Source organism: bacterium (genome assembly GCA_016786595.1).
Lineage (GTDB): Bacteria > Bdellovibrionota_C > UBA2361 > SZUA-149 > JAEUWB01 > JAEUWB01.
This window is the reverse complement of record JAEUWB010000060.1, coordinates 57672-115130: the sequence shown is the minus strand read 5'-3', so window position 1 is coordinate 115130 and position 57459 is coordinate 57672. Positions and strand designations below refer to the sequence as shown.

General features: G+C 42.1%; 61 protein-coding genes (2 of these 61 running past the window's edge). 18 read left to right on the top strand and 43 right to left on the bottom strand.

What is annotated here, in order from left to right; translation table 11 throughout:
* Nucleotides 1-609: the 5' end (the start) of a serine hydroxymethyltransferase gene (locus JNK13_11275; GenBank protein MBL7663320.1), read on the bottom strand. 666 nt of this gene lie to the left of the window's left edge; the window shows 609 of its 1275 coding nt (coding positions 1-609); its start codon is at nt 607-609; its stop codon lies beyond the left edge, outside the window.
* A gap of 96 nt (nt 610-705) precedes the next feature.
* The gene (gene ribH / locus JNK13_11270) at nt 706-1197 is read right to left on the bottom strand and encodes a 6,7-dimethyl-8-ribityllumazine synthase (GenBank protein ID MBL7663319.1); all 492 of its coding nucleotides are present in this window, start codon (nt 1195-1197) and stop codon (nt 706-708) included.
* Nucleotides 1198-1260: 63 nt separating this feature from the next.
* On the opposite strand from ribH, the gene JNK13_11265 reads away from it, so the two are divergent.
* The gene (locus tag JNK13_11265; GenBank protein MBL7663318.1) at nt 1261-1707 is read left to right on the top strand and encodes an isoprenylcysteine carboxylmethyltransferase family protein; all 447 of its coding nucleotides are present in this window, start codon (nt 1261-1263) and stop codon (nt 1705-1707) included.
* Nucleotides 1708-1770: 63 nt separating this feature from the next.
* Here JNK13_11265 and thrC read toward each other — a convergent pair whose 3' ends face one another.
* The 8 genes from thrC to JNK13_11225 form a co-directional block, all read right to left on the bottom strand.
* Complete coding sequence (gene thrC / locus JNK13_11260; protein ID MBL7663317.1) at nt 1771-3057, bottom strand: threonine synthase; 1287 nt, start codon at nt 3055-3057, stop codon at nt 1771-1773.
* Entirely contained in the window at nt 3054-3998 is a 945-nt protein-coding gene (locus tag JNK13_11255; protein MBL7663316.1) for a homoserine kinase, read from the bottom strand. The genes thrC and JNK13_11255 overlap by 4 nt, the downstream gene beginning before the upstream one ends.
* Nucleotides 3995-6439: a bifunctional aspartate kinase/homoserine dehydrogenase I gene (gene thrA, locus JNK13_11250; GenBank protein MBL7663315.1), complete on the bottom strand. Its 2445-nt coding sequence runs from the start codon at nt 6437-6439 to the stop codon at nt 3995-3997. Before thrA ends, JNK13_11255 begins: the two co-directional genes overlap by 4 nt.
* A gap of 286 nt (nt 6440-6725) precedes the next feature.
* Nucleotides 6726-6947 carry a hypothetical protein gene (locus tag JNK13_11245; GenBank protein ID MBL7663314.1) on the bottom strand — a complete coding sequence of 74 codons (222 nt, stop codon included), beginning with the start codon at nt 6945-6947 and terminating at the stop codon, nt 6726-6728.
* A 2-nt stretch (nt 6948-6949) separates the two neighbouring features.
* On the bottom strand, nt 6950-7282 hold the full coding sequence (locus tag JNK13_11240) for a hypothetical protein (protein MBL7663313.1): 333 nt from the start codon (nt 7280-7282) through the stop codon (nt 6950-6952).
* A complete protein-coding gene (locus JNK13_11235; protein MBL7663312.1) occupies nt 7215-7511 on the bottom strand; it encodes a type II toxin-antitoxin system RelE/ParE family toxin in 297 nt (98 codons plus the stop codon). Before JNK13_11235 ends, JNK13_11240 begins: the two co-directional genes overlap by 68 nt.
* A 109-nt stretch (nt 7512-7620) precedes the next feature.
* Nucleotides 7621-8787, bottom strand: coding sequence for an ankyrin repeat domain-containing protein (locus tag JNK13_11230; protein MBL7663311.1), 1167 nt, complete (start codon nt 8785-8787; stop codon nt 7621-7623).
* A gap of 37 nt (nt 8788-8824) precedes the next feature.
* Complete coding sequence (locus tag JNK13_11225) at nt 8825-9259, bottom strand: hypothetical protein (GenBank protein ID MBL7663310.1); 435 nt, start codon at nt 9257-9259, stop codon at nt 8825-8827.
* Nucleotides 9260-9510: 251 nt separating this feature from the next.
* On the opposite strand from JNK13_11225, the gene JNK13_11220 reads away from it, so the two are divergent.
* Nucleotides 9511-9753, top strand: coding sequence for a hypothetical protein (locus JNK13_11220; GenBank protein ID MBL7663309.1), 243 nt, complete (start codon nt 9511-9513; stop codon nt 9751-9753).
* Nucleotides 9754-10109: 356 nt separating this feature from the next.
* Here JNK13_11220 and JNK13_11215 read toward each other — a convergent pair whose 3' ends face one another.
* Nucleotides 10110-11009, bottom strand: coding sequence for a PhzF family phenazine biosynthesis protein (locus JNK13_11215; protein ID MBL7663308.1), 900 nt, complete (start codon nt 11007-11009; stop codon nt 10110-10112).
* Nucleotides 11010-11113: 104 nt separating this feature from the next.
* Between JNK13_11215 and JNK13_11210 the strand changes: the two genes are divergently transcribed.
* On the top strand, nt 11114-11329 hold the full coding sequence (locus JNK13_11210; GenBank protein MBL7663307.1) for a DUF433 domain-containing protein: 216 nt from the start codon (nt 11114-11116) through the stop codon (nt 11327-11329).
* Nucleotides 11330-11655: 326 nt separating this feature from the next.
* Here JNK13_11210 and JNK13_11205 read toward each other — a convergent pair whose 3' ends face one another.
* The 15 genes from JNK13_11205 to JNK13_11135 all read right to left on the bottom strand — a co-directional run bounded on the left by JNK13_11205 (nt 11656) and on the right by JNK13_11135 (nt 23611).
* A complete protein-coding gene (locus tag JNK13_11205; GenBank protein ID MBL7663306.1) occupies nt 11656-12477 on the bottom strand; it encodes a methyltransferase domain-containing protein in 822 nt (273 codons plus the stop codon).
* Nucleotides 12478-12510: 33 nt separating this feature from the next.
* On the bottom strand, nt 12511-13203 hold the full coding sequence (locus tag JNK13_11200) for a cyclase family protein (protein MBL7663305.1): 693 nt from the start codon (nt 13201-13203) through the stop codon (nt 12511-12513).
* Between the two features lie 113 nt (nt 13204-13316).
* On the bottom strand, nt 13317-13754 hold the full coding sequence (locus tag JNK13_11195; protein ID MBL7663304.1) for a GNAT family N-acetyltransferase: 438 nt from the start codon (nt 13752-13754) through the stop codon (nt 13317-13319).
* A 939-nt stretch (nt 13755-14693) separates the two neighbouring features.
* Nucleotides 14694-15260 carry a hypothetical protein gene (locus tag JNK13_11190; protein ID MBL7663303.1) on the bottom strand — a complete coding sequence of 189 codons (567 nt, stop codon included), beginning with the start codon at nt 15258-15260 and terminating at the stop codon, nt 14694-14696.
* A gap of 105 nt (nt 15261-15365) precedes the next feature.
* The gene (locus JNK13_11185; protein ID MBL7663302.1) at nt 15366-15758 is read right to left on the bottom strand and encodes a rhodanese-like domain-containing protein; all 393 of its coding nucleotides are present in this window, start codon (nt 15756-15758) and stop codon (nt 15366-15368) included.
* 111 nt (nt 15759-15869) lie between these two features.
* Entirely contained in the window at nt 15870-16613 is a 744-nt protein-coding gene (locus tag JNK13_11180; protein ID MBL7663301.1) for a class I SAM-dependent methyltransferase, read from the bottom strand.
* Nucleotides 16614-16672: 59 nt separating this feature from the next.
* Complete coding sequence (locus JNK13_11175) at nt 16673-16936, bottom strand: BrnA antitoxin family protein (GenBank protein ID MBL7663300.1); 264 nt, start codon at nt 16934-16936, stop codon at nt 16673-16675.
* Between the two features lie 4 nt (nt 16937-16940).
* Complete coding sequence (locus JNK13_11170) at nt 16941-17225, bottom strand: BrnT family toxin (GenBank protein MBL7663299.1); 285 nt, start codon at nt 17223-17225, stop codon at nt 16941-16943.
* A gap of 151 nt (nt 17226-17376) precedes the next feature.
* A complete protein-coding gene (locus JNK13_11165) occupies nt 17377-18096 on the bottom strand; it encodes a class I SAM-dependent methyltransferase (GenBank protein MBL7663298.1) in 720 nt (239 codons plus the stop codon).
* A 108-nt stretch (nt 18097-18204) separates the two neighbouring features.
* Entirely contained in the window at nt 18205-18909 is a 705-nt protein-coding gene (locus tag JNK13_11160; GenBank protein MBL7663297.1) for a TIGR02391 family protein, read from the bottom strand.
* 115 nt (nt 18910-19024) lie between these two features.
* Nucleotides 19025-20092: an ABC transporter substrate-binding protein gene (locus tag JNK13_11155; protein ID MBL7663296.1), complete on the bottom strand. Its 1068-nt coding sequence runs from the start codon at nt 20090-20092 to the stop codon at nt 19025-19027.
* Between the two features lie 31 nt (nt 20093-20123).
* A complete protein-coding gene (locus tag JNK13_11150; protein ID MBL7663295.1) occupies nt 20124-21167 on the bottom strand; it encodes an adenine-specific methyltransferase EcoRI family protein in 1044 nt (347 codons plus the stop codon).
* Between the two features lie 39 nt (nt 21168-21206).
* Complete coding sequence (locus JNK13_11145; GenBank protein MBL7663294.1) at nt 21207-22043, bottom strand: restriction endonuclease; 837 nt, start codon at nt 22041-22043, stop codon at nt 21207-21209.
* A 161-nt stretch (nt 22044-22204) separates the two neighbouring features.
* Complete coding sequence (locus JNK13_11140; GenBank protein MBL7663293.1) at nt 22205-22897, bottom strand: hypothetical protein; 693 nt, start codon at nt 22895-22897, stop codon at nt 22205-22207.
* Nucleotides 22898-22939: 42 nt separating this feature from the next.
* Nucleotides 22940-23611: a hypothetical protein gene (locus JNK13_11135; GenBank protein ID MBL7663292.1), complete on the bottom strand. Its 672-nt coding sequence runs from the start codon at nt 23609-23611 to the stop codon at nt 22940-22942.
* A gap of 154 nt (nt 23612-23765) precedes the next feature.
* On the opposite strand from JNK13_11135, the gene JNK13_11130 reads away from it, so the two are divergent.
* Both JNK13_11130 and JNK13_11125 read left to right on the top strand, forming a co-directional pair.
* Nucleotides 23766-24284, top strand: coding sequence for an ORF6N domain-containing protein (locus tag JNK13_11130; protein ID MBL7663291.1), 519 nt, complete (start codon nt 23766-23768; stop codon nt 24282-24284).
* A 299-nt stretch (nt 24285-24583) separates the two neighbouring features.
* Complete coding sequence (locus tag JNK13_11125) at nt 24584-25579, top strand: integron integrase (protein MBL7663290.1); 996 nt, start codon at nt 24584-24586, stop codon at nt 25577-25579.
* A 53-nt stretch (nt 25580-25632) separates the two neighbouring features.
* On the opposite strand, the gene JNK13_11120 is transcribed toward JNK13_11125, so the two are convergent.
* The 3 genes from JNK13_11120 to JNK13_11110 form a co-directional block, all read right to left on the bottom strand.
* Entirely contained in the window at nt 25633-26451 is an 819-nt protein-coding gene (locus JNK13_11120) for a polyprenyl synthetase family protein (GenBank protein MBL7663289.1), read from the bottom strand.
* A gap of 94 nt (nt 26452-26545) precedes the next feature.
* Nucleotides 26546-27457: a ParB/RepB/Spo0J family partition protein gene (locus JNK13_11115; protein MBL7663288.1), complete on the bottom strand. Its 912-nt coding sequence runs from the start codon at nt 27455-27457 to the stop codon at nt 26546-26548.
* Nucleotides 27438-28238 carry a ParA family protein gene (locus tag JNK13_11110; protein MBL7663287.1) on the bottom strand — a complete coding sequence of 267 codons (801 nt, stop codon included), beginning with the start codon at nt 28236-28238 and terminating at the stop codon, nt 27438-27440. Before JNK13_11110 ends, JNK13_11115 begins: the two co-directional genes overlap by 20 nt.
* A gap of 727 nt (nt 28239-28965) precedes the next feature.
* Between JNK13_11110 and JNK13_11105 the strand changes: the two genes are divergently transcribed.
* Genes JNK13_11105 through JNK13_11085 form a run of 5 tightly spaced genes read left to right on the top strand, consistent with a single transcriptional unit; the run spans nt 28966 to nt 34959 of the window.
* Complete coding sequence (locus JNK13_11105) at nt 28966-30630, top strand: replication initiator protein A (GenBank protein ID MBL7663286.1); 1665 nt, start codon at nt 28966-28968, stop codon at nt 30628-30630.
* A complete protein-coding gene (locus tag JNK13_11100; protein ID MBL7663285.1) occupies nt 30631-32331 on the top strand; it encodes a mechanosensitive ion channel in 1701 nt (566 codons plus the stop codon).
* A gap of 42 nt (nt 32332-32373) precedes the next feature.
* Nucleotides 32374-33582, top strand: coding sequence for an isocitrate dehydrogenase (NADP(+)) (gene icd, locus JNK13_11095; protein ID MBL7663284.1), 1209 nt, complete (start codon nt 32374-32376; stop codon nt 33580-33582).
* Nucleotides 33583-33600: 18 nt separating this feature from the next.
* Nucleotides 33601-33786: a hypothetical protein gene (locus JNK13_11090; protein ID MBL7663283.1), complete on the top strand. Its 186-nt coding sequence runs from the start codon at nt 33601-33603 to the stop codon at nt 33784-33786.
* Nucleotides 33787-33789: 3 nt separating this feature from the next.
* Nucleotides 33790-34959 (top strand): pyridoxal phosphate-dependent aminotransferase, encoded by a 1170-nt coding sequence (locus JNK13_11085; protein MBL7663282.1) that lies wholly within the window; start codon nt 33790-33792, stop codon nt 34957-34959.
* A gap of 4 nt (nt 34960-34963) precedes the next feature.
* On the opposite strand, the gene JNK13_11080 is transcribed toward JNK13_11085, so the two are convergent.
* Genes JNK13_11080 through JNK13_11040 form a run of 9 tightly spaced genes read right to left on the bottom strand, consistent with a single transcriptional unit; the run spans nt 34964 to nt 46491 of the window.
* A complete protein-coding gene (locus JNK13_11080) occupies nt 34964-36670 on the bottom strand; it encodes a hypothetical protein (GenBank protein MBL7663281.1) in 1707 nt (568 codons plus the stop codon).
* Nucleotides 36651-40514: a glycosyltransferase gene (locus JNK13_11075; GenBank protein ID MBL7663280.1), complete on the bottom strand. Its 3864-nt coding sequence runs from the start codon at nt 40512-40514 to the stop codon at nt 36651-36653. Before JNK13_11075 ends, JNK13_11080 begins: the two co-directional genes overlap by 20 nt.
* Before the next feature lie 20 nt (nt 40515-40534).
* On the bottom strand, nt 40535-41338 hold the full coding sequence (locus JNK13_11070; GenBank protein ID MBL7663279.1) for an ABC transporter ATP-binding protein: 804 nt from the start codon (nt 41336-41338) through the stop codon (nt 40535-40537).
* Between the two features lie 2 nt (nt 41339-41340).
* Complete coding sequence (locus tag JNK13_11065; protein ID MBL7663278.1) at nt 41341-42126, bottom strand: ABC transporter permease; 786 nt, start codon at nt 42124-42126, stop codon at nt 41341-41343.
* Between the two features lie 15 nt (nt 42127-42141).
* Entirely contained in the window at nt 42142-43911 is a 1770-nt protein-coding gene (locus JNK13_11060) for a UbiD family decarboxylase (GenBank protein MBL7663277.1), read from the bottom strand.
* Nucleotides 43912-43919: 8 nt separating this feature from the next.
* Nucleotides 43920-44393: a hypothetical protein gene (locus JNK13_11055; protein MBL7663276.1), complete on the bottom strand. Its 474-nt coding sequence runs from the start codon at nt 44391-44393 to the stop codon at nt 43920-43922.
* Entirely contained in the window at nt 44390-45148 is a 759-nt protein-coding gene (locus JNK13_11050) for a glycosyltransferase family 2 protein (protein ID MBL7663275.1), read from the bottom strand. Before JNK13_11050 ends, JNK13_11055 begins: the two co-directional genes overlap by 4 nt.
* Nucleotides 45149-45598 carry a SufE family protein gene (locus tag JNK13_11045; protein ID MBL7663274.1) on the bottom strand — a complete coding sequence of 150 codons (450 nt, stop codon included), beginning with the start codon at nt 45596-45598 and terminating at the stop codon, nt 45149-45151.
* A gap of 5 nt (nt 45599-45603) precedes the next feature.
* Nucleotides 45604-46491, bottom strand: a complete 888-nt coding sequence (locus JNK13_11040) for a sulfurtransferase (protein ID MBL7663273.1) — start codon at nt 46489-46491, stop codon at nt 45604-45606.
* Nucleotides 46492-46612: 121 nt separating this feature from the next.
* On the opposite strand from JNK13_11040, the gene JNK13_11035 reads away from it, so the two are divergent.
* The 4 genes from JNK13_11035 to JNK13_11020 all read left to right on the top strand — a co-directional run bounded on the left by JNK13_11035 (nt 46613) and on the right by JNK13_11020 (nt 50250).
* Nucleotides 46613-47179: a haloacid dehalogenase-like hydrolase gene (locus JNK13_11035; protein ID MBL7663272.1), complete on the top strand. Its 567-nt coding sequence runs from the start codon at nt 46613-46615 to the stop codon at nt 47177-47179.
* A 26-nt stretch (nt 47180-47205) separates the two neighbouring features.
* Nucleotides 47206-48261 (top strand): alcohol dehydrogenase catalytic domain-containing protein, encoded by a 1056-nt coding sequence (locus tag JNK13_11030; GenBank protein MBL7663271.1) that lies wholly within the window; start codon nt 47206-47208, stop codon nt 48259-48261.
* Between the two features lie 143 nt (nt 48262-48404).
* Nucleotides 48405-49595, top strand: coding sequence for a glycine C-acetyltransferase (gene kbl / locus JNK13_11025; protein MBL7663270.1), 1191 nt, complete (start codon nt 48405-48407; stop codon nt 49593-49595).
* Between the two features lie 184 nt (nt 49596-49779).
* Nucleotides 49780-50250: a hypothetical protein gene (locus JNK13_11020; GenBank protein MBL7663269.1), complete on the top strand. Its 471-nt coding sequence runs from the start codon at nt 49780-49782 to the stop codon at nt 50248-50250.
* A 95-nt stretch (nt 50251-50345) separates the two neighbouring features.
* On the opposite strand, the gene JNK13_11015 is transcribed toward JNK13_11020, so the two are convergent.
* Nucleotides 50346-51971 (bottom strand): hypothetical protein, encoded by a 1626-nt coding sequence (locus tag JNK13_11015; GenBank protein MBL7663268.1) that lies wholly within the window; start codon nt 51969-51971, stop codon nt 50346-50348.
* Nucleotides 51972-52121: 150 nt separating this feature from the next.
* On the opposite strand from JNK13_11015, the gene JNK13_11010 reads away from it, so the two are divergent.
* Nucleotides 52122-53024 (top strand): hypothetical protein, encoded by a 903-nt coding sequence (locus JNK13_11010; GenBank protein ID MBL7663267.1) that lies wholly within the window; start codon nt 52122-52124, stop codon nt 53022-53024.
* Nucleotides 53025-53091: 67 nt separating this feature from the next.
* Here JNK13_11010 and JNK13_11005 read toward each other — a convergent pair whose 3' ends face one another.
* The 3 genes from JNK13_11005 to JNK13_10995 form a co-directional block, all read right to left on the bottom strand.
* Nucleotides 53092-53811, bottom strand: coding sequence for a hypothetical protein (locus JNK13_11005; protein ID MBL7663266.1), 720 nt, complete (start codon nt 53809-53811; stop codon nt 53092-53094).
* Nucleotides 53812-54085: 274 nt separating this feature from the next.
* On the bottom strand, nt 54086-54418 hold the full coding sequence (locus JNK13_11000; protein MBL7663265.1) for a hypothetical protein: 333 nt from the start codon (nt 54416-54418) through the stop codon (nt 54086-54088).
* 110 nt (nt 54419-54528) lie between these two features.
* Nucleotides 54529-54780, bottom strand: a complete 252-nt coding sequence (locus tag JNK13_10995; GenBank protein MBL7663264.1) for a hypothetical protein — start codon at nt 54778-54780, stop codon at nt 54529-54531.
* A 268-nt stretch (nt 54781-55048) separates the two neighbouring features.
* Between JNK13_10995 and JNK13_10990 the strand changes: the two genes are divergently transcribed.
* Together JNK13_10990 and JNK13_10985 are read left to right on the top strand one after the other, a co-directional pair.
* Nucleotides 55049-55912: a D-aminoacyl-tRNA deacylase gene (locus JNK13_10990; GenBank protein ID MBL7663263.1), complete on the top strand. Its 864-nt coding sequence runs from the start codon at nt 55049-55051 to the stop codon at nt 55910-55912.
* Nucleotides 55909-56559, top strand: a complete 651-nt coding sequence (locus JNK13_10985; GenBank protein ID MBL7663262.1) for a GntR family transcriptional regulator — start codon at nt 55909-55911, stop codon at nt 56557-56559. Before JNK13_10990 ends, JNK13_10985 begins: the two co-directional genes overlap by 4 nt.
* 270 nt (nt 56560-56829) lie before the next feature.
* On the opposite strand, the gene JNK13_10980 is transcribed toward JNK13_10985, so the two are convergent.
* Entirely contained in the window at nt 56830-57234 is a 405-nt protein-coding gene (locus JNK13_10980) for a transcriptional repressor (protein ID MBL7663261.1), read from the bottom strand.
* A gap of 123 nt (nt 57235-57357) precedes the next feature.
* Here JNK13_10980 and JNK13_10975 point away from each other — a divergent pair, with 123 nt between their 5' ends.
* A protein-coding gene (locus JNK13_10975) for a GTP-binding protein (GenBank protein ID MBL7663260.1) crosses the window boundary here: on the top strand, nt 57358-57459 show its beginning. 1104 nt of this gene lie beyond the right edge of the window; 102 of the gene's 1206 nt are visible here — the first part of the coding sequence; it begins with the start codon at nt 57358-57360; its stop codon lies beyond the right edge, outside the window.

Genomic DNA, 57459 nt, shown 5'->3' with positions numbered 1-57459 from the left:
AATTGCGCCAATTTCATCGGCGATTTTCTTAAAGTCAGCGTAGTCATAATCGCGCGGATAAGAGGTGTAACCGCAAAGTACAATTTTAGGTTTGTGCTCTCGTGCCACTTTGGCAAGTTCGTCAAAGTCAATTTTACCTTGATTTTCCGGATCTGTTTTGTAACGAACGAAGTTAAAAATATTGCCCATGTGTGACACAGGAGCGCCATGCGTTAAGTGTCCGCCGTGGGAGAGATCCATCCCTAAAATTGTGTCCCCAGGCTTACAAAAAGCCAGGTATACGGCTTGGTTCATTGGCGAACCAGAAAGTGGTTGAACATTGGCGTGCTCAGCACGAAAAACCTGCTTAGCACGCTCGATTGCGATACTTTCTACAATATCAGTATAAGTCTGTCCGCCGTAGTAGCGTCTTTTGGGGTAACCTTCTGCATACTTATTTGTCAAAACGGATCCATTGGCGACAAATACCTCAGGATAGGTGTAGTTTTCAGATGGGATTAATTCGATGCCTTCGTATTCGCGCTGTTCTTCTCCAATAATGGCATTATATATTTCTGGATCTGTTTCTTTAAGTAGTGTTGCGTTTTTACTGAAATTGTTAAGGCCCATTGCTGACTCTCCAAAATACTAAGAATTTTCTTGGTAAAGTTAGCGCATACAGATATGTGCTGCAAAGGCCAGTATAGTTTCTAGGGAAAGCGCAAGTTAAGCTGGCGGTTTTAGAGAATTATTCCAATGTAATAATTCAGATACAGCAAAAACTGCTTCTAAACCTTTATTCAAGAGATCATCGGCAGATCTTTTGACGGCATCTTCGATTTTTACAACTCCGATCACTTCATTGATAATTGGTTTTCCATAGCGACGTGATACTTCAGCAAAACCTTGGACTACATTCTGCAGCACTGTAAGGTCATGCGTAGTGCCACCTTTAAGCACAACTCCAAAAGCAAGAATCGCGTCTAACTTTTGCTCTCTCTCAAATAGTAACTGAGCAGCAAGCGGCAATTCATAGGCACCTGGCAAGTAATGTACAGAAATATTTTGCGCCTTAACTCCAAGCGCATCAAGCTCCCTGCAAGCGCGATCTATCATCGACTGGACACATTCGCGGTGCCACATGCTAGCAATAATTGCCAGACGCGCGTGTGGGATTTTATGAAATTCACTAGGACGTTTCGGCAAGTATCCAGACATAGAGGACTTAAACTTTTAACCTTTTTAGCTTTGAGCTATGTTATAAGCGTTTAGAGAATAAATATGCAAATTCTACCGCCAATTTGGCTACTGCTTTCAATTGTTGGGATGTTACTTACACATTATTTTTCACCAAATATTAAGCTTTACACGCTGAACCCCTTCATTTTCCTAACGGGCCTTTTATTAATTTTATTTGGTTTTGTGCTTGTAATTTATTGCGCCTCGCTCTTTCGTAAACACGAAACCCCACTTCGTCCATTTAAGGAGTCAACTGCATTAATCACCTCTGGACCATTTAAATATAGCCGAAATCCAATCTATTTAGGCATGGCAATTATCCTGATCGGCATTGCCCTACTCTTAGGTTCACTCATTCCTTTTTTAATTGTGCTCGGATTCTTTTTGATCATCCACAATCAATACGTCTTACGCGAAGAAATCTTTATGGAGAAAATCTTTGGCGAGAAGTTTAGCCTTTACAAACGTAGTGTCAGACGCTGGATCTAGGGTGCTTTCCAAGCAATTCTTGACAATCAATCTATCCCCTGCCAAGCAAATATTGCAAAAATTTTAGGCAGTAAGAATTGTAGCCAAATCAGCAGGCTGCGCGGAAATTTTTATTGATCGCTTTTTTGCATCCTTAAATTTGGAAACTTCCGCCGGTTCAGCTAGTTGAGTAGCAAGAATTGGCTCAACAATATCCTTAAACTTTAGTGGGTGCGCCGTGCCCAGAAATACGCCGATAGAATTTGGATCCTGCTGCAAAAGCAATTTCAGCCCCAAATAGCCAATCGCAGCGTGAGGCTCGCTGCTATAGCGATATTGACGATAAAGGAACGCAATTGCAGCTTTTGTTTCCTCATCAGAAAAGGCAAATGCCTGCAGCTCAGACTGTAATTTCTCAAGTGAGTCTTGATACAACGCCTGGATGCGAATGAAGTTACTCGGGTCAGCAATATCCATTGCATTAGCAAGTGTCGATTTAAACTGCTGCACCTCATAATTTCCCGATCGAAGATACCGCGGCACAATGTCATTTACATTTGTCGCAGCAACGACAGTTTTTACCGGCAGTCCCATCTGTTTAGCTAATAAGCAAGCCGTGACATTTCCAAAGTTCCCTGACGGGACAGAAAAAATTGGGCTGGTTTTAGCAGGAAGCTTGGTGACGGCCCAAAAATAATAGCAGATTTGGGGCAATAATCGCGCCACATTAATTGAATTTGCTGAGCAGAACGTTCGTCGTGCAAGAATTTTTTGATCGACTAGTGCTGATTTCACAAGTCGTTGGCAATCATCAAATGTTCCGTCAACTTCAATCGCCCTAACATTTCCACCGAGTGAGGCAATTTGTAATTCCTGAAGTGCGCTCACTTTCCCAGACGGATAAAGGATAAAAACGTCGAAACCTTTACGCGCGTAAAAAGCGGCAGCAACTGCCCCTCCTGTGTCTCCTGAAGTTGCAGTTAAAACAGTAAGATCTCTACCATCATGATAGTAAGTAAGTAACTCGGCCATGAAACGCACGCCAAAATCTTTAAAAGCCAGGCTTGGTCCATGAAATAGTTCAAGTGTATAAAGATTTGTGGCAAGACGAACCAACGGGACATCAAAACTAAATGCTTTGTAGCAAATCGCTTCTAAAATTTTGCGCGGAAGAGAATTAGTTAAAAGTGTATGCAGTATCTCGAATGAATGCTCCGGAAACGATAGGCTTGCTAAGCTTTCTAACTGGCCGGGTTGAATTCGCGGAATTTCCTCTGGTAGATATAATCCCCCGCCAGCGGGGAGATTATTGATCACAGCTTCTTTGAGGCTGACACTAACAGAGCGATCTTTAGTGCTATAGAATTTCATTGCCCTTCAACCACGGCACACCCTGTGCGATTAATCGCTGAAGTAAACACCAAGCTATCGATCTCAATCTTTTTAAACTGTAGCGCTAGCGCATCTGCAACTTTTTGGGCCTGAGCTAAATCTTTACAAAATGCAAATAACGCAGGTCCACTTCCCGAAATGCTACAGCCAAGTGCTCCAGCATCAAGGGCACTTTGCTTTGCTTCTTTAAATCCAGGGATCAAAATTGCCCGTTCAGGTTCGATAATTACATCTTGCAGCGACCGACCAATCAGCTCTAGATCTTTCTGACATAGCCCCGCGACTAGTCCCGCAATGTTACCGAACTGCTCAACCACACGCTTAAATGGAATCAATTTTTTAAGTATTTTACGTGCATCTTCAGTCCGAACTTCAATCAATGGACAAACTACAGCGATTACTAATTGTTCGGGGAAAGGAATTTTGACCACATCCAATGGCAGTCCCTGTCTAACTAAGGTAAATCCGCCGAGTAATGCCGGGGCTACGTTATCAGCATGCGCCACACCTGCAGCAACACGCTCCCCCTCCATCGCAAATGTAATCAGTTCTTTTTGTGTAAAAGGGCGGTTTAATAATTCATTTAGCGCAAACACTGCGCCTGCCGCACTTGCTGCACTAGAACCAAGTCCGCTTCCGATTGGCATTTGTTTTTCAATCTCAAGTTCAAACCCAAGTCCAGGGTCCAAATTTTTCAGCAATGTCTGTGCTGCGACAGAGGCAGTATTATGCTTTGGATCAAGGGAAAGTTCTCCATAGGGTGAGATAATTTTTGTAATCTTCACCCCGGGCACCTTAGTTTTGTGTGCAGTGATTAAATCCCCAACACTTTCAAGTGCAAAACCTAATACATCAAATGCACACGCCACATTGGCAACTGTTGCTGGAGAAAAGACTTTCACCGTGGAGAGATTTTTCATATCGCTACCCGTAGGATATCAGCAAAAACCCCGGCAGCCGTAACATCTGCCCCTGCCCCAGGTCCTCTAATGATCAACGGACGAGTATGGTAGCGTCTGGTTTTAAAGGAAATAATGTTATCGCTGCCCGAGAGGCCATAAAATGGGTGCTCTGGTCCAATTGCTTGTAGAGAAGTACTGGCAACTCCATCTTTAATTGCTCCACTGTAACATAATTTTTTACCTTGCTTTAGCGCTGCGGCAAAGGGCTTAAGTATTTCGGCTTCGTGCAGCTTAAGCAGCGCAAGAAACTCCTCGGCCGAACACTTGCGACAAACTTCAGGGATGAGACTTTGCACTTGGATCTCAGGCATTGAGATCTCCTGCCCAGCTTCCCGGGCTAAGATTAAGAGTTTGCGTGCTACATCCGTACCACTTAAATCGTCCCGCGGATCTGGTTCCGTGTAACCTAGATCTTTTGCTTGTTTAACGATCTCCGCAAAAGAATCAGCAGCAGTTAGTGTATTAAAAATATAACTTAATGTTCCACTTAAGACTGCTTCGATTTCAAGAATCGTATCACCACTTTTGATTAGGTCTTTGAGTGTATTAATTACCGGCAAGCCCGCTCCGACTGATGTCTCATAGAGAAACAGGGTGTTATGCTTTTTTTCAGCAGCTTTCATGAGTTGATACTTTGTAAGATCTGCGGCAAGTCCTTTTTTATTCGCCGTGACGACAGAAATATTAGCACTGAGCAAGCGTTCATAGAATTCTGGCACTGCTTCACTTGCCGTGCAGTCTACGAAAACGCTATTTGGCAAATTGAGATCAATTATTTGCTGGACGAATTTATCTGTTGCGGCGGGTGAGCCATTGGTTTCAACAATTTGCGGTAGTTGATCAAGCATCAACTTGTTTTCACCGATCAGCATTTTTTTTGTATTCGAGACACCCAGCAGGCGCACGTCAGTGCGATATTGATCGATCAATTCTTGATGCTGGTCACTGATTTGTTGCGTCAAAGTGCGTGCAATCAGTCCCATCCCTACGCAAAAAACGTTGAGTTTATTAATACTGGAAAGGAAAAATGTTTCATGCACAGCTTGCAGCGCTTTTTTTCGATCGTGTCGCTCGATCACTGCTGAAATATTTAATTCAGAAGAGCCTTGAGCGATGGCAATAATATTCACGCTATTTTTCCCCAGCGCATGAAAAAATTTACCACTAATGCCAGGAAGGTTGCGCATATTCTCGCCAACCAGTGCAATAATGGAACATTGATCCTGCACGATAATCGTATCCAGCTTATGTTCTTTAAATTCCGTAGAAAATTCTTCGTTCAATGCGCTCACCGCTAGTTCTGTCTGACTTGGGTCAATTGCAAAACAAATCGAGTGCTCTGAGGAAGCTTGTGAAATTAAGATTACGTTAATTTTCTCCTGCGAAAGCACCGCAAAGACCCTGCCCGCACTACCTGGCACTACTTGCATGCCTGCGCCCAGAACACGGATTAATGCAACGTGCTCAATCGAAGATATGCCGGTTGCTAGATATTCGTGAGCGATTGTGCCGGTACTAATCACTGTTCCCGGGAAGCTCGGTTGCATAGTATTTTTAATCCGCAGCGGTATTCCGGCAGCGTAGGCAGGCTGAATTGTTGGAGGATAAATTACCTTTGCCCCGAAATGAGAAAGTTCCATCGCTTCTTCATAACTGAGCTGTGAGATTGAAATTGCGTCGGGCACAACTCGTGGGTCAGCTGTCATCACACCATTTACGTCAGTCCAAATTTCAATTTCAGCTGCTCCTAAGGCAACGCCAACAATTGACGCCGTGTAGTCGGACCCGCCGCGACCTAAGGTTGTCGTATCTCCCTTAGCTGTTGCCCCGATAAAGCCTGGGAATAAGAGGAAGCCTTGAATATTTTGATAAGCTGCCTGGATGCGTTGACTTGAAACATTTAAATCTGCGTGGGCGTTACCAAATTTATCATTAGTGCAGATTAATTGCCGTGGATCGCAAAGCGTAGTTTGCAGTCCCTGCTCGGAAAAAAACTTAGCAACAATAAATGCTGACAAAAGTTCGCCATAAGCGGCAATACGGTCGCGCATACGAGGTGAGCATTCTCCTAAGGTTGCAATTCCGCGCAGTAGTTCTTCGAGTTCATTGAAACTAGTTTTAACTGTGGCAACGACTAAGCTACGATGCTTTGCCGGGAAAAGTTCTTCGACGTATTGTAGATGCTGATCGCAGAGCTGCTTAAATGTTAGCTTCGCTTGTTGTTCAGCTTTTTCTGCCTGGTGCGATATCTTTAGGAGTAGATCTGTTACACCTGAAAATGCCGAAACAACAACTGCCTGGACTTGCTTTTCGTTGGCAGCTTGCTCAACAATACGACAAACTTTTCTGATATTTTCTGGGGAACCGACAGATGTTCCGCCGAATTTCATGACTTTCATAGAGTCCTACTATAAATTGTTCTGCTGTGATGATGTAACCCTAAATCGTCATTGTCTGACGGTTTAGAGTAAAAAAACGAGTGTATTGTAGAAAAAAGAATATTTTAACCCGCTAAGGGGTTGTGGTCGTAGTCGTAAATTGCAAGCAAACAAGAGACATAACTTACTTATATCACAGCCGCACTTATGGCTGCAAATAAATTTTAGCTGGCATCATAGTGATTACAAAAAAACTTCCGAGATTGTAGCTTTAGCAAAACAATTCAGACTAATGCAGCGGTGTTTCTTACCTTCCTTCAAAAAAGGAAGTTGTCAGGCATTTTTCACCTGTCCATTGCTGCGAATAGTCTTCAATTTTTGCTGCCAAATCTTGGGCAAATTTTAGCAATGTTGCTGTTTGCTCAGCTGTTAACACGCCAGTCACTTCAAGCATCCAGATGTTAGGTAAATCTCGGTTAGACTTCTGCTGTGAAAAATAGTCTGGTGTGACAAAATCAAGTTGCTCCATTGTCATCCATAAAGCGCATGAATAACACTGGAAATATTTTTCAACGTCGGATTTCCTTCGGGTGATAGAATCCGATGAAGTGTCCGCCTTGAAGTCTTAGATTTTTTAGCCAATTGACCTTTATGCACAGCTTCAAGATGTGTTCTAAGAATTTCTTTGAATGACTCTATATCTTCCTCAACAAGACACTGCCAAAAAGCTTTAAAGACTAGCTCTTGATCTTTGAGGCGATTGGCACTGCTTACCTTGTGAACCTTCGCACCAGGTTTAAGCTTGCGAAGTGGTATATCGTTCAAGGAGAATTTTTGCTTTTTTGATGTCATTTTTTTGCTCATTCTTGCCTCCACCATGCAAGAGTAAAACTACTCTGGCCCCAGTTCTTGCAAAATAGACTCTCAAGCCATTTTTCCATCGAAGCTCTGAAAGCCCATCACCAAGATACTTGGCATCTCCGAAATGGTCATAATGCTCTATTCTAAAGACGCGAGATTCTACTAGAGCCTGAATCTTGGCAGATTCAGATGTAATCCACCGCTCAAATTCCGTAGATCGAATAACTTGCATGTATTAGTAGTGTGCCATATATGGCGCATTTTGGCAAGGCACTTGCTGTCCTGGATTTTAGAAACCTAATTACTAGCGTTTTATCTAGAAAAGTAGCCCCAGACCAAGGCTAAGAAAGTGACTCGAGCAGAGCTTTTACCTCATCAGAGTTAGAATACTTAGAATAATCTTTGGCGGTTCTTCCATCTTTGTCTTTAAGTTCGGGGTCTGCTCCTTTTTCTAGTAGAATCTTTACAAACTCAATCTTTCCAGCACCAGCGGCTAACATTAAAGGTGTCCTCTTTGAATATCTCTCTGAAGAATTAGGGTCTGCGCCAGAATCCAATAGAAGTTTGAGCATCTCCAAACTATTCTTATCAATGGACATCCTGATAACTTCTTCACTCCGTAGAAGATGGACCCTCTGCCCTGCTGCTATGAGCTTCTTAACTCTCTCGAGATTGTTATTATTGAGCGCATTCCAAAAGCTTTGTTCATCTTGAGCAACATTCTTTGAGTGCTTAAGAACAAGATCAAAAAGCTCATCTTCATATGGCCCAACGTAGGAGAGCGCAGTATTTCTATCAAAGCTCTTATACTCCGTATCTGCTCCATGCTCTAGAAGTACCCGCACAACATCAAGCGACCCATGAAATACACCATAATGAAGAAGAGAGATTCCCTCTTTATCAACAATATTCGGAGAAAGACCTTCCACAAGTAACTTTTCTAACTCCACTGCATTTCCTTCTCGAATCAATTCAAATGGTCGCTCTGACTTAGGGCTAAAACCAAAAAGAGCTATTACTATCACAGCCAGAAGACTTAGCGCCCCGGTAGCTTTTAACCATGCACTTTTTGACGTTGAATCTTTTGCGATAGAATTTAAGATCAATCCATAAGTTATCCAAATTGGAATTAAAGTTATTGCCGATTGAGCGGCGATAAAAGGCAGAAGTATTAAAAGTGTAGCATCTCCACGTAATGGCCCCCCGAGTAATAACGGAATTACATTAATGAAAAAAGCTGCAAAGGGAGGAAGGAAAACTCCAAGGAGTATCGCAAGAGCTTTTGATCCTTTTAGTTTAAAATCGATAAGAATTTGAAAGATGGAAAATATAAATAGAGTTACTCCTGTTGAAAGTGAAAAATCTACTCCATCTTTAAATCTTGATAGTCCGGTTCCTGCACTAAATGAGGTTCCACCACTTTGACTCTGTACATAAATTGAAACTGCTATCCAGCAGGATATTAGAGCAAATGAAAGCAATAAGGAGGGAAGAAATTTACGATGCATCGATACTCTGTTTATTTTCCAGGTTAATTCTTTTTTTCTAGCCTACAGCTTGTTTCGCTTGAAGTCTTTCTTTAAGACTGACCACAAAGGCTTTAGCATCTGTAGGAGCATCACTCACAGGAAAAGAAACTTCTCCTGATTCGGAGATAACAATCACTTCAGTTTCAATCAAGGCAAAGGCCAGTGTGCAAAATGTGATCAATCCTAGCGGAACTTGAATAAAGAAGTTCCATGGCACAGGCATTTCATAGGCCGAAACTGCCCAGAGTACTAGCAGACAGAAAAAAACAAAAAGCACTGCGCCCCAATCAATTGAGCGTTTACATCTAACTTCACGTACGGAGTTGAGATCTAAAGATGCGATTGGATTATTTTCTAAGTCGCGACGGATTATTTTATCACCAATAAAAAAAAGCCTGCTCTGCGGCAAACATAAGTCAGGTAGATCTATTTGCGTACTTGGCTCGGCCATAAGTAAACAATATCGATCTTCCCGCCTAAAGGGTAGAGGTGATAAAACTTGAGAAATACCTGAAGATATGAGAACTCAACAACATGCTTGAATGGTACTTAAATCTTTCCCTAGCTCATAAAATAATCGGCCCCTTCCTACTAATTTGTTTTTGCGTAGTAATGTATTTATGTTTTTTATCACTAACCCGTTCAAGGTATCCGCTGGGTTGGCATCGCGGATTTCAGTCATCCCCTATTTTCCAGATCATCATGTGGCTAGGTGCTTTTCCGTTAATTATTCCAGCACTTATTTTGCGCTCGCGTCGCAAGCGCGCACTTAGCTCGGCGCGATTTGTAGGGAATCTTCGGACCCGCATTTTTCATGATCGCAATTGTGAGTATGCGCAGCGTATCTACTCGAATTTTTTTAAATATCCACTCAATACATCTGCTGAAGCAACGCAAAGCGGTTTTCGCGCATGTAACTGGTGTAAACCGGTAGACAAGAAATAGCGATCTGATATTAGCGCTAAAACCACCGAGACCATATACCCCGCAAGAAGCCAAAGCCTGGCCAGGTGCAGTGTACTTGGCGGAGACAATCCTTAATCAGCCGCTTTTGATTCGGAGTAAGAGTCGAGCAATCTCTGCGGATTTCGAGCACTACGCTTCCAAGTTCCGCAATTAACTCAGACGATGTCGTCCAAGTTCCGTTGAGAGTCTCCTCTAGGCGATGCCCGTGTGTACTTGCACCACTCTCCTTCAATGATGAAGCTAAGGCATAAAAGGGTTTTGAACTGATCTCACTCATTGTCATTGCTAACATTTAAGATCTGCGGTGTTTTTGTATCCGCTACCAGGGCAAATATCTAAACAAAAAACTCTCCTTTAACCATCAGAACGCCAGTGCCTCCAATCGCAAGAGCTATCTTTCCCTGATTATCAAAGCTGCCTCGCACATAGATCGTTGAAGGCATTTTTTCGACATGGCCCTGTTCAGCGTTAATTTCAACTGTCCGCTCTGAGTAGACCTTATTTTTCATTAGGTAAGCTAAGAGTGCGCTGTTTCCAACACCACAGGCAGGATCTTCGATACCTTCGCGGGGGCAAATATTGCGCGTATGTAAGCTGAGCGCTGCGTCGTAAGTCTCTTCACAATAAATCTGCGCTTCAGCGACGTTATATTCTGCACAAAGCTGCTTTAATGGTGCGATATTTCTGCGCACACGCATTAACGCATCTAGAGAGTTTACTCCGAAAACTATATGTCCAAGTCCAGTATCAATTGCTTCCACGGGCAGGCCTGGCAGTAAATCTTCTTCCTTTAACGAAAAAATCTCTGCAACTCGTGAGCGCTGTTCAACGACACCTAAGAATTTAGGCTCTGGTTGTTGCATTAGAACCCGGACTGACTCGCCGATCTGTTCTAGCTCTATCGTCTGGATTCCTCGTTTAGTTTGCTGTTGGAAAACTTGTTTATTAGACAAATCGATATGTCCACCGCTTGCCAGAGCAGACCAAGTAGCAACCGTCGGATGGCCGGCAAGCGGTAGTTCTTGATGCGGAGTAAAGTAACGAAGTTGGAAATCGATGCCTTGCTCAGTCGCAGGTAATACAAAAACAGTCTCGACTAGGTTCAGCTGCTTAGCGATTGCCTGCATCTGCTCATCACTTAATCCTTTGGCAGATGGAAAGACTCCGGCGGGATTGCCATAAAAGGGTTGGTTTGCAAATGCATTCACAACATAGAAAAGATAGCTTTTCGACATATGATAAAATATCTACTTTAGCGGATTAAAAGCTAGAATCATCTGTTTCGAGCGAAGCAATAAATCTAGTGGATTCGTTTGTTATACGGCGCCATAATAGCGATATGTCAGACGTTATTCAAATCAATCCTGAAATTCTAAACGGAACACCTACTTTCCTAGGAACTCGCGTACCCCTAAAAAACCTATTTGATTATATTGAAGCTGGCAGTACAGTGGATGAGTTTCTTGACGATTTCCCCTCTGTAAAACGTGACCAAGTAACCCAGCTTCTTAATGAATTACGCGAAGATGTTGTTAGCAAAACTAAGGTAGCATGAGAATTCTTATAGATGAGTGTTTGCCAAAAAAACTGAGGCTACTTCTGGTTGGACACGAGGCGATAACAGTCACTTAGGCTGGCTGGAATGGGATCACGAACGGGAAACTTCTTGCCCTTGCGCAGGAGGGATTTGATAGTTTTATTACAATCGATCAACATCTTGCTACACAACAAAGCCTGGGTAAGTTCAAGATTGCGGTGATAGTTCTTGAGTCTCAATCTAATGAAATTGAACATCTAGCTGTTTTAGTTCCAAAACTTCTTGAGCTTCTTTCAAAGCCAATAACTGGACTATAGAGAGTAACTTCATAATCAAAAAAAGTATTATACCAAGCCTACTTCAGTCAGATAGATAACCCTTGAAAGTGCCTTCCGTTCAGCCAAGTTTACAACTGTTTGAAGGTAATTTTGCTGTTGTTCAAATTTCTCCTCCCCTTCAATAGATAGAAGTTCTTTGCGATAGTTATTGCGTGCTTTGATACGGCCCGATGCATTTGTAATTACCCCGCTAGTTCGATCCTGTTGCTCTAGAATATGAAACCCGCAATTTTTAAGGAGTTCTTCGTTGAAGCCAGGTGGCACAAACTGAGTAAATCCGTTAATACTGCGCAGTTTAATTTCTTCGTTCGATAGCACTCCAGTTACAATCCCTGCGTCTGTAAAGAGAAATTGTCCTTTTGGCACAAGCGTTCTCGCGATTTCGTGAAAAGCTTTGTTTCTATCTTTTAAATGGAGGACTACATCGAAAGAGACAATCTTGCTAAAATATCCATTCTCGAAAGGAATAGGTTTATTACCGTCTACCTCTTGTAGCTGAATCAGAGAGTTGATACCCATTTGGTCTGCGCGATTTTTTCCTACTGCCAGTGCAGGGGCACTGATATCGACTCCAATACCTTGACAGCGACTTGCATTGACTAAGAATGTTAAGGGGCCGCATGGACCGCAACCGAAGTCCAAAAGTATATCAGCCTGAGACAAATTGAGTAGTTGCCTCGCTTCTTCTAGCTCTGAAACCGTGACCCAAGAGTGCTGTCCGATATCTTCGCCGTATGCTTCTCTTCGAATTTTTCGCTGAAGCGGAGTATCAAACTCCTGATAGGTAGAGTCATAGCCTTTCGCGAGATTTTCTGGTTGTGGGTTCATAACTCAACTCATGGGCATAAAACGACAACTGATTTACACCAACGCAACAATACGAGCTGGTGCCTCAGTTCCGTCTCTAATCTTCATTGGTAGCACAAATATTTGCGCCCCAGTAGCCGGAAGTGCGTCGGCATTTGCTATATTCTCTACAAGATATTTGCCTGCTCCTAGAATTACTCGATGAACTGGGAACGAGTTTCCTTTAGAATCAGCAGAAAGTGTATCAGTGCCCAATCCCGTAATGTGTCTCTCTAGAAGCAGTTGAGCAGTTTGTTCATGTAAGCTTGGGAACCTCAATCCGTTGCGATATTCGATTGGATTATTCCAATATTTACTCCAGCCAGTATAAAAAATTACGAAGGAGCTAGGTTCAATCTGGCCATTTTCTCTCTCAAATTTATGAACAATTTCAGGCATGACTACATAATTCTCATCCGCGAACTGATCTAAGTGGATTGTCACACAACTTGTGATTAAGTTCTCAATTACCAAATCATCTACAGTCTTGGCTCCTGAGATGCAGTGTGCAGGAGCATCAATATGAGTTCCCATCCCTGCTCGAGTTGAAATTGACTGGACGCGGAAAAGATCTGGGGCAACGCAATCCGTATAGTCAACCGAAACAGAAAGGTTAAAACCGCAATCTCCATCCCAGGAAGGAATCTCAGCACAAAGTGTTTGCGTCAGATCGATTATCTTTGATGTTGGACGTGAGTTGCTTTGCATGGGTAAGATTCTCTCTTTTGGCGGTCTAACGGCTTAAGTCTGCAGGAAACGGGGCGGCTAATCAACCGAAATCACAGCAGAGTTTCGCCCTCCGTTTCTCCTTACGATTTTTTTTATACCGCACGACTCATCGCAAGTCTGTGCGCGCCAGGACCAAAGTAATCTTGAATTATCTCACCTTGTTTAAATCCAAGCGATTCGTAAAGTGATATTGCCGCTGTATTTGTAGGGGAACAAACTAATTTATATTCGCTAACGTTGTATTTCACAAACTCAGCCATAACCTTTTCTGTTAGGATAAAACCAATACGCTGACGTCTGGCTTCAGGATCAACAGCAAGAGACATTATATGTCCCGTCGTAGTTCCGGCTTCTATCCCCCCGATACAGTAGCCAAGAATATTTGGATTTCTTATTGCCCAAACAAATGGATGATTTTGATCCCAAAGCTGACGTATGACAAGTGACGAGTGCGCTATATCTCCAAAAACTTTTCGACCTAGGGCGTGAACTTCGTTTAGATCCTCGACCTGCACTTGAAAAATTTCCATATCAGACCATCTGCGTTTTAACCGTTATACTGTTAAGCCAACAAGATTCTAACCCGAGACAATTTCTTAATCATCTACAAAATTCAGTGGATTAGAATCCGGCGTGGCGTTTATTGTTAGTCAGAGGCTGAAATAAGCATATGCCGCAAAACATAAGCTACAGAGAAAAGGAATAAGTAATTTGTAATTCCCAGGAATTGTCGCACTGATCAAAAGTCCAAACAGAGGAATAATCAAGTTATAGTAAATTGTCCACGAAATGAATGGTTCTTTTTCAGGGCATCCTCGGTCTACATCTTCAGGAAGTGGTCCAGCGCAATACTCAAAATCATTCTCAAAAGGCCATCGAGGTACAAGATAGGATGATCCTGATATAGGCATATCTATTGTCGTTCGTACACCGATAAATAGTAAATAAATAGAAAAAGTTCCGAGTATTATAAATAGAACATTTTTTTTATTCATAGGGCTTTTTTATACTGCATAACGGTTAAAAAGAGCGACGATTTATCGTCTGCTGGATTTGATTGTTATCCATTTATAAACTTAATTGACCTCAATAAGGAAAGAAACTTTTCATGATCTTTAGCCGAAATTGTCATTTTTTTGATATCTTTCTTTGGATCGCTAGCTGACCAGCCAGGAGGGAATCCCGGATCATACTGGACAAGTAAGATTTCTCCATTCTGTTGAAGCGCCGCAACAAGACGAATTCCATCTAAGGATCTAGTCTTCCGTCAGGCAATTGTTGCTTGATTGTCGAGCTATTGGGGATGGATACTATGTCTACAACAGAACCACCCTGAATGTCGTTAATAAAATATCAATCTACAATGCGAAACGCAGGCGAAAAACTCTTATATACGCGGAAAAGTATTTTTTTTCGGTTTGGTATATTTTCCCGCAGGCAATAATGGAGATCTATGGCTAGCCTTTCTATTATTGAATCCGACACCACATATCTAAACCATTACTTCCTATTGCAGACATAATTTTAACTAATGGCTCGATTGACTCAAAGTCTTCGAATTCCGTCGACGCCAAGGTTGTGGTGAAAGTTATAAGCTCACTGTTGAGCAGATAGAAATAGGGCGATTCCCAATAAACACTCTGACCAAATATCGGCCTACCATTGGTAATGTAATGACAAATATGATCGATTTTATCCGAGCTATTTGGAGACTCAGCGAATTCACTAATCATATCAGACATCACTGACCACCGTAAAATATTAGAATTGGTCAGCATCAAATCTTGATCGTACCGCATAATTGCTTCGGCGACACACGAATGCTCGTATGTCTCCTCTTCCAGATTAGGAAGAGGAAGGCTCTCGGTGATTGCAGTCTTCAAAATTGACAAACATTGCGTACTAGTAGCTTTATCGTCCGCAAACTGAGAAACGATATGGGTCGAAATTTCTTCAAGTGCCTTTTGATCGTTTGAACCAAGTAAGCGAAGAAATCTTCCTGAATTAAAGCCAATTATTTCTGGTCTATACGACATGTTCCTCTTATCCCAGTTAACTATCTTTTCGTGAAAAATAGAACGTCTAAAGTGTGCAGCTGCAAAGCAGTCCGTTCGATTTGATTGTTAGACGGCACACAGGATTCAGCTACAGCCACAGGACACCAACTCATCTGAGCTCGATCTGCCGTGAGTCATGTGTCCATCACGTTTCCACCAATCAAGTCCACCGATGAGCTCTTTCACGCGAAAGCCAAGCTTGAGCATGTTGAGTGCCCCTTTGGTCGAGGCATTGCAACCTATCCCGTCGCAGTAAACCACAACGAGTGCGCCTTTCTCGATGTGCTCCGTACTTTCAAGTGTCATGGTACGATGCGGGATGTTGATAGCGCCGGGTATATGCTCACGCTGAAACGCTTCAGGAGATCGGGCATCAATGACAGTGACCTGTTCGCCCGCCTCAAGAACGACCTTGAGATCCCATGAGTCAATTTCGTAATTTAGCTTGTCCGAGTAATGTCTGTGTTGATCGTTCACACTTCCTCCCTTTAGACCTTATAACGTAAGAACTAACCAGTTTTCACGCCAGAATTATCTCTCGAATCAGAATCTTACTCAAGTGGCGTGGAAAGCTGGTTGAGTAAATTGTTATGGGCTGTATCCAACTCGAAAATATAGTGGCAATTCGAGTGGTAATTTTGGTGGAGAACTCTTCCAGGCGGCTATCAAATCAGCCTTAACGAGCTCTATAGGTGATTTACCATTGACTCTTAAATATCGCTGCACTGCTGACCATGTTGAAATAAAACCAATCAAATCTTCAACCTGCCAATCGCACTCAAGGGTAAAAGGCGGAACTTGAATTTCTTCGAATGGAAAATCAATGTCAGCGTATCCACTAAAATATAGCTTACTTTCCTGAGGCCAGTAATTTTCCAATATTGTGTCCTTTAGTTTGGCTAATACCCGATCGACTTCTTTCGAGTTTGTCCATGGCCACTTATATGTCCACACAGCGATTACTCCTTTGGGAATTAAGAGTCGCTTTGCAGTCTCAAAAAACTGCTTTCTATCAAACCAATGAACACCACATGCCACTGTAATTAGATCAATCGACTGGGATTTAAAATCATTCTGCTCAGCGGGTGAAACGGAATACTGGATCTTATGATGTGGCTCAGCATGATCTATCTGCTCTTTATTGATATCAGTTGCAAGCACTATGTCGAAAAACTCTGCAAGCCCTACCGCAGCCTGTCCTGCTCCAGTCGCACAATCCCAAGCACATCTATTTGACGGAGATATAGAAGCAAGCCATTGAAAAAGCTCTCTATGATATCTAGGACGGTGAATAGCGTACTGACCTGGAGGTTGCTTGAAGTCTTCAGCCATAAATTTTTAGCGCTTAACGTTTAAAGTGTGCGGCAAACGAGGCTCTTAATCAACTAGAATCACCGCGAACCTTTGCGTGCCTTTTCTCCGTCACGACTTGATTGTTCTACGCCGGGAACCCACCGAAGCTTTGGCTTACGTTTTTCAGCAGAGCAGTCCTTTAAGTAAAGATTAATCAAGTTCTGGTATGGCATGTCAAACTCAGATGCCAATAACTTGAAGTAATCAATCACGCTTTCATCAAGTCGGATTGTTATCTGCTTTTTGAGCTTAGCTGCATAGGGATTCTTAACTGCGCCTGAAAAATCATATTCTTTTCTCATAATTTCATCCTGGATAAGCCCGTTGTTCTTTTTTGGTTGCTTTGCGTGCTGAGATAATTCGAATTACCGAATCACTTTCTCGGTAACAGTGGCAAACAATGAGTAGTCTCATTTGGCTGCTACGGCCGAGTAAGATAAAACGATCCTCTTCCTTAGAGTGATCGGGATCTGGGGCTAATTGAGCATAGTCGTCATAAAAGACAGATTGTGCCTCTTCGAAAGAAACTCCGTGCTTACGACGGTTTTGCGTCGCTTTAGCCAGGTCCCAGGTAAATCTAATATTGCTCACATAATTATAATATAATTATTAAGAATTTTTTGCAAGGAGAAAAATTTAAGGCGTAGAACGTTCTCGATAACGAGTTCGCGCTCAATGATACCGCCAAATTAACCACCAATCTACAGGGGCGCGAATCTCGTTGATCGGATTGTTGTACCTCTTATACAGCTTGGGCGAGATTAAAAAAGCTAGTTTCATCAAAATTAAGACCCTGTTTAATCAGTTTGAACTGCGCATTTTTTAAGAAAGGTACGATTTCTTGCCGCGACCAAGCCCTATGTTCCATTGCATCCGAAAAATCAAAAGGTCTTCCCTCAATATCGCCAGTATAGCGAGCCCGCCAAGAGACTATATAGGGAGACTCGGAAAGAAGCGTCGTTGCTGAATTCCGCTCAATCTTTGAAGCATTCGATTCGGCACGCACAGTCCCGTTAAAGTAATTTGTTACCCGAATCTTTGTGTCTTCATAGTTATCAAAAAAGAGGTGCCCGCCTGCGCGGAGTGCCTTCCGGCAGCTTGCCAAAGCGAGATGTAAATCCTCATTTGAAATCATGTGTGTAAAAACACGCCCTACAACAAAAACATGATCAAATTCATTTTGATAAGGAAGTTTTCTTAAGTCAGCTTGCTCTATTCGAACAGTTGGAAGAGCCCTTCGACCAAGAGCAACCATCTCTGGCGTATAGTCTACTACAGTTATGTCTAATCCGTATCTGTGCAACGCACCGGCAATATCGAACATGCCACCAACAAAGAGAGCTTTCTCAGTCGGACGCGCAGGAGAGTTGCAAAGTATGAATTCCGCGACAGCACTTGAATCGACCGTAAGCTGGTAGAACTTTGCGCAAACTTCTCCGTGTTCTCGATAGGTATCAGTCATATTGTCTTAGAGGTACAACGTTTAGGATGAAAAGTGTCGCGCCAAACCAAAACTTAGTCAAAGCAAATGCTTAAGGCGCGACATCTTTTCGATCCTTTTGTTAGGCCGCTATGGATTGGGCACCCGCGCCTCAACAATCTTATAAAGATGGCTAGCTAAAAGAATCATTTCAACCGCCTGTGCTGGATCAATCTTCACTTTGCGATGACTTGAAGGATTTTTGTAGGAGCCGATTGCACCTGCAAATAAGTTTGCGAGAGCTTCGCGTTCGGCTGGAAGCTGGGTTTTATCGCTCAAAGTGCCTGTGTCAGGGTGAAATGCTTTACGAACCAAATTTACCCCAATGTCTGAATCTGTGAGATTGGCTGCGGTTCTAACGGCAACTTCGACTTCTTTGAAAGCATTAAAAACCGCAGAGTTGTAATTTCCGGAGACAAAATTTGCATGACATGTTTTTGCCACATCAGGATGAAGCAAAGCATGCGGTAGTAAAGATTCAGCCTTGAATGATTTGAAATTTATTGCCGTCTTTAGTTGTCTTGCGCGTTTGGAGGGAACATACCAACCGCCCTGTTGTCCAGGCGCTTGAACTAATAATCCTTCGCGAATTAACCACGAAAGTCCCTCAGACATGGCTAAGTAACATTCTTCTGGCAGATCATTTCCAAGTGTTAAGTTATGAAAGCTCAGTCCTCGTCGACTGGATTCCCATCGTGAAATCAGCTCCGGCAGAATGCGAGCTGCAATATCGGCAGGATCAGAGAACTCAAGTTGATCTACCGGAGGTAAATTTTCGAAAATTGAATCCGTCATACTTGTTTGCGGCCTAACGTTTAAACGCACCAGATTCTAACCCAGAACACTTTCTTAATCATGTACAAAATTAAGCGGGTTAGAATTCTGCGTGGCGTTTTTTGTTGTCCCTGGCCTATAGATCCTTAAACTCAGATCCTTCAATTTTCTTCACTGCGACTGGAAATCGGAAGAATTTGTCCCCCGCAGCTGTTTTGATAAAATTATAATTTCCTAAAACTCCTGATCTATTTTCTGCTGCCTCTAAGATACTCATTATTCCTTCGGCAGATTGTTGTTTAGCAAGCGTTCTGCAAGCTAATGTAGCGAAATCGTATCCATTACCTGCATAGGTAAGTTGCAAATCATTTCCGTATAGAGATTTGTATTTTTGAGCGAAACTGGATGGTACGGTGTTGTTAGTGTAAACGGCGCCGTTCATTCCACCTTCCGCTGATTTTATTTCCGTTGAACTTTCAAAAAAGTCGGTGCCAAATGTGGCAGTGAGTTTATTTTGCTGCTGAAGTTGTCTATAAAATTGTCCGATTTGTCCTGACAACATAAAGACTCCAATAGAATCATACGAATTTTTTTGCAACTTTGTCACGATAGATCGAAAGTCTGTATCAGATGGCTGAACAGTGTCTATGACTTCTAATGTTTGCCCAGGTACTAAGCTTGTCTTTAACCCATTGAGAATACTGTTTAGATATTGATTCTCAGTTATTACAACTCCAAGACGCTTTTGATTATTTGAGTTCAGATAATTTGCTAAGGATTTTGTAAATTCAATAGCATCATTTGTAAATCTAATTACATATTCATACCGAGCTACTGCACTTGGATCAGTAGTCCATAGCAATGAAGGAGTTTTTGTCTTGCTCGCTACAGGAGCAATTGCCGCTGATGTCGGCCCTCCAAAATTATAGGCTATATTAATTTTGTCGGAACTAACCAATTTATTAAAAGCACTTATTGCAGTCTTTGGATCGTATTTAGAGTCTTCGTAAAGAAAATTACATGAAGCAAATAGTTCGGGATTATCTTTTTGCGCCATTTGAATTCCGTTTCGAATAGCGACCCCATATTCTGCAAGAGCACCAGACAATGGAACGATCACGCCGACTTTCGTTTCGGCAAATAATGGCAAGTTAAATGAAAAGGCAATTAAGAAAACAAAAGTGAAAATAAATCTTTTAGTCATCAGAGGTACCATAAAATTGAAGGGACAACGGTTAAAATGAGCGGTGCTTCAGCATCCGCTCGATTTGATTGTTATACGGGATCGGCATATTGGATTGTCTCTGAATGCGCTTGTTCTTGATAAGTATTCTGAAATATGGACACTTACCGTTGACTGACAAGTCCTTTCCATCATTTCCCTTTCTAAATTTAATTAGTTCAAACTGATCTGGGTTGAATTTGTGTAGGAATGTTATTGGCACCCCCATAGCTCCTTCATAGTCCAGAGGTATATCTTCTGTTCTATTAATATTAATCCCATCATAATTATCATATCTTGGATACTCATGCTCATTCCCATAATATTTCTTTTTAAGCAAAATATCTTGATGTCGTTTAAAAGTATCAAGATTTGTAAGCCATAAGCAATTGTTTGGCGATACAATCCTGTTACCAAACTCATCAATACGAGCCTCCGTTCCATAAAGTTCATAGTGTTCGGGAACGATAAAACCAGAAACCCCTCTGCCTAGATTTATTCCAAGCCAAGCTCTATTATCCTTGATCAGCTTAAAGATCTCTTTGTATGTAATTGCATTCACATTTCCGATGATTAAAAACTTTTTATCGTATTTGACTAATTGCTCAACATACTCCCTAAATAGTGAGAAAGGCGGATTGGTGACAACAATATCTGATTTTTTTAATAACTCGATGCACTCAGCGCTGCGAAAATCACCACTCCCTTTGAATGGTTTTACTTTAATTGAATTAAGTTTATTTTTCTCATCATCAGCATTTGTGTATTCAAAGAAAAATCCGCTTTCATCACTTTTTTCACTAAAAAGATCGGCGCGTTGCTCTCTATAGCAAGAGGTAATCAATTTCTTAATTCCAAGTTCTTCGAAATTGAGAGCAAAATATTTAAAAAAATTGCTTATTCTTGGGTCGTCGCAATTACAGTAAACGACTTTGTCCTTGAAGTGTGTTTTGTAAAAACCTAATTCGCTTTCAATATCGCAAAGCTGCGTGTAGAACTCGTCGCTTTTTGACTTTTTTGCTTTCTGCAGTAATTTGTTTGTCGCATTTCTTGCCATTAGATCCCTATCTTAAACTATAACAGAACTAGCATTTCTCTATTTATTGGATGTAATCTGGGTAAATAGATCGCTCCCCAAAACTTTAAGTGACGTTTTGGAAATCTCTAGCATTATTTCATACATTTTCTCGACGTCCCATTTTTCACCTCGACCCTGAGAGTAAATAGAAGCAGCTTGAAGCATTATAGTTTTATTCTTGTGTTTAATGAATTTATTAACGCATAAATTTGTATTCATAGGCATTCCATAGTTTGCGGCAGTCAGTCTATCTAGTCTGTTTAACATACCTGAATTATACTCTAGAGTTACGATCCTTCCGTCGGGTCTTGTAATTGTGATAGTTTCTGTTAGAAAATTTGACCCTTCAAGGAACAAAACGTACGGGAAATGACACTCAGACAGCATCAAATTGGCTATTTCTGATATATTTTTATGGGCTCTTTCTATTGCATTTCCAGCAGCCATTAAATCCTGATCGTTTTTTGTACCGACTTGTAAACCATTTTTTATATTCTCTACGTCTTTTCCTTGATGTTTGGCCTCGGCCACTAAGATGACTCTCCAATCTCCATTGTCGTCTCTTACCTCAATTATTCCCCCATCAGGTTTGATGCTGGAATTTGAAACAAACAGTGTCTGACCCAATGTAGGGTCAACTTTTTTTAGTGCTTCGTTGATTTCTTCCTTTTTTATGGTCTCTCTGTATCGAAAAGATAACTGAGGATATTCGCTTTCAAACTGCTCAATGATTACTTTTGAGACTTTGCCAACTGAACGGTCGTGTGATTTCGCATCTTCCCCAAAAATTCCAACTACGCCTTGCGATTGTTTGTGTTGATTTGTTAGCCTTCGCGACTGGTTTTTCTTAGCCATTGCTTTTATTTACGGTCTCTCACGAGTTTGTTACCTCTGAACGAATTTATCGTATAACGTTTAAAGTGTGCGGGAAACGGGGCAGCTAATCAATTAAAATCGCCACGAAATTTCGCACCCCGTTTCTCCGTCACGACCTGATTGTTATACGGCGTACATTGCTAAAGCCCCAACAACACATCTGAAGCGGGCTTCACAGATGAGATAAAATGATTAACATCATCAAGTAAATGAAGTGCCTGACATTCTTTATATTGTTGCGGGAAAGCTTTTTCAAGTTGATCTACTGCCGCCTTGAGTATGGCAACATCTTTTGCGCTTCCATCTAAAAGTCTCTTAATTAAGATATGCAGCTGATTATCCGCATCAAAAGTAGATCTTTTGGGAAGATAACTAGCAGCTAACACATTGGTGTAAACCGCGTAATAAAGAGAGATAAGAGCGTAGGCTAAGACTCCTGCCGCGAGCTGTTCTTTATTCGTTTTATCCAAATCACTTTGCGGAGGCACTTGAGCAATTGAGTTTACCTCTGGTAATCGCTGCATTGAGATAAACTTTTCAAGTAGCGCTGTTTTATCCTGTGTAGCGTAATTTGTAAGTCGATCCATCCATCTGCCAGTGAGGTTCTGCAAGGACTCACTCTGAGATTTAATTTCAGCAAGAGCGGACGTGACGTTTGATTCCGAATTTTTAGTTTGCGTGTAAAAGTAGATCGAAAGAATAATTGCAAGCACTGAAATCACAATTGATGCGATGCTACTTGCCAGCGTTATGATGTCGTATAAATCCATATTGTATCTAGCCGTATAACGTCTTAAATCACCAGTTTTACCTCCAAAAGAACCCTTAATCAAACCAATTAGTTAAGAGGGGGTAAAATCTGGTGGATTTTTTTGTTAGCCAGCGATTGTGTCGCACATTTCTTTGTAATGCTCGATCGGGTTACCTGCATTAAGTTTTAAATAGAAACTGTTAAGAAAATTCACCGTACTTTCAAGGCTCCACTTTCCACAATCAGCACTTAAACATGCATTAGGAAAAAAGATCGACTTTGCACCTGGAAACGGGGACTCGTTTAGATTAAGGCTTTTGAGCTTCTTCAATAACTTTTCATCGTCAAATGGGATTACTGCGACCGGCTTGAAATGTACTAATTCATTTCGAAGAGCGACTAAGATGATAACGCTTTGATTTGGATTTTTTCCAAGATCTAAAGGTTCCAACTTTAATAGATCGAGAACTACCTTGAAGCGTTCAACAACTCCTTGAGTCTTATCAATTAAATCCTTAAATTTATTTAAGTAATTTTTTTGATCCAAATTAATGCCGTTGGATCCTTTGTGCCATCCAGGACCATCATGAACTACTTGATAAATGGAAGACTCCAAAGCCGCACAGCACTGCATAATGACAGCAGAAATTAACCCTTTGTGTTTGATTTCCGCGATTCTCACCTGTTCTTCAGGAATTAAACTATTATTGAAATTGGATTCAAGTAGAATCGCTTCTCGAATGAAAAGCTCGCTAGCAGCCAGATACTGGCAAGCAATACTATATGAAACTCGCATTGTTGCTCTTAAACTATTCGTAAAGATTCCTTCTTAACTTTTGCTGGCTAACGGTTAAAATGAGCGGCTGCGAAGCAGACCGCTCGATTTGATTGTTATCTTTCCGCAACTTATCACAAGTACTCTCGATATATAACAATGGAGAGGACTAATTATGCAGAAAGTAGAGCAAGCCATTGAAAAATCTATATATTTAATTCGAGATCAAAAGGTAATGCTGGATGAAGATCTTTCGCGCCTATATCAAGTGCGCACAAAAGCGCTGGTTCAAGCTGTGAAAAGAAACTTAAACAGATTCCCGCAAGATTTCATGTTTCAGCTAACTACTGAGGAATATTCAGGTTTACGGTCACAAATTGTGACCTCAAGCGGAAAGCCTGGTAGAAGAGCTTTGCCTTATGCTTTTACAGAGCATGGAGTTGCGATGCTATCCAGTGTTTTGAATAGCGAAAGAGCAGTAGAGGTAAACATTGCAATCGTTCGCGCCTTTATCAAGATGAGAGAAATGATCTCAACGAACAAAGAACTCTCTGAAAGATTGAATAAACTCGAAAAGCGATATGACGCTCAATTCAGAGTTGTATTTAATAGCATTCGAGAATTAATCGATACGAAGCCAAAGCAAATCGTTGAGCCTGTTAAAAAGAAAAAGATTGGTTTTGGGAACAATTAACTTTCGCTGGTTTGGAAAGATAACATATAGATCACCATAACTGAGGATCTACCTAAAATTTCTTTGATAATATACCGCCTATTAATATCATAAATCAAATTATTTCTATGATTTTTGTATTCGGTTCAGGCAGTTAATCGTAACAATTAAGCGAAAATTTTATTGCTTCGTCAGTTTATTATCCAGTCGATAGAACTGGAGATCTAAACTCCTCACCCCCACTACACATGCCTTGCTAGGCAACAATACTCACAGATTGACCGATAAATGAATAAACAGCCTGATAAGGAGTGTTCAAAATGCAACAAGAAAATTTAAAGCCAAAACTACTTGATCAAATGCGCATGGTAATGCGCTTAAATCATATGAGCCTTGCGACTGAAAAGGCCTATATCAACTGGGCAAAACGGTTTATTCTATTTCATCGCAAGCAACATCCCAAAAATCTTGGGACAAATGCAATTGTGCAGTTTCTCTCCTATCTCGCAGTTAACAAGCACGTAGCTGCTGCCACACAAAATCAAGCTCTAAATTCATTGGTTTTTCTTTATCGTGAAGTTCTAAAGTTAGAAATCGGCAATTTCACTGGCATCTACTGGGCTAAACAACAAAAACACATCCCTGTCGTGCTAAGTAAACGAGAAGTTAAATTGATCCTAGAGCAACTTCACGGGGTTCATTACTTAATTGCATGCCTGCTCTATGGCACTGGTATGCGCCTCACTGAAGCTCTTAAACTGCGTGTAAAAGATTTAGATTTTGAAAGAAATATGATTTTGGTCCGCGACGCTAAGGGAAATAAAGATCGAGTTGTCCCCTTTCCGCTTTTCCTAAAAATGCCTCTAGAAAAACAGTTGGAAAAATCAAAAGCAATTCATGATCATGACATTTCTCAAGGATTTGGCAAAACAATTCTTCCTTATGCTTTAAGTAAAAAATACCCCAGTGCTTGTAGTGAATGGAAATGGCAATTTGTTTTTCCATCATCCAAAAGATCAATCGACCCGCGCTCGAAACAGGAAAGTCGCTGGCATATCTACCCCTCGATTATGCAAAATTCCCTTGCAAAAGCTATCAAAACGATCGGCTTAAACAAAAAAGTTGGCTGCCATACTTTCAGACACTCTTTTGCTACACACCTGCTCGAGTCGGGCACTGATATACGAACACTTCAAGTTCTACTTGGTCACAATGATCTTAAAACTACGATGATTTACACTCATGTAACTCTGGAAAAAGGAATCGGGACAAAAAGCCCGCTCGATTCGATTTCATTGATGCACAAAGTAGTATAAGTTCAAACTACATGTAGCTTAAAATTTAGCGCGCATAGATACGCTCTGAAAAATTACAGTTTGAAAATCTGCTGATAGTACTGCTGAAAAAAATTAAGATTTAAATTTAGCTTTGTAGAAATCTCGACAAAAGATTTTTCGATCTTGTTCTCTACAACCTTCTCCCATTCTTTTGCCGCTTCAAAATCACTTCCATCTACGTCATCTAAATCGTCTTTGATTTGAAAAAGAAGCCCTAAGGAAATTCCTAAATCATCAATTATTTCAAATAATTGCCTACAATTCATGCCCTTTGAAAATGCAATTATCGTAGGCGCTAAAAGAGAAAAAGAAAAAAGAGCCCCAGTCTTATTTCGATAACAGACTTCTCTCATTTCACGAGTAGGTTCATTTTTACCCAATTTTGTAAGTTCTAAGTCTTGAAGCTGCCCAACACAGAGTAGCTCATAGGCTTTTGTCATTTCACGAGTAAGTAACGTCTTAGCAGCATCATTGTAAGACCCAGCAACAAGTAAGTGAATTGCCCGCGCAACCAGCGCGTCTCCAGTCAAAAGTGCACTGGCGCTACCAAAAGCAACATGACTCGAAGGCTTACCACGTCTCGTAGGTGAATTATCAAGGTCGGGTAAATCATCATGAATAAGAGAGCTTACATGGATTAGTTCTACTGCAATTGCAGGGTGCACTAGCTCTTCAAATGTAAGCCCAAAAGCCTCACCAAAAAGACAAAGTAGGGTAGGGCGAATTAGCTTCCCTGGAGGTAAAACTGAGTGCGCTTCCTTGTGGTATAGCTCTCGATATGGGGAAAGTGTTGAGGCTAGTTTATCACCAATAAGTCCATGAATTGATTCGATTTTTTTGCTAGTATCCATGCCTTATCTAGTGACTTAAGGAGTTTAAAATTGTCTCTTAAAAGCTGTCCCACGGTGGGACAGAGAGAGCACTTACAAATTAATTCGCCATCGATTAATTTAGAGGAGCTTGATTATCATCGCCCATAAAAACTAAACGACGGAAGAGCTCTGATAAGTCATCCTCAGAATAAAACTCAATTACAATTTTCCCGTGAATGTCTCCAGGCTTTCTCTGTAAGACTACCTTCGTGCCAAGCGCGCGCTGAAACTCTTGCTGCAGTCTTTCATCCGCCGGAGAAAGTCGATAGGTCTCTCCAGTTGAAATTGTCCCACGGTGGGACAGTTTGCCTACCTTAGCTTTCTTTTTCCCTCCAACTTCTACTTCAAGCTCAGAGCGGCTCATCGAGTCTATACCCTTAAGGAGCTGCTTTCTTTTGTCTTTATCTTTAACAGTAGCTAGTAACAGCACTTTTGATTCTGGATAGCCGTCTAAGAGGGCTTTTTTTAGGTCATCTGGCAAACTTAATACATCAAGTGAACGCTGCACCAGAGACTTAGAAACTCCAAGCTTCTTCGCTAAATCTCTAACGCTAAGTCCTAAGCTTTCACTTAATTCTCCAAATGCTTGGGCGCGTTCAAGTGGGGTTAAGTCTTTACGTTGAAGATTCTCCACAAGCTGCTTTGGCAGAATCGCCTCGTCATCATCTGCACTATCAACAATCACGGGTACTGACTTAAGTCCAGCAAGCTTAGCTGCCCGAAAACGCCTCTCGCCGGCAATTAAGCGAAAACTCCCGCCATCAAGTGCGCGGACAAGTAGGGGACATAAAACTCCATATTCTTTGATCGAAGCAGCAAGCTCTGAAAGACCTTCCGTTTCAAACACCCGCCGCGGCTGATTCGGGTCAACATCAATTTCAGAAAGTAAAATTTCACGGTAAGGGCTGCCAAATTTGTTTCGCCCAGCAAGACTTGGGCCGCTTAGTAGGGGATTATTTTGTAATTTAAGCTTCTTTCGTGACACGCGAAATTACCTCCTCGGCAAGTTGTTTATAGTCTTCTGCACCAATTGATTTGGCGTCGTATTCAAAAATCGAGCTCCCCTGAGCTGGAGCTTCGGCTAGTGCTACGTTTGTGCGAATGACAGTTTCAAAGACAAGGTCGCCAAAGTATTCCCTGATTGTATCAGCAACACTTCTAGCTAAACGCAACCTTGCATCATGTAAGCAAAGTAGCACTCCGCCGACTTTTAGTTTTGGGTTATAGGCGCTTCTGACTTGATCAATCGTATCTAGAAGCTGCCGCACGCCGTGTAACGCCAGATATTCGCTTTGCACAGGAACGATCACACGTTCACAGGCCACAAGGCCATTTAAGGCTAAAAGCCCAAGTGAAGGTGGGCAATCGATAATGATAAAATCATAATCTTTTTGCACTGTTTCCAGGGCCTTTCTTAGTAAAAGCTCTCTTCCAATCACCCCGCCAAGCTCAAGGTCTGCCGCACTAAGTAATAAGCTTGCAGGAGCAAGGTCTAAATTTTTGCGAATATTTTGAACTACGTCTTTTAAGCTTTTCCCGTAGCGTAGCACTTCATACATCGTAAGCGATTCTTCGTTTTCCTCGTCATCAGGACGCAGTCCAAAGTGCGCTGACAAGTTTGCTTGCGCATCGAGGTCAATCAACAAAACCCTTTTTCCGTGCTCTGAAAGACCAGCTGCAAGATTTGCCGAGGTGGTAGTTTTACCAACTCCACCTTTTTGATTTACCACTGAAAACGTAACGGCCACAGATTTGCCCTCCAGCATGAGAGAGTGAGAAGTTATTACGAATTCCCTCTCTAGCACAGACTTGTAAGCGAAAGCTATCTTTGGGGTAAGAACTTTTACTTACCTCAGTACACGTGATGTGAGTTAATAAAATTGTCGATTTCTTAACGATTTTCTGCCTAAGAGATAGTATTATTTACTTAATAATATATAATAAATTCAGGTTATTACGGCAATTTTTCAAGTAGAATTAGTTCAATATAGTGATTTGAAATAAATTCCCTTAAAAATGGCCCTTAGGAGAAACTATCGAGTATTCAAATAAGCCGCTTACTTGGGCAGTTAAGCTCTGCCTAGTAGCAACTGCTTAGCTTCTATCAGCAGAGCTATCGAGATTCGAAATAAGAAAATTCCCGCACACAAGTGAAATGACTCTTACTCCACACGTGCAATGAGCCCCCAAATAGCGTGAAATCAAGCCTACTCTAGCGTGTATCAAAATAAATATATGAAATTCTATTGTGCTTTGAGTTAAGCTCAATCGTGCACTCAAATAAAAAATATCGTGCCTTGAAATAATTTTTTATATGTTAACTATCGGTAAAACCTCTCTTTATTTAGTCTGTACTGTGTACGTACTAAGATAAAAAAGTACTGTTGTTAAAACTACTTAGTACATATAACTACAATCACAAACAACTTAAAGTAGTTTTAAGTAAAGTTAATTATTTTGTTATTAAATCTGATTTAGTGCGTAAATTTTTACATGGCATCAACTGCGTTACCACTTGCTTTTAGTTCAATCGCTCCTGAAAGTTTTAACCACGAGCAGTTGAAAAGAAAAGTTATTCCCCTTGGTTTTTCTCGAGACGAGATGAACCTTGCAGAGTTTCCACTCACGGTGCTTTCCACGCGAACAAATCCAACGATTAAGACACTGGAATTTAAAGATTCTGTACGACTGAAAACTGGGGATGTTGTTGAGCGCGAGTGGGTTGTAACAGCTGCTGATAAATTTGGGCTCCCTACAGCAACAGATGATGACGTAGTTTTGGGATTAATCCAATTAACGATGGCCCATGGGTTTAGCGACAGGAAAGTATACTTTAGCCGCTATGAGCTATTAAAGGCCCTACAGTGGACAACCGAAGGTCGAAGCTACCAAAGGCTGACAAAGAGCCTTGATCGCCTAAGCGGTGTGAGAATCAAAGCATCAAACGCTTTTTTTGATAATAGCAGCAAAGCATTTCAGACTTGTAACTTTGGAATTATCGATGCCTACGAGATTAATGATTCGCGCTCAAGTAGCAAAAATCACGCGACTGAAGGGCAAAAAAGCTTTTTTATTTGGAGCGAAGTAATCTTTGATTCGTTTAAATCTGGTTACATCAAGAAGCTCGATCTAGATCTCTATTTTCAACTGGATAGTGCCGTAAGTCGCAGGCTTTATCGTTATTTAGACAAGCATTTCTATTACCGCTCAGTGCTCGAAAAACCGCTTTTACAGTTTGCCTTTGAAAAGGTTGGGCTATCGCGCACATATCGCTACGCTTCATCGATTAAGCAACAGCTTAATCCAGCGCTGAATGAACTTGTAAAATCAGGCTTTATTCAAAATTATGAGTATTTTGAGAAAGCAGGAGAGCACTACATTCGGCTTTTTTCGGGAAGCTTAAAAGAGGCCCCGCAGGAACGCCCTACTCCAGACGATAAAGCACTTGATGCAAACAGCGATTTTTCTTCTTCCGGGCACAGTTATCAATTTAGCTTAAAATCACAAAGCTCTCGAGCGCTAGAGCCAACTAAGATTCATTCTAAGATTAATCAACGTGAAGCCGCCTCGTCCTCCCACTCACGTGCAGAGATTGACTACAAGCTCGTAGGAATGTTGGTCGATCGCGGACTAGTAAAAACTCAAGCGGAAAAGCTTTTACTTGGGAAAACAAGCGATGAACTCAAGCAAATCTACAATATTCTTGAATACGTCGATTATTTAATTGCCCATAAAGATCCAAGAATTTCACGCAGCCCTCAAGGGTTTATTTACCGTGCAGTGGAGAAGCCCTTTCGCTTTGTGATTCCAAGAACTTTTTTACAGCGTAACTTGGGAACTTCTGCTAGAAGGCCAGAACCGCAAAGGCCAGAGCAGCAAATTTTCCGTTCAGCCAGCTCAACAAATCAGCCCTCGGCACAATACAAAGACTACGTGCGTTTAACTGTTGAGAAATATAAACAGCAGCTTACTGCAGATGAGCTCATGCAAATCCGTGCAACACTTGAGCGTAAAATGTCTTCGCTTAAGGCCGTGCTCGATAGTAGCCACTTTAGTGCGGCAATTGAAGGCTGCTTGAATGATGAGTTGGCACGACGTGCTCAGGTTGTAGATCTTAAAAATTATAGCAAAACTCAGCAAAAATTAAGAACAATCTAATTGATGCGACTCACGCTGAAAATATCGATTTTACTGGCCTTATTTGCCTGTTTAATTGTTCTCCCGCGGTGTGCTGATGCACAGGATAGCCAGCCCACTGCAGTACAAATTGAACCTTCTTTTGCAGAGCAAAATTTACTCGAGCTTGATGCAAAAATTCAAGTCTTACACAGCCAAATTGAGACCCAGTCAATTAATTTAGAGCGAGCTGAAACAGCAGAAAATAAAACTCGCATTCAGACCAATCTTGCGCAACTCCAAGAGCGCATGTCGGATTTGAAGCTACGCTTTGATCAGATTGCAAGTGGAGTTGACCCACGTCCATTGCAACAAACCAAGGGCGACGAAAAATTCGATTTAACTAAGGAATTAAGTACTATTTTATCTCCTGTGGTAAATGAATTTCGCCGACTTACTTCGCGCGTAAGGGAGTTGGATAGTTTACGCACGCAGGCAGAAACTTTACGTGCTGAGCTGGAACGTAGTCTTTCTGCGCGTGAGAATATTGCCCAAATTATCAGTGCCACAAGTACTCCTGCACTTAGACCAAGCTTAGAAAAGCTCCGTCAGGACTGGACAAATCGCATCGCCGAAACAAAGGCAGCTCTTTCATTTACTGAAGGGGTATTGCAGCAACGCGTGCGTGAACGAACTCCTTTTGGGACATCAGTTGAGAACTTTTTGCGAGTATTTTTCTTAAGCCGGGGGCAAAACTTTCTCAGTGCATTTCTCTGCGGACTGCTTTTTTGGTTTATCGTTAAACGGATTGGGGGCTTTTTACTGACACGCGGAGTTTTTTCACATTTTGGCGAGCTGGTTGAGCGGGTAATTAGTCTCTTTGTGCTACTCGGAGCTGGAGTAGGCGGCACCTTTATTTTTCTTGCGGCACTATTTATTTTTGAAGATTGGCTGCTCTTAACAATCAGCTTACTTTTAATTATCGGCATTTTTCTAGCTTCAAAACAGACAATTCCGCGCTGGTGGGCGCAAATGCTTTTGTTGTTAAACTTAGGCGCAGTGCGCAAGGGCGAGCGTGTTATTTATAAAGATATCCCTTGGAAAGTTGAATCAATTAATATTTTTACAGTCCTAAGAAATCCTGCCCTTGATGGCGGACTATTGAAACTTCCGATTGCTGATATCGTAGGATTGCGTTCGCGCGTGTGTTCGGCAAATGACCCGTGGTTTCCAAGCAATATTTCAGACTGGGTGATTTTATCTGATGGAGTTTATGGCCAAGTCGAGATGCAAAGTCCTGAGTTTGTGCGCATCAAACAACTCGGTGGCAGTATTAAAACATACTCTGTAAGTGCATACTTAGGGCTTAGTCCACAAAATTTATCACAAGGATTTCGTATTTCTGTAATTTTTGGAATTGACTATCAACATCGTCCTAATGCAGCCGCGCATTTCCCCGAGCAAATTAAAGCCGCCCTTAAAGCCAAGCTTAATCAAGATGGATATTCAAAAGACGTTGTTGATTTGAAGGTTGAGTATGCAGAAGCTGCAGCTTCGTCACTAAATCTTGAAATTATTGTGGATTTTTCAGGACAAGTTGCCAGTCAGTGGAGCCAACTAAAGCGCCTACTAAATAAGCACATTCTTACTGCGGCAAATGAGTTGAATATTAACATTCCATTCCCTGAGTTGACTGTGCATTTTCCGGAAAACTGCGATAAATTAACTGCACAACCGAGTTAAATTAGATCAAGAGTTTTAGACAGCCGAAAGGAAACTTTTAAAATGCAAACTGCCAATCAAATTACAAAACTTGCAAATGGGGCTCTACATGTACCTGACCACGTTGAGATTCCATTTATTGAGGGTGATGGAGTAGGTCCTGACATTTGGCGAGCATCACAGATGGTGTTTGATGCAGCAGTTGAAAAATGTTTTCACGGCACAAAAAAGGTGATTTGGAAGGAAGTTCTTGCTGGAGAGAAAGCATTTAAGCAGGTTGGAAACTGGTTGCCTGATGAAACGCTGCAAACAATTAAAGATTATCGCGTTGCAATTAAAGGTCCCTTAACAACACCAGTAGGTAAGGGGGTGCGGTCGATTAATGTGGCTTTACGTCAAACACTTGACCTTTATGCCTGTATCCGCCCAGTGCGTTATTACCCAGGTGTGCCTAGCCCCTTTAAAGAGCCGCAGAAAGTAAACATGGTTATTTTCCGTGAAAATACGGAAGATGTTTATGCTGGGTTAGAGTTTGCTGCTGGTACTAAAGAAGCCGAAGAACTACGAGCAACAGTAGAAAGGTTGTCGGGTAAAAAAGTTCGCGCTGAAAGTGCAATTGGCATTAAGCCCATGACCAGTTTTGCCTCAAAAAGGCTGATCAAGATGGCAATTGAGCACGCTCTCGAGCACAAACTTCCCAGTCTAACTCTCGTGCACAAGGGCAATATCATGAAGTTTACTGAGGGGGCATTTAGGGAGTGGGGCTATGAACTTGCCAAGGAGGAGTTTCGAGAAAAAGTAATCTTCGAAGAAGAGCTGAGCAGTAGTTCCAGTAACGGGAAGTTAATTATTAAAGACCGCATTGCTGATAACATGTTTCAGCAAGTGCAACTCCGTCCAGATGAATACTCGGTGATCGCGACAACCAATTTAAATGGCGATTATTTATCGGATGCCCTGGCTGCGATGGTTGGTGGCTTAGGGATTGCGCCAGGTGGAAACATCGGCGCAGAAGGAGCTGTGTTTGAGGCAACGCATGGGACCGCCCCAAAGTATGCGGGACAAGACAAGGTTAACCCTGGGTCAGTTATTTTATCGGGCAAAATGATGTTTGATTATTTAGGCTGGACTAAGGTTGGATCAATGATTGATAGTGCATTAGAGTCAACAATTAAGGAAAAGGTTGTGACTTACGATTTAGCGCGAGGGATGACTGGCGCAAAAGAAGTTTCATGCTCCAAGTTTGCAGAAGAACTAATCGCGCGCATGTAAATTAAGGAGATCAGTCCAATGAAAACGATTTTTCGCTTAATTGCAGTAGCTTTTCTAAGTTGTTTCCTCTTAGCTTGCCAACAAGATGCAGCGAAAAACTATATCAAAGAGCCTAAGATGAAGGCTAATCAAGCTAAATTTAAAACCGAGGCTGTCCAGAAAAAGCAAAACGATCAAATTAACAAAGCCTTTGATGATATGTAATTCATGCAAGATTTAAACTCGCGTTTAACCCCTGAAGCTAAAAGTTTTGAAAGCCCAAAGCTAAGAATTATCACCGGACTAGTGCAAAAAGTCAGCGGTATTAATCTTGGCCAAGGCACTTGTCAGCTACCCGTACCACAGACAGTGGTTAAGCACGCTTACGCTGCAATTGAAGAGGGACTAAATCGCTATTCACTACCCCGTGGGTTACTTAGTGCGCGGAGCTCTATTGTGAAGAAACTTGCCCGCGACAATCGAATTCAGGGGGTAAATCCTGAGTCAGAGGTCATTTTAACGTGTGGTGCAACAGGAGCATTTGAAATTATCTGTGGGGCGTTGATTAATAGCGGCGACAAGGTAGTTTTTTTTGAACCTTCCTATCCCTACCACCTAAACACCGCTAAGCGCTATCATGCTGAAATATTGACGATTAAGCTACGTGGTGAAAATTGGGATTTTGACGTGCTCGAACTTGAAGCTGCACTCAAACAGAGACCAAAATTTTTAATGATTAACACTCCGAGTAATCCTACGGGAAAAGTCTTTACGGAAGCGGAGCTTAAAACTATTGCTGCTCTCTGTGAGAAGTACGACACACTTGTCGTGACCGACGAAATCTATGAATACATGGTTTTTGATGGTCGTAAGCATATTTCTCCAGCGTCTCTTCCCGAGCTACGTCAGCGCACGCTAACAATTGGCGGCTACTCAAAAACTTTTGCAATTACTGGATGGCGCATTGGGTTTTTAGTCGTTCCTGAAGCAATTTCTGAATATTTCGCAGCACTTGCTGATGCGATTTATGTTTGTCCACCAAGTCCGTTTCAAGAGGCAATTGCCCGCTCTGTGAATGAACTGGGAAGTGAGTTTTATGCTGAGCTAGCGCTAAAGTATCAAGCTAAGCGAGACTTTTTTACAAAGTCGTTAAGGGATTGTGGTTTTAAAATAATTAATCCCCAGGGCAGCTATTATTTAATTGCAGACTATAGTGCGATTGAAGCAAATTTGATCCCGCTGGATTTCGTTAAATTCATGATTGAAAAAGTAAAAGTTGGAGCTGTTCCAGCAGACGATTTTGTTCATAATCCAACACATGAACGCTGGGTCAGGTTTTGCCTTGCCGTTGAAGACAGTGTTTTAGAACAAGCGGCTAAGCAACTCAGTCAATTCTAGACTTTTAATGCCCCCGAAAGCTTATTGGGCAAGTTACTTTTGTATGATGATTTTCAACATAAAATTGCAACGCAGCTGGAGCCTGCTCTAAAACATTACTTTTAAGAATAACTTCAAACCCTGTAAAAATTGATTTTACATTCTGCTGGCTAGATAAAATATCAGGCCGGATATATCCAATCTTGCCAATGCCTGCGACCAAATTCTGACTGTCGAGCACATAAAGTTTATCTTTTGGACTGTTTTTTAGCCCATGATAAATCCAGCCGCGTAGTAATTTATAATTATCAGTTTGTTTAATTACGCTAACGAGTTCAATCGAACCTAAGCACTTTTGTGGTTGGTAATTTGCGTCAAGAGTTTGGTTAAGTTTAAGCTCTTCAGCATGATGATACTCAGCAAGTTTCAAGTCGGCTAATGTTGCATAGGCTTCCAAAGTCTTACTAGCTGGGATGAGGTGAATTCTTCGAATTAATTCTTCGTCTTTAATACCAAGCTTAAGTGCAAGAGCAGCAATTTCACGCAGAGTGTTATTACCATGAAATGGCGCGATATAGTCACGTTGTAGGTAAGACATGCAGAGGACTAGAGCCGTAGCGCCGATGAGCATTAAGTTAGCAAGTCGTTGCTTCTGATGTTCGAGTGCTAGAGAAATGCATAGTATTAATGCGTATGCAATTAAGATGGAAGCTGTTGTTACATAACGACTGATCACGGCCAGAGCGATACCAAACTGGAACCTACTTGCCGCAGCTAAACCTATTGAGCCTAAGCAAAAAAAGAGATTGCTCAGTAAAAATAAATTCCTGTCGCTAAATGATTTATTTTTGAGGACAAAAAGCGTGAAATAAAAAGTTAGCGCGAGGATAATCAGCCCCAAAATTTTTGAATAAAATATTCCAGATCCATGAATGGGATTTCCTACATTTGCTAAGATGAAATGCAGAATGAATTTTAAGCTTTGCGGGCTTAGCACTCTATGGGTTGAAGACTCTAAGGGTGTATAGTTTGTAAGATATAAGCTGATTACAACAAGCGCTGACAAGAATAAGGTAACAAGATGCAGTCGGTGAGCGCGTTTCACGAATGCGATTCCGACTAATAGCGGCCAGATCAAGATACCGTTTCCTAGGCTAAAGTTAGCAACTAAGCCGGCGCCAAGACTAGCAGCAAACCAAGCGTTACTTTTCGCGCTGCAGGCGCGAAGCATTGAAAATATAGCAATACTTACAGCAAAATAGACCAGAATGAAGCAAACTTGAAACCCAAAAGTAAAGTTATCGAGTTGCGCAGCATTAAAAAATAATGAACCGGTAATCCCGAATAAGCTTGCCGCGAAAAATTTTGATTTCTGATCAGTTGTTGCAAAAATGACTTTTATTACTAGAAAAAAGTGCAACAATTGGAGGCAAAAGATTGCTACTAAGTTAAATTTGTTAGTTAAACTTGCAAGGAAATAATCAAGGAAATAAAAAAGTCTCGGGAAAACCAGGCGGTGTTCGTTGTGAAAACTTAGCAAATCTCTCCAGCTGTAGGTCCCGGCTAAATATTTATTTAAATCCAGAATAAAATGGATTTGATCGTCATGTTGGATTGGCGAATAAAGACTTAAAATGCCCGAGACAGTCGTTACTAGAATATAAATAAAGCTCGCACAGCAGGCCAGGGCACAAGTTAGCTGAAAATTTAATTTAAAGCCTAACTGCGACATTCGGCCTGATCCGCTCAGTGATTTCTACATTTGGGCCTCTATTGGCTTTTAGTAACTTAATTTCTGCTAAGCGTTCTTGCATACGCTTACCAGATGCTTCCAAGCTTAATACCTTCTCAACATGGGACTTAGCAGCTAGACCAAGTAGTTTTGCTTGGTCCTGATGTGCGTAAACCCAGCGCAGATACTCAGCTGCTTGATCGATATCAGGGTCTGCCCAATGCATGCCCTTTTCATATGGTAAATAGTCTTTTTTAAGCTCAGTCAATTTAAAATCCACGAGTTTACTGACGTGTTGATTCATAAAATCAACGTTACCAGAATAGTTCGTTGCAATGGTTGGTTTGCCCATGAGCATTGTTTCCGCCAGGGTTAAACCAAAACCCTCAGAGCGGTGTAAAGAAACATAGCAATCGCAGTTTTCTTGCAGCGCATAAGTTTCTTCACGCAGTAGCGTTTTGTTTATCACAATTGCGTTACAGGATTTTGCTGCAGCAATAAGTTTGTGAAATGATTTCGGATCATTTTCCCCGCGTGAGACTTTAATAACAAGCGAAGCGCGGTCGTCACTGCGAAAAGCTTTTTTAAATGCTCGAATGAGTGCTAATGGATTCTTACGCTCCATAAAGCTATTCATGTCGAACATGAACATAAAAATAAAACGGTCTTCGGGGAGACCGAAATAACTTCTGGGTAACGATTTAAATCTGGGCAATTCAACACCAGGAAGTTGGGTATAAATTGGCACTGTTCCCATACGTTTCAAAGCTTCCGTGACAAAACTAGTTGGCGACCAAATCTCATCAACTGCTGAAGACACTTTCGCCCAGGATACAGGGATTTCGGCTAATTCCCAAAACCAATAAGCAATTTTGTAAGTGCTAACGCTTCGTGTGCAGGTATTTGCTTTGAAATAAATATTGCCTAGTGCAGGGGCCTGAATATGTAGCAAGGTTGTGTCGTAAACTTCTTGTGACAAATAGTACTGCTCAACAGAAAAATCAGGTTTATCTTTCCCTGCAGGGAAATTTCTTAAGGCTAATGGAATATTAACTAAGCGTAAGGAATTACAGAGTGCATGGGCTGCAACTTGTAATCCTGAAGGGTAGGTTAAATGCGCTAAAACATTAAGCCCGTCTTGCGGATTGCTTGTTAGGTCAAGCTCGCCAATTAGTTTGTTAAATGCGATTTTATCTTTAACATTAGATTCCCAACCCGTGTCAGTGCGGAGCCACTTAACTAGCTTCAGTCTCTCGCTTGGTACTTGAAAAGCATTGGGAAATCTCAGGCGCCAACGTGGGCGGCAGTTATAGGCAATACGTAACTGTTCCTCTGGAGAATAAAATGTTGGATATTCTTCGATGCTAATTCCAATATTTTCCAGATTAAACTGTTCAATTACCCAGCTTGCAAACTCAGCCCAACCGAAAATAGTCAAAGCATCTGGAAATGAACGCTGCCACTGCGGGTTAAGTAAGTAACTATTAATCAACTCTTGCTGAGGATTTTCCTGCGCCTCAATTAAAAACCACCAGATTTCTTCAATTGTTAGATGATACTGAGGTATGAAATCCGTAAGTAGCCAGTGTAAGAGGCGCAGCTGCTCAGTTTTGAATAAAGCGCAGGGGATATGCGATCTTAAATCAGTGCGCGTCTCAACAAAGTGTCGAATATTTCTTGAGAGCTTTGCGGCAAAAGCTGCTTTGATTTGCTCAAGGGCACCTTGAGTTAACTGATACTGAATAGCACCATCTGTTTTAAGCCACTCATAAAATTCTCCGGTTATTCCAGCAGAAAGTGCTCGAGGGAAACGCTTACGTAGATCGTGGTTTGTACGGAGCAGATTAATGACAAAAGCAGCAGCTGCGCACTCAGATGCCTCGATTTCCGAAATCGTGTGGTTAGCAGGAAAGAGTTTAGATCGATCTAAGTCCGCGTATGCTGCTATGATCTCAGACTCGTCAAAAATATCACGTAGAGGCACCTTTGGGCACTGATAGTAAACTCGATCGAGTAATAAAATGGAATCTGCTGGTGATCCTTCGTGTGGCGCTCGTAACCGCGGAACGTGATGCAGTGAGCTTAAGCACTCATGCCAATAGGGGTCTTGAGTTAGAGCTAATTCCTTAAGTAAAGCTATAAATTTTGTCAGATCTTGCAGTGGAAAAGACCCATCCCGAGTTGCACCTTCGTGGTGATAAAGTTCTGCATAGGGAGTATATACTACACGTAAGCCGATTTCCCTGACGCGTAGTCCCAAAGCGATATCGCTAAAGAAGATTTTATATTGCTCATCAAATCGTCCAACTTGTTCAAAGGTCTTACGACTAATTAATTGGCAAGCGCCAGTAACTGCTAGCAAATTTCGATAGATATTAGGTGAACCGAAGATGTCAAAATGATTAGCTTTGCTATACAGATAAATATGTCCAACGGTATGTAACCCTAAAGCTACACCAGCATGCTGAACTTCCCCCCAAGGGTATAATAATTTAGCTCCAACCATGCCAATGCCCGGGAGGCTTGCCATGCGGATTAACTCTGTAAGCCAATCTTTACTGATCACTTCAGTGTCATTATTAAGAAAGAGTAAATATTCGCCCTCGGCGTGCTCTGCACCTAAGTTACACGCCTTTGAATAATTAAATTCTTCATTAAATGTAATAATTTTAGCAAATCCGGCTTGCTTGAGGGACTTGTAATACTCCAGCACACTTTCCTCGGTGCTCAGATTATCAACAATGATGATCTCTTTATTGAGGTAATTAGTGTCATTAATCAGTCCTTCAATGCAGCGCTTGAGCATCTCGAAATTATTTAAGCTCGGAATAATAATACTGACACAAGGCTCAGTTTCAAGTTTCCAAGACACTTGCTTAGCGTGCTGCGGATTTTTTTTGATTGAAATCTCTCTAAACCCCAGTCGGCTCAGATATTGGGTCAAGCACTGAGATTCTTTCTCACTCTCGGCTGACTCTAAATCTAGCGCATTGCGGATAAACCTTTTGGCGGACCTGAAATAAAGTGGTTTACTAATTTTTATAATTTTTGCCGCGCTATCGACTAAGTGGAGAAAATAATCAAACTCTTCTGCGGGCGCGGTTTTAGCATTAAAACCACCACGTTCTTTCAAGGCGGCTACATTTAGACACACACCTTTTCCGAGATAGTTATAACTGAGAAGCATCTCAGGAGACCACCCGGGCTTAAGTATGAGGTTGTGATAGGCGTTCTCAGAAGGCGCATAGTAACACTCATCAACATAGGCGACAGTGAAATCTCCATGCTCGGCGCGATGCATTTTAATTGCAAAAGTGTAGCTCTGACACAGTAAATCACCTGCAGAAATAAACGTTATGTAATCTGTGCTGACGCTATTAAGCACGCTAGACTTAGCTAAGGTAAGATCAGCTACGCGGCTTACTCGCGTAAGCTTCTGCGGAAATAATTTTAATAGTAGTTGAGCACATTTCTGCTCGACTACAGTATCTGTAGTGACAATCATCAGCTCTGCCCAGGTTGCAGACTGACGATCCAGATTTAGTAGGGAGCGCCTGATCGCGGAAATCGAGTTAGTTCGATCGATCACCGCATAACAAATACTTAATGGCTGCTTGCCCCAAATCAAATTATCGTGATGAGTCTGTGCCTGGATTTGGGGCCACCCTGGCAACTGATGTTTGATCCAGTAGTCGAAGGTTTCGGGCTTTGGCTCAGGCGCAAACAAGCCCTTGAAGCGGGACCAATAATATCGAACAAATTCGCCAAGGCCAAGCAGTTTTAAATTACTACGAAAACCTCGTGACCTTATTTGCAAATGTTTAAGAAATTTAAATAGACCCATAGTAGTAGAGCTCAATGAGCTTACACGATGACCTGCGGATTATCAAAATGGGCGCCAAGGCGGGTTTGATAGTGCTCATCACGATAACAAGCGATGGCCTCTGCCGCGGCACCTAAATAAATTAATTGTCCACGTGATAAAACTGCAACCTCGTCACACATCTCTTCAATTACCTTCATGTCATGACTGACCATGATCACGGTGCGATCTGTTTTAAGAAATTGCTGAATGCGATCATGGCATTTTTGTTGAAAACGTTCATCGCCAACTGAGAGCACTTCATCGACTAAGAGGATATCGGGGTTAACATCAATCGCACAGGCAAATCCAAGTCTAGCGACCATGCCCGAGGAGAAGTACTTAATTGGAGTTTCGCTAAAATCCTGAAGCTCTGAGAATTCGATAATTCCTGGAACGCGCGCCTCAATTTGCGCTCGCGTGCGGCCATAAAGTGACCCATTTAGGTAAATATTTTCAATGGCATTCAGTTCATGATCAAATCCAACACCGAGATCAATCAGAGAAGCTACAGTCCCCTGGATTGTAACTTTACCTGAAGTGGGTTTCAGTACTTGCGCAAGCACTTTGAGTAAAGTGCTCTTTCCACTGCCATTACTACCAATGATTCCAAGCACAGATCCCTTTTTAACACTGAGTGTCAGACCCGACAGTGCATCTAATGTGGAGTAGTACTTTACCTTGCCTTGAGTTAGGAGTTTTAGAATTGTTTCTTTAAGCGAAGTTGGACGCTTCTGATAGGAGCGGTATGCAACAGTTACGGCAGTCAGTGTGATTGGAGCACTATTTTCTAAATCTTGTTGCATAGCTAAATAAAATACAAAAATTTATCTTCTACTTTACGAAAGATGACCAAAGCGATCACAAAAATTAAGATCGAAGCCAGGAGATTGCATAAAAAGACTGAAAAGTCAGGAAAAACCCCGTCGTAGACAACAGCTCGGATAAACTCAATCTGAGTAAAAAATGGATTGTAAACTAAATATTTTACAAGTGACTGCGGCAATAGTCCGCGGTGGTAGAGTACTGGGCTTAAGAAATAAAGCACACTCATCCCGACTTCTGCTAAATGATGTGTGTCTTCAAAAAACACATTACTTGCGGCCAGTAGCATCGAGATTCCCAATACGGCTAGAATGAAGGGGATTAAGACTAGCGGTAATAAAACAATTGTTGCTGGGACCGTGCGCCCCGCCACAAGAATCATCAGCAGCAAGGGAATTAAGGCCAGTAAGTAATTAACAAAGTTTGATGCAGCAATTGAAAGTACAAAAATATATTTAGGGATCGGCACATGACTAAAGAGTCGCGCATTTGAGCGAATACTGTGTAAGGACATCATCGCGGTGCTACTAAAAAAATTCCAAGGTAAAAGCCCCGCAAATAAAAAGATCGCATAATCTTTAATTTCGATTCGCATGATATGCGAAAACACAGTTGCTAAAACAATCATCATCATCAAGGGGTGGGCGATTGACCAAAAATACCCAAGGATCGAGCGCTTATAGCGTCTGCGCAGGTCGCGTAAAACAGATTGATAGAGATACTCCCGGTATCTCAAAACTTGGCTAATAAAATCACTGATTACGAGCATTGTTAATCTTCTAGCTTATTTAAAATATTCACCCCAGCGTTTTGTTACAAGACTATCCGTCTGATCATCTACTACTAGCTCAGCTGGATAGCTCGGTTTCATTCTGGCATCAATTACCAAGGGGCAATTTCCTCCGACATGGAACCTTTCTGCATGCTGGTTTTGTAAAAATAGATCATGTCCAGGGTCAAACCGTGTGAATACCGTCCAAAGAAAATCCTGATCGCTTTGTACCGTGCGCGCTACGTCATCAACGAGAACGACAAGTGGCCACTCAGTAAAATAAGGTTCAGCGGCAATTTTCTCAGGTAAGTTTCGCTTAGCTGTAAATGACTCCCCACTAACTACAATACAACCCGCACAAAACATTGTAGCTTCACGCAAGTAATTGGGGGGGCTACTTTTTACCACTCGTGGTAAAGTACGAATTGGATTACCAACACCAATCAGCACCCCCTTACTGCCCTCGTTCAGCTTTCGTCCAGTATAATCTAGGGTATCCATCGAGGTGTGTTGAAAGACATGTAAATCGACTGCAGGATCGTAACGCTCAAGTATGACCTCTAGCACCGCTCGAATTGATCTTAAATTTACGGTTTGATCTGTGAGCAGTAAAAACTTAGTAAGACTTAGTTGCCCCTCCCCCAGAATTCTAAACGCCGAGCTTAATGCTTCCTTACGATAGCGTTCACGAACTTGCGCCGCAGATAATGAATGGAATCCAGTCTCACCAAAACTCCACAGTGATTTTACTCCAGGCATGACTAAGGGAAAAAGTGGCGAAAGGGCTTCTTGTAAATAGTTACCTATATAAAAATCTTCCTGCCGTGGCTTACCCACAACCGTTGCAGGAAAAATCGCATCCCTTCTGCGAAGCACTTTGTCCACGCGGAAAACCGGAAAGTCGTGCTCTAGGGAATAGTATCCATAATGATCGCCAAAAGGACCCTCAGGCTTACTCTCTCTAGGATCGATGCTTCCGCATAAAACACATTCTGCAGTAGCTGGGAAAAGTAAAGTATCACTGTTACGGGAGATTTTTAACTTTTTACCTTGAACCAAGGACGCCAAAAGTAACTCAGGGACGTTCTCTGGTAGTGGTGCGATTGCTGAGAGTATGAGCGCGGGCGGTCCCCCAAGAAAGACGTTACATGCTAATTTTTTTCCTAATTCTTTTGCACGAAATAAATGGTATCCACCACCTTTCCCGATTTGGAAATGCATGCCAGTTGATGCTGCATCAAAACGCTGCATGCGATACATGCCCAGATTTGAAATTTTGGTCTCAGGATCTTCTGTGTAGACCAAAGGTAGCGTCAGGAAAAAACCGCCATCCGCGGGCCAACTTTTCGTAAAAGGTAATGCCGCGAGATTTGCTGGTGTTTCAATCACTTCTGTCGCTGGACTCTCGCTTGTAACGCTTGTTCCAACCTTAAATAACTTACTGAGCGTATTACGCTCAGCCCAAACCTTACTTAAGGCAGGTGGTAACATGCTGTGTGGAAACGCTGCTAACTTGGCAATCGTGTCTTTTAGTTCATTACCAAAGGCAAGATTCACTCGTTCAGTTGTGCCAAATAAATTGGTTACTAGTGAGAAGGGGCTACCCACTACATTCTTGAAAAGTAATGCTGGACCGCCAGCCGCAACTACGCGTCGGTGGATTTCAGCTAGTTCTAAATTTGGATCAACTGGCGCATTGATTTCGATTATTTGCTTGCGCACTTGTAATTCCGCAAGCAATGACCGCAAGGAGTCAAAATTTTTTGAATTAGTTGGGCTCACGAAAAGATTTAACTTTGTTGGATCAGTTTTTCAATAATTCTATCTTTGCCAAAGAGGTTGTCATGGCTAATATTCCAAGCACTCCCTGTCCAGAGTAGGTGAATTTTAATTTGTTCCATCGAAGGCAGGGCAGGGTTACGCAAGCTGATTGAGGCATGATTGCCACGTGAGGAAAGATCCAGCACTTCCAGGCCAATGAGTGGATGCCCCTCAGGGGTTTGAAATTTTGTGCTTAACGACCGAACCTCTTCTAGTGCTAAGGCTTTAGTGAAATTACTTTCTGCTTGATCAGCATATTCGGCCCAAAGTACTAAGCTTTCCACTGCATTTTCGTTACCTGCAGCGATTGCACGAATATATTCGTTAGTAACATTCATGATCGTTAATTTAACGGCAGACGAGGCTTCAGACTCAAAAACAGTTGAACAACTTATAGTGCAGAACAGTATCGATAAAAGTAAAAATAATTTATTTTTAATCATAACCAATGCTGGCCTTTTGGAATATAATGTTGGGGTAAATTCTCGGTGAAGCACTCTTTTGAGTTGATGCAAAAATTAAAGTAAAAAATATGACGAAGTGCCGCAAAACCATCTTTCCAGGTAATTTTTTTACCTTCCAAGTAATTTCTAGGGAAATAGGAAATCGGGAATTCGAGCACACGGACTTTTAAACGTGCAATTTTAGCCGTGATCTCAGGTTCAAAGCCAAAGCGATTGGATTCAAGTTTAATGTTCTTGATTACATCGGCGCGAAAAAACTTATAGCAAGTTTCCATGTCAGTAACATACAAGCCACTGGCAAAATTGCTAAACAGCGTAAGCATGCGGTTAATCAGATAATGTATTGTGCGATGCACCTGCGCGCCGTGCTTAAAGCGTGAACCATAAACGATATCTGCTTTTTCTTGTAAAAGTGGAGTAATCAGACCAGGAATGTCACTCGGGTCATATTCGAAATCAGCATCTTGGATGCCAATGATTTCTCCCGTTGCGGATTCGATTCCGCGTCTCAGCGCAGCCCCTTTACCTTGGTTTTTCTCCTGATGAATAATCAGTGCCGAGGATTTAAATTTAAAATCATCAAGTATTTTACCGGAATTATCCTTTGAACAATCGTTCACAAAAACTAATTCTTTTAGTGCAGGCAATTCCAGAGTATCGATTGTGTTGAGGAATCGTTCCAAGTGGTCGGCTTCATTATATACTGGAATGATTAGACTAATTTTTTTGCCCATTTAATAATTCTCCCGACTTTGGCTAGCCAGGCGTTTGGTGAGAGTGATCATCCCCATCAAACCTTGGCCCTTGCCCATCGAAATGTTTTTGCCGAAAACTGTAAAAATCATATCTTCGCTGACTTTTGCAATTTCCTCAGCAGTGCATCCGGAAAGGGTTTCATCAATTAAAACTGCTACCGCCTTAGCAGATATACCTTGTGGGTTTTCAACTGCAAAATGAAATTTATAACCGCCATCTGCAAGTTGAGTTGCCCAAATATAAGCATCTGACTCACAGGCCGGAACGCGGTGATTGGCAGGGTAGGGACGTGTTGCAATCTCAGCTGGCACAGGCTTGAAACGATCGGCAATTTCAATCAATAAGGCAGCGCGTTCTTCGCGGTCATCGACGTCTTGAATCTGCAGCAAGAAGTTTTTAAGTTTTTCCGGGTAGTCTAAGAAATCCATCTAAATTACTTACTCTCGGTAATTTCTCTCTCAATTGGAACGCCTACTAAATTGCCCCACTCGGTCCAACTGCCGTCGTAATTTCTGACATGTTGGTAACCAAGTAGGTACTTTAAAACAAACCAGCTGTGACTACTGCGTTCACCAATACGGCAATAGGCGATAATCTTGTCCTCGCGGCTTAAATTTTGTTCCGCTTGGTAAATTTGATTTAACTCAGGAGCAGTTTTAAATGTCCCATCTGTGGGATTAATCGCCCGCGCCCAGGGAATATTTTTCGCTCCAGGAATGTGTCCTCCACGTAAAGCCCCTTCATTAGGGTAATCTGGCATGTGTAGACGCTCTCCACGATATTCCTCAGGGCTGCGCACATCGACAAGCTTAAGCTTGGATTGAATGTGCTTTAAAACATCATCGCGGAAAGCACGGTTCGTTAGATCGTCCCGCTCAGCAGCTTCATATTTTGAAGGCGCATACTTGACGGTCTCACGAGTTAAAGTTCGATTTTCTTTCTGCCATTTTAGCCGGCCACCATCCATGATACAGGCATTCGTGTGACCAAAAAGTTGAAAAATCCAAAATGCGTAGCACGCCCACCAATTATTTTTATCGCCGTAAAAAACGACCTTAGTATCTTTACTAATGCCTGCACGCTCAACTAAGGCAATAAAGCCTTTCCGGTCGAGATAATCTCGACGGAGCTGGTCATTCAAATCTCTTGTCCAGTCGATTTCAACCGCGCCCGGGAGATGTCCCGATGGGTAAAGTAATTGGTCTTCATTCGACTCAATAATTCGCACATTGGTATCATTCAAATGAGCTTCAACCCAGGCAGTCGAAACTAGGACCTGAGGGTTAATGTAACCACGTTCCTTGAATTCTTGCTCTGACATGAGTTCTCGTCCTTATCGATATTCAATATAAAGTTTGTGTATGATGTAGATGTCATCGTGAAAACATCTACGATAGATATCCAAGCTTGAATGTGACTAGATTACAGATTACACTAATCAGATGCAAACTCCAGCCAATACTACAAATATTAGCGATCTTGATTGCCCACTCTGCGTAGACTTGGATGGTACATTACTTCGTGTTGATTCTGCCTATAAGCTTTTTACACGTTCCGTGATACGTAACCCGCTATTGCTTTTCCCAATTTTAGTCATTTGGGCAACTTCAGGCATGGCAAAAGTAAAACAGCATTTAGCTCAAAGAGTTAGCTATAATGTCGCAGATTTTCCAATACATGAATCATTTTATCGCTTTCTCAAGCAAGAAAAAGCAAAAAATCGAACTCTGATACTTGTCTCTGGAACTGACAAAAGTATCGCGCAGGCCTGCGCTAAATATTTTGGAATTTTTTCTGATGTCATGGCCAGTGACGGTAAAATTAATTTGGTCGGAAAAAATAAAGCATCTCACCTAGTTAACAAATTCGGCGCGCATAAATTTGACTACGCCGGAAATGAGCGTAAAGACATTTATGTATGGCAAGTATCGCGCAAGGCTTATCTAGTCGGTTCTAGGTTTAAGCCAAGCAGGACTACAATCAAGTTTGAACAAGTTTTTGATGCGTAATATTGTTGATTTTTTTGAGAGGTAGCATGGAAGCAATCGTTATTACTGGACCAGGCCAATTTGAATACCGCGACAACCAAGCTGTACCTGAACCAGGCACTGATGAAATTCGTGTGCGAGTGCTTGGAGCTGGAATTTGCGGAACAGATGTCCATATTACACGCGGCGACCAAAGCGTGATGAATATGGTCAAGCCACCGCTAGTGCTCGGACATGAATTTTGCGGAGTAATTGATAAAACCGGCCCAGGCGTTACCGGCTTTTCCAAAGGAGACTACGTCTCAGCTGAAATGCACCAAGTTTGCAAAACTTGTCCCGCCTGCGCCGACGGAAAATATCACGCTTGTGTGCACACAAAAGTAAACGGGATTCATTGCGATGGGGCATTCGCCGAATACGTAGTTGTTCCTGCCTGGAACGTCGTGAAATTACCCAAAAGCATCCCGATTAAAGTTGCCTCAATTATGGACGCCTTAGGCAATGCCGTACATACTTCCTCCAAAGCACCAATCAAAGGGCGCACTGTCGCCATTGTCGGATACGGACCAATTGGTGCAATGGCAAGCGAGATTGCTGTGTTTCTTGGAGCCGCACATGTTTTCATTATTGATATCTCTTCTCAGGCCTTAAGCCGCGCAGAAAACTGGGCTGCCAAAAGAGGTGCAGTCGATAAAGTAACTTTAATCAACACTCATGAAGCATCACTTGGCATTTTGAAACAAAAATATATTCCAGAAGGTGTGGACATCGCTTACGAAATGTCTGGCGCCTCGGGCGGAATCAGCGCTGCATTTGAATTTGTTCGCGCTGGCGGCACCGTTTCACTACTAGGTATTCCCAAGGAAGAAGACGTGACAATCCAAGGCTACTCGAAAAATGTCCTCTGGAAGGGCTTAACTGTGCACGGCATTATTGGACGTGAAATGTTTGATACCTGGAAACAAATGATTGGACTACTTGAAGATGGTCTGCAAGTTGAGCCACTGATTACCGGGGAATTTGAACTAAAAAACTTCTCTGCCGGGCTTTCACGATTTCGTGATGGGAAGGAGCAGAAGGTTGTTTTGTACCCAAAGAAATGAGATTGCCGATTTTGGAAAAATACTTCGTTGCGGGAAATTTTTTGACCGCCTCGTTTATTTTAAATAAAGTCGGCGGATCAAAAAATTCCCGCGCCTCGTCTTTTCCTCAAAATCGACAATCTCAACAACATGGAGCTTGCTGTATGTATAGCGAAAATACTAAAGAACATTTTGGAAAGATCCTCGAAGAAATCAAACAAGCTGGTTTTTACAAAGAAGAACGGGTGATTGAAACCCCGCAGAGCCCGACAATCAAAGTCAATGGCAAGGAAGTCTTAAATTTTTGTGCCAATAATTATCTCGGACTTGCCGATAATCAGAGTTTGATTAAAGCCGCCCAAGCGGGTCTAGAACGCTGGGGCTTAGGCATGGCTTCGGTGCGATTTATTTGCGGCACACAGACAATTCATAAAGAACTAGAACAAAAAATCGCGAAATTTCACAATGCCGATGATACGATTCTCTATGCTGCCTGCTTTGACGCAAACGGCGGCGTATTTGAACCGTTACTCGGCGAAGAGGATGCCGTGATTAGCGATGAACTAAATCACGCCTCGATTATCGATGGAATCCGCCTCTGTAAGGCAGAACGTCAGCGCTATAAGCATGCCGATTTAAATGACCTCGAACGCTGCCTCCAAGCAACACAATCCAAGCGCCTGCGTTTGATTTCAACAGATGGGGTTTTTTCCATGGATGGAGATGTCGCTCCGCTGAAAGAGATTTGCGATTTAGCAGAAAAATATAATGCACTTGTAATGGTTGATGAATGCCATGCCACGGGATTTTTTGGCCCAAATGGACGCGGCGCTCAAGAGCACTGTGGCGTGCTCGGACGCATTGATTTAACAACTTCAACTCTCGGTAAAGCGCTAGGCGGTTCAATCGGTGGCTTTACAACTGGGCGTAAAGAACTAATTGAGATGTTACGCCAGCGCTCCCGGCCGTATCTTTTCAGTAATAGTTTGCCGCCGGCTCTCGTTGCCGCAAGTATTGCTGTGATTGACTTACTGACCAACACTTCAGAGCTTCGCACCAAGCTTCAAGAGAATACGAAATTTTTTAGAACTGAAATGACTAATGCTGGATTTACGATCATCCCCGGATTTCATCCGATTGCGCCGGTCATGCTCGGTGATGCAGTCTTAGCGACAAACATGGCACGAGAACTTCTCAAAGAAGGCATTTATGTAATTGGTTTTTCTTATCCCGTTGTGCCTAAGGGCAAGGCACGCATTCGCACCCAAATGTCAGCCGCACACACCCCTGAGCAACTGACACGCGCAGTTGAGGCCTTTAGGAAAGTTGGCAAACAGTTTGGCGTAGTAAATTAATTTCTTCTTAAAAATACTGTTTCAACTAGATTTAGTAATTGTGTTAAAGTTTTAACCAAATACTAACAATTAGCTAAATAAACTTGTGCTATGATAACAAAATTTAGTGGTTAAGAGCTGTTTGTCTTCAAGCGCGTACATTTGCATAAAAAATCATAAAGCCTTCAGTCTGATTGAGTTACTGATGTGTATGGTATGCTTAGGTATTCTTGCGACAATGGCAATGCAAGTTTATAACGAGCAGAAGAAGCGGGTTGGTGTTGCCATTATGAACGCAAACCTGAGAAATATGCTAAGTGCTCAAGAGACTTACTATATCGATCGGCAAATTTATGCGTCATGTAGTGGCGAAAATGAGATGGCGTGCGAAGCATTGATGCCAGATTTGAATTTAAGTCGACCCACGTTTTTCCCTTATTTTATGGTGTCCACTGGACCGTATTCTGATGGTTTGATGACACCTGGAGATGCCGCATACAACTTTGTTGTCCGCATGGAATCAACAGAAGACGAGGGTGGCGATGAGTTGGGAGTAAACTGCGATTATGTAGCCAATACTCCAGGAATGATTACGTACACAATTCCTGGAACAGCTCGTACAATTATTGCCTCTACTGGTGCGCCGAGGTGTTTCTACACCCCGATCGATTTTTAACCGTTCGCGTGCGATTTATTACTCTAAAAAAGTTTCGCCCAAAGTTACTCTGTGACCTAAGGAAATTACGATATTGGGCAATGATATTATTATTCCTAGCGGCAACTAAAATTACCGTTAGGTAATCCACCTAGGGCATTGATGCCATCTGTCAGCGCAGAGTTTGCCTTAGCAGTATATTTTGCCAAGCTCTTCTTTACTTTGGCTGGAAGCTTTTTTCCGTAAACTTTCTTTACAGCTGAAACACCTCTCAACACTCTTGCATGTTGCGCTGCAAGCAGGTTTCGCATGTGGTCAATTGTTGCTGTTTTTGATTCAAACGTACAGGTTGCAGCATTTGATGAACAACCAGTTAAGAACGTTTGCGGCAGTCCTAAATATGTTGTTTGCCAGAAATCAGTGTAGTTAACACTTGCTGCAGCCAATTCACTATCACGGATCTTCTGATACTTTTTAAGCTTGCTGCCTTTTATTTTCCTCGCCTTAGCAGCTGCATAAATTGCCTTTGAAGCTTGATGTGCAGCCTCATTCATTCTTGTGCCGGCCCCATCTGTTGCAAATTGCAAGGCAGAGACATCTACAATGTTACAGCCGTAACAGAGTTTTGGGTCAGGATTTGGTCCGTCACATTGATTGCCGCCAACATTATCTTTCTTAACTTGAACTTGTAAAAAGGCCCCACACGTTGCATCGGCGTGCAAGAGTGCTTGGTTATTATGATTCGAATATTCTTGTCCAGAGGATTGCACAAGTAATCCGACGTAATACGTTCCCTCAGGCATGTCTGGTAGTGAAAAGGCTTGGCTACTGCGATAGGCATAAGCGTGACCTGGGAACTGCGAACTAGAATAGACTGTGTGCACTAGATAATCGTTAGCTGTAATGTCTGTATCAGTTGAAAAACGCAGTGTGACAGTGACGCCTTGTGCTTGCTGATTGCCGCGATTTTCAAAATGTATGTCTTTTACGCTATAGGTTTTGCCAATTGTTAGACTTGTCGCATTGAGCGTGGTGTCGCGGTAGTATTGTTCACTGAGTGCTGAACCTGGAGTTGGGTGAGCCAGTCCATAGACGACCATGTCGGCGTAGTTTCTGACCTGCCAATTTGCACCGAATCCGTTTGCAGCATAAAGCGCTGTTCGAAGGCCATAGAGGTCATCCATTGTCGCGTAATCTAACTCAGACTGAAAGCGTCGGGCGCAAGGATATTTATTCATCACACCGATAAAGCGCGTATCGTTATCTACTCCAGCTCCCCAGAGGAATTCTTTCTCTAAGGCGGATTTAAATTTGCTTTCATAGAGTGAATCGTTACGCACGGCTTTATTGATCAACGCATCATCTTCGACGATTTCGGTGCAGAGCGAAGAGTTAAACCAGCGGGTATGGTAGCTTACTGTGCGTGGAGGCATTTGCGACCAGCTTGTGATTCCGTAGCCAGCTGGGATTTCGGCGTCTGAAACGACGGCGATATTGGACGCACCATTATCGGGCAGGGGTGCTGCTGAGATGTTGGCGTTTTTTACAATTTGGCCACTGCTTAGGACTTTAGAGTTAAAGTCAGCAATCATCGCATTCAGAATCGTGAGTTCTGGTGCGCTCATGTAGTAGCAATAATTTACTTTAAGCTTTGAGTACCCACATGTGTTCCAAGCTAAAGTAAGCGTTGGACATAAGATAATTGCGACTAAGCTGGTTAGTATTTTTTGGAAATTTTTCATAAACTTCATGAAATCCTGTTATTACCTGACCGTATCTAAGTGCGCAGCAATATACACTAAATAAATAAAAAATCTAGTACTTTGCTCAGGTACATACTCCTTGAAATCATTAGATATTTGTGATAATTCGTGTATTTCTTAAAATGTTTTATGCGCAAACTAGTAAATAATAAATCGTTATTTCGCAATGTTGCTCAAGCTCACGCTGGCGCAAACTCAACAGATCCAGCTCATAAAATCAGGCATTTCAAGGACTCAGACAAATCCTCTCAACGCCCTCGCGTTATTCGTTCCAGCCAGTGTAGCGTCTATTCTCGTTTTTGTGCTGCGGACTTAACTTTAATTCCTTCGCTTGATTCGACTGCCGACTTAGAAGAGCTTGTTTCGGGTGCCCGGGACCTTAAGATTTCATTTGTGCGTGCAACCGTTTTTGGTCCGGATGCCAATACGGAGACTTCGTTGGGTTCTACGGGTTTACGTTTAATGAGTGCTGCCGCACACCAGCGCGGACTCTATTTAGTCTCAGAAGTTTTAGAGACGCGTTATTTGAAGTTAATGCAAGAGTTTTGCGATGTCTTAGAAATTACGCCACGTAATTTCGGAGATGAGGGACTGCTTAGGGCTGTGGGGGAGACTGATAAAACGGTGATTATTTACCGTAACCCACGTCACAGTGTGAGCGAGTTTTTAAAGGCAGTTGAAATTGTGGAACGTGCTGGTCAAGCCAAGATTGTGATTGGGGATAAGGGGTCCTATTATCCATTTGCTGAATCTTTGGCCGAGCTTGATCTTTCCTCGTTATTATCTATTCGTGAACAAACCCCATATCCCTTGATTGTAGATGTTCGTGGAATTGCGAAGCGTAGTTTGCAAGTTGAGGTTTTAGCGCAGGCTGCGTTAGTGGTTGGCGTTGATGGCTTGGTTCTTGGTTTTGGTCGTCGCGGTAAAAATATCAGTATGGAAATGCTCCGTTCGCTCAAGCAAAAGCTCGATGCAATTCGCTTTACGTTCCAGGCAATGAATCACATTGGCCGCGAAGCAGTGAATAAATAGCAGTATTAGCCAATCTCTGCTTGCCTGATAACTCTAAAATCTTGAAGGATTTAACTAAATAATATTTTTAGTCGATTTGTAATCCACCTGAGCTGCCGTTGTTTTGGCAGACAACTCCGACTGGGAAATAAACTTCTGCGTATGCAGTGTCTGCCGTTGCTCGTTCGAAGTGGACGATCGACCCGCTACCTCCCGCAATCGGGAAACCATAACAATTGGAACCGTATACGTCGGAGATATAACCATCCATTACATCCATGAAATCGCGTTCTGCTCTAGAGATCGCCTCGTCCAGTGCAGTCAGAACCATTCCATTAGAAATTGTAGCTGCCCCACGTCCAAATATTCCTTCCTCATTGTTGTTTAGAAAGATGACAAAGTGAGTTTGTGAACTCGGCTGACCCGATCCGGCACCTATAGATTGGTTCTTCGTTGGGATGACACATTTTGCGGTGTAGTTTTGGATAGTGTTTCCGTAGTATCGATCACTTCCCGGATGGCATCGTCCAATTTTTCTGGTCAGTTGATAATCTTTGCCCGTTCCTCCCATCTTTTTGCATCGAGCAGCTAGCTCTTCAAGTATGCCTCCGGAGAGTAGTGCTTCTGCATTTCCGCGATGCTCAATGCAGCGAGATTCAACCGAAGTTGGATGTACTCCGCTTGCCTGAGTGAATTCCCCTCGGACTGTCGCCGTTCCGCTAGAGTATAGTGTGACCTCGGTGTCAGCAAAGGCAACTCTAGGACCAAGGGCAGCTAATAACACGAGCGAATGTACGATGTATTTCATGACTCAAAACCTTCTGATTACTATTGTCTCCAATCTGCGCTGGCGGCTTTTTTGCTTCTGAGCACGAAACGCCAATGAAAATAAGCGAATAAAATCAGATAGTTATAAGCTGGGGCGGCGCCGCCTGCGGGCCATTAAGATACGGGTTTTTTGACCGTCATCTCGATCGGACGCTTTCTCGACTTCACTAGGTGGAGTTTATCCTGAGTGAGCCGAAGGGTTTGAAATGACGAGAACTGATCTTGATCGCTGTGCGCGAGTAACAGGCCTAAAATCAATTCGACAGTACTTGAATCGAGCTTTTAATTACCTTTCCGTTGAAAAAGTATAACAGGAGCGTATGCTGCCGCTTGGTGGACTTGATCTGATATTCCAAGAAAGGTTCTTTCTTTCCTTGGACATCCCATGTTCCTTGGTTAGTAGGTTCCCCTAATTGTTCCCTCACAGCACTAAGTGACTTTGATTCAAAGCCGTTTAGCCAGCCATGCATTCCATCGAGTGCTTGCGATACTGCAGGTGGAGGTTCAACGGACCAAGCATGCTGGGGCAACATCAAGAAGAATGATACGAAAATAATCCAAGCGAAAGTTTGTGTTTTATTAATCATCTTGCAATTCCCATAAAGCGGTTAACGACTATCCTAGGCCGTTTTGGCCCAATAAGACACCAAAAATTATTACTAATCTATGCGGGCCAAACTCGTGCTTAGAGGATTTGTTATGCCTCGGGTTTATTGGGCGCGGTCGCGAACCCCAAGACTGACATGTTATCAGGTTCATCAACTTGAAGATAAATTTCTATATCTCCAATGCCAGCATTGCCTTGATATGAACTCGAAAAATGAAAGTGTTGGTCTGGCTCATCTTTTAGCGCTTGAAGAAGGGAAACTAACATATCGATTTCTTCGCGCTTGATGCCAAGTGAGATTCCAATCCAACCTTCATTAGTCCATTCTTTCAATCCGTGCATTCACTTCCCCTCGAGGGATAACCTTTAGAATCAGAAGTTTCGCGCAGAACTGATGCTCAATCAACTATAAAAGCTAAGTGCCTGAAATCTTGCCGGATTCGATTGTTAACCTCGTATTCGATATAATCTTTTGAGAAGTATTGTATACAATTTATAATTATTGTATACTCTATATATGAAGCCGCACCAATATTTATTCCTGTTCTGCTCAAACACTGAGATCGACCCAGTAGCTCCGCATCTTTATAAGATGGCAAAGGAGACCTATATGCCTACGCCGCTCACCGATAGAACGATTGAAGGAAAACCAGTTTACTCGCGCGTATTGGACTCAGGCAGCGAACTGGTTTTTGCAGAAACAACGTCTGTAGCTAGTTATCAGTACAAGGACATCGCGCCGGAAATCAATGATTACTTTGCCGAGGTTGAGCTTGTTTCAGTTGTAAACTGGCATCAAGGAACAAACGCTCCGGAGAATATATTCTGTGCACATTCTACAGCTGATGTACAGTCGGGAGTATACGGGCCTACTTCGTCAAGAAAGTTATCAGCGCTACTGCGCGCTCTTGAGGTCTCTCGTAAGCAAAGTAATCTAGCTGATTGGAAAACACTTGCAGAAGCTAGCCATTGGTCTGGGACTATGGTCGGGCGTCCAGCTGAAGAGCTATTAACTATAAAGCCACCAGTAATAGATTTAGAAATCGGATCTTCCCCGTCAAGTTGGTCGAATCCTGAAGCTCACAAAGTAGTTATTGATTCTCTGGCGAATATTCATCGCTCTTGCACATCAGATCCGACAATTGTGTTTTGTGGAGGAATTCACTTTGAACCATCACTCTCAGAATCTTTACTCATCAATCAAGCTGCATTTAATGTTGGTTTAATACTGCCTAATCAATGGCTTGTTTCAGGAGGATATGATCAACCTGAATCGATTGAGAGATTGGAACTAGCAGTGCAGTCATTATGCGAACCAGTGAGTGGGTTCTGTTATCATGATAATTTAAAAGGGAGTTATAAGGCAGTTATTCGTCAGGCTGCTGAACGATTAAAATTACCATCTTTCAATCATCGCAAACTAAGAGACCCTGCGTTTCTGGCTGAACTCAGACTAAATACAGAGGTTAAATGATCGAACACGGACAATTAGATGATTCTCTGAAATCAAAGCTCAGAAATAAAATACTTGCTGGCAACCTAAGGCCTGGTCAAAGAATTAAAGAAAGTGAAATTGCTGAAAACTTTCACGTAAGTAGGACGCCGGTACGACAAGCTCTTATTGCTCTTGTAACTGAGGGTCTCGTAAAACGAATTCCCAATGTAGGCTTTTCGGTGGCACAAATGAGCATTGAAGAAGTGAGCGCTATTTACCCAATCGTTTGGACTTTGGAAGCATTAGCGCTTGATGATGCCTTTGAGCTTTTGCATGCAAATCACGAACGATTGAAAATATCGAATGAGCGATTTCGCAAACAAGCCAAAACGCCAATTTTAGCTCATCATGCTGATCGAGATTTTCATCAAGGAATAGTTGAGTATTCGACGAATACAAGAATCAAAGAGATTCTAAGTGAAGAGAAGCAAAAAATAGAGAGGTATGAAAGGTTTTATATGGAAGATATCCATGGCGTTCAGAAGTCAGCTAAACAGCATGACGAAATCATTCAACATATAAGATGTGGCAAAAAAGATTCTGCTAAAAAGGCTCTTATAAAAAATTGGCGGTCAGGGATGGGAATCATTATCGAGAAAATGAATGCGATAGCAAAGTCAAGATAACGTTTTAAATCAGCAGTTGTCAGCGTAGATATCCATTGAAGAAAGTGCGTGAGAAGTACCAGCATGATAAAAGAGAAACTGCTGAATCGAGCACACTCTGCCAAATCGTATTTGTGCGAGGCAAAAACTCGAATACTGCTGGAAGGAGCGGTTCTAGTCTGGGTTCAATGTGCTCCGCGATGAAGTCCTTTCTGTGCTTGATGAGTATCTGAATCATGTCATAAGTCTAATGCGCCTAGCTTGTATTAACAGAATGAGAGATTTATTGTCTCATGCACACATTCTGCAAGTTCCAAGTACGATGCTTTGAACAAAATGAACTTTAAAACCTTTCGGGACATCAACTTTTGATCGTTCCTTAGTTTCTGGAAGGCAAGTCACATCTCCACAACTCTCACAAACAAAGTGCGAATGCTGGCCTGAATGCCCTGAATGTAATTCATAATGAGTAACTCTATCGGGGCTAGTAAATTGGGAAAGCTTGCCCTCTTGAACAAGCTGCTCGAGAATTCTGTAAACAGTTGTCTTGTTCACAGTGGATTTTATAGTCAATAAGCTTTCCAGTAATTCTGGTACGCTAAGAGGTTTTTTCGCTTTTTGAATAGTCATCCAAACAAGTTCTTTTTGTTTGGTATTTCTCTTCTGGGGCATTAAGGGAAAGTCTCTTTTGACCATTGATGCATTTTCCGACACTTAGGAATTGGTGTAACTGGATCTTATCACAAAATAGAGCGTAAATATTGACATAATATCATAGCAAGGTAATAATGCAACTAAGTTGCGTTAAGGAAATTAGTTATGAGAAAACTCCCCACAACGGTCTTATCAGGCTTCCTAGGAGCTGGAAAAACCACACTTTTAAACCATATTCTTAGTAACCGCGCAGGGCTAAAAGTCGCT

Excerpts from the sequence above, each read along its gene's own strand:
- ribH (MBL7663319.1), bottom strand. The coding sequence starts at position 1,197 with ATGTCTGGATACTTGCCGAAACGTCCTAGTGAATTTCATAAAATCCCA.
- JNK13_11265 (MBL7663318.1), top strand. The coding sequence starts at position 1,261 with ATGCAAATTCTACCGCCAATTTGGCTACTGCTTTCAATTGTTGGGATG.
- thrC (MBL7663317.1), bottom strand. The coding sequence starts at position 3,057 with ATGAAATTCTATAGCACTAAAGATCGCTCTGTTAGTGTCAGCCTCAAA.
- JNK13_11255 (MBL7663316.1), bottom strand. The coding sequence starts at position 3,998 with ATGAAAAATCTCTCCACGGTGAAAGTCTTTTCTCCAGCAACAGTTGCC.
- thrA (MBL7663315.1), bottom strand. The coding sequence starts at position 6,439 with ATGAAAGTCATGAAATTCGGCGGAACATCTGTCGGTTCCCCAGAAAAT.
- JNK13_11245 (MBL7663314.1), bottom strand. The coding sequence starts at position 6,947 with ATGGAGCAACTTGATTTTGTCACACCAGACTATTTTTCACAGCAGAAG.
- JNK13_11240 (MBL7663313.1), bottom strand. The coding sequence starts at position 7,282 with ATGAGCAAAAAAATGACATCAAAAAAGCAAAAATTCTCCTTGAACGAT.
- JNK13_11235 (MBL7663312.1), bottom strand. The coding sequence starts at position 7,511 with ATGCAAGTTATTCGATCTACGGAATTTGAGCGGTGGATTACATCTGAA.
- JNK13_11230 (MBL7663311.1), bottom strand. The coding sequence starts at position 8,787 with ATGCATCGTAAATTTCTTCCCTCCTTATTGCTTTCATTTGCTCTAATA.
- JNK13_11225 (MBL7663310.1), bottom strand. The coding sequence starts at position 9,259 with ATGGCCGAGCCAAGTACGCAAATAGATCTACCTGACTTATGTTTGCCG.
- JNK13_11220 (MBL7663309.1), top strand. The coding sequence starts at position 9,511 with ATGTGGCTAGGTGCTTTTCCGTTAATTATTCCAGCACTTATTTTGCGC.
- JNK13_11215 (MBL7663308.1), bottom strand. The coding sequence starts at position 11,009 with ATGTCGAAAAGCTATCTTTTCTATGTTGTGAATGCATTTGCAAACCAA.
- JNK13_11210 (MBL7663307.1), top strand. The coding sequence starts at position 11,114 with ATGTCAGACGTTATTCAAATCAATCCTGAAATTCTAAACGGAACACCT.
- JNK13_11205 (MBL7663306.1), bottom strand. The coding sequence starts at position 12,477 with ATGAACCCACAACCAGAAAATCTCGCGAAAGGCTATGACTCTACCTAT.
- JNK13_11200 (MBL7663305.1), bottom strand. The coding sequence starts at position 13,203 with ATGCAAAGCAACTCACGTCCAACATCAAAGATAATCGATCTGACGCAA.
- JNK13_11195 (MBL7663304.1), bottom strand. The coding sequence starts at position 13,754 with ATGGAAATTTTTCAAGTGCAGGTCGAGGATCTAAACGAAGTTCACGCC.
- JNK13_11190 (MBL7663303.1), bottom strand. The coding sequence starts at position 15,260 with ATGTCGTATAGACCAGAAATAATTGGCTTTAATTCAGGAAGATTTCTT.
- JNK13_11180 (MBL7663301.1), bottom strand. The coding sequence starts at position 16,613 with ATGGCTGAAGACTTCAAGCAACCTCCAGGTCAGTACGCTATTCACCGT.
- JNK13_11175 (MBL7663300.1), bottom strand. The coding sequence starts at position 16,936 with ATGAGAAAAGAATATGATTTTTCAGGCGCAGTTAAGAATCCCTATGCA.
- JNK13_11165 (MBL7663298.1), bottom strand. The coding sequence starts at position 18,096 with ATGACTGATACCTATCGAGAACACGGAGAAGTTTGCGCAAAGTTCTAC.
- JNK13_11160 (MBL7663297.1), bottom strand. The coding sequence starts at position 18,909 with ATGACGGATTCAATTTTCGAAAATTTACCTCCGGTAGATCAACTTGAG.
- JNK13_11155 (MBL7663296.1), bottom strand. The coding sequence starts at position 20,092 with ATGACTAAAAGATTTATTTTCACTTTTGTTTTCTTAATTGCCTTTTCA.
- JNK13_11150 (MBL7663295.1), bottom strand. The coding sequence starts at position 21,167 with ATGGCAAGAAATGCGACAAACAAATTACTGCAGAAAGCAAAAAAGTCA.
- JNK13_11145 (MBL7663294.1), bottom strand. The coding sequence starts at position 22,043 with ATGGCTAAGAAAAACCAGTCGCGAAGGCTAACAAATCAACACAAACAA.
- JNK13_11135 (MBL7663292.1), bottom strand. The coding sequence starts at position 23,611 with ATGCGAGTTTCATATAGTATTGCTTGCCAGTATCTGGCTGCTAGCGAG.
- JNK13_11130 (MBL7663291.1), top strand. The coding sequence starts at position 23,766 with ATGCAGAAAGTAGAGCAAGCCATTGAAAAATCTATATATTTAATTCGA.
- JNK13_11125 (MBL7663290.1), top strand. The coding sequence starts at position 24,584 with ATGCAACAAGAAAATTTAAAGCCAAAACTACTTGATCAAATGCGCATG.
- JNK13_11120 (MBL7663289.1), bottom strand. The coding sequence starts at position 26,451 with ATGGATACTAGCAAAAAAATCGAATCAATTCATGGACTTATTGGTGAT.
- JNK13_11110 (MBL7663287.1), bottom strand. The coding sequence starts at position 28,238 with ATGCTGGAGGGCAAATCTGTGGCCGTTACGTTTTCAGTGGTAAATCAA.
- JNK13_11105 (MBL7663286.1), top strand. The coding sequence starts at position 28,966 with ATGGCATCAACTGCGTTACCACTTGCTTTTAGTTCAATCGCTCCTGAA.
- icd (MBL7663284.1), top strand. The coding sequence starts at position 32,374 with ATGCAAACTGCCAATCAAATTACAAAACTTGCAAATGGGGCTCTACAT.
- JNK13_11090 (MBL7663283.1), top strand. The coding sequence starts at position 33,601 with ATGAAAACGATTTTTCGCTTAATTGCAGTAGCTTTTCTAAGTTGTTTC.
- JNK13_11085 (MBL7663282.1), top strand. The coding sequence starts at position 33,790 with ATGCAAGATTTAAACTCGCGTTTAACCCCTGAAGCTAAAAGTTTTGAA.
- JNK13_11080 (MBL7663281.1), bottom strand. The coding sequence starts at position 36,670 with ATGTCGCAGTTAGGCTTTAAATTAAATTTTCAGCTAACTTGTGCCCTG.
- JNK13_11075 (MBL7663280.1), bottom strand. The coding sequence starts at position 40,514 with ATGGGTCTATTTAAATTTCTTAAACATTTGCAAATAAGGTCACGAGGT.
- JNK13_11070 (MBL7663279.1), bottom strand. The coding sequence starts at position 41,338 with ATGCAACAAGATTTAGAAAATAGTGCTCCAATCACACTGACTGCCGTA.
- JNK13_11065 (MBL7663278.1), bottom strand. The coding sequence starts at position 42,126 with ATGCTCGTAATCAGTGATTTTATTAGCCAAGTTTTGAGATACCGGGAG.
- JNK13_11055 (MBL7663276.1), bottom strand. The coding sequence starts at position 44,393 with ATGATTAAAAATAAATTATTTTTACTTTTATCGATACTGTTCTGCACT.
- JNK13_11050 (MBL7663275.1), bottom strand. The coding sequence starts at position 45,148 with ATGGGCAAAAAAATTAGTCTAATCATTCCAGTATATAATGAAGCCGAC.
- JNK13_11045 (MBL7663274.1), bottom strand. The coding sequence starts at position 45,598 with ATGGATTTCTTAGACTACCCGGAAAAACTTAAAAACTTCTTGCTGCAG.
- JNK13_11040 (MBL7663273.1), bottom strand. The coding sequence starts at position 46,491 with ATGTCAGAGCAAGAATTCAAGGAACGTGGTTACATTAACCCTCAGGTC.
- JNK13_11035 (MBL7663272.1), top strand. The coding sequence starts at position 46,613 with ATGCAAACTCCAGCCAATACTACAAATATTAGCGATCTTGATTGCCCA.
- JNK13_11030 (MBL7663271.1), top strand. The coding sequence starts at position 47,206 with ATGGAAGCAATCGTTATTACTGGACCAGGCCAATTTGAATACCGCGAC.
- kbl (MBL7663270.1), top strand. The coding sequence starts at position 48,405 with ATGTATAGCGAAAATACTAAAGAACATTTTGGAAAGATCCTCGAAGAA.
- JNK13_11020 (MBL7663269.1), top strand. The coding sequence starts at position 49,780 with ATGTGTATGGTATGCTTAGGTATTCTTGCGACAATGGCAATGCAAGTT.
- JNK13_11015 (MBL7663268.1), bottom strand. The coding sequence starts at position 51,971 with ATGAAAAATTTCCAAAAAATACTAACCAGCTTAGTCGCAATTATCTTA.
- JNK13_11010 (MBL7663267.1), top strand. The coding sequence starts at position 52,122 with ATGCGCAAACTAGTAAATAATAAATCGTTATTTCGCAATGTTGCTCAA.
- JNK13_11005 (MBL7663266.1), bottom strand. The coding sequence starts at position 53,811 with ATGAAATACATCGTACATTCGCTCGTGTTATTAGCTGCCCTTGGTCCT.
- JNK13_11000 (MBL7663265.1), bottom strand. The coding sequence starts at position 54,418 with ATGATTAATAAAACACAAACTTTCGCTTGGATTATTTTCGTATCATTC.
- JNK13_10995 (MBL7663264.1), bottom strand. The coding sequence starts at position 54,780 with ATGCACGGATTGAAAGAATGGACTAATGAAGGTTGGATTGGAATCTCA.
- JNK13_10990 (MBL7663263.1), top strand. The coding sequence starts at position 55,049 with ATGCCTACGCCGCTCACCGATAGAACGATTGAAGGAAAACCAGTTTAC.
- JNK13_10985 (MBL7663262.1), top strand. The coding sequence starts at position 55,909 with ATGATCGAACACGGACAATTAGATGATTCTCTGAAATCAAAGCTCAGA.
- JNK13_10980 (MBL7663261.1), bottom strand. The coding sequence starts at position 57,234 with ATGGTCAAAAGAGACTTTCCCTTAATGCCCCAGAAGAGAAATACCAAA.